Origin of the sequence: Pseudohongiella nitratireducens, from assembly GCF_001642735.1 — a bacterium.
Classification (GTDB): Bacteria; Pseudomonadota; Gammaproteobacteria; order Pseudomonadales; family Pseudohongiellaceae; genus Pseudohongiella; species Pseudohongiella nitratireducens.
The window spans coordinates 1-57,671 of sequence record NZ_LWHM01000027.1 but is presented as its reverse complement, the minus strand read 5'-3'; the positions used below and the strand labels follow the sequence as shown (position 1 = coordinate 57,671).

Annotated in this window: 53 protein-coding genes (1 of these 53 running past the window's edge); 29 read left to right on the top strand and 24 right to left on the bottom strand. The window is 49.5% G+C overall.

Going from position 1 to position 57,671, the window contains the following annotated elements; translation table 11 throughout:
- The 6 genes from PSCS_RS09800 to mdoH form a co-directional block, all read left to right on the top strand.
- A protein-coding gene (locus PSCS_RS09800; protein WP_068811935.1) for a RidA family protein crosses the window boundary here: on the top strand, positions 1-182 show its end. It extends 205 nt beyond the left edge of the window; only the last 182 of its 387 coding nucleotides appear in the window; its start codon lies off the left edge, out of view; its stop codon occupies positions 180-182.
- Positions 183-192: 10 nt separating this feature from the next.
- A complete protein-coding gene (recG, locus tag PSCS_RS09795; RefSeq protein ID WP_068811934.1) occupies positions 193-2,301 on the top strand; it encodes an ATP-dependent DNA helicase RecG in 2,109 nt (702 codons plus the stop codon).
- A gap of 138 nt (positions 2,302-2,439) precedes the next feature.
- Entirely contained in the window at positions 2,440-3,732 is a 1,293-nt protein-coding gene (locus PSCS_RS09790; RefSeq protein ID WP_157885687.1) for an HDOD domain-containing protein, read from the top strand.
- A 38-nt stretch (positions 3,733-3,770) separates the two neighbouring features.
- Entirely contained in the window at positions 3,771-4,667 is an 897-nt protein-coding gene (ubiA, locus tag PSCS_RS09785) for a 4-hydroxybenzoate octaprenyltransferase (RefSeq protein ID WP_068811932.1), read from the top strand.
- Positions 4,668-4,880: 213 nt separating this feature from the next.
- Positions 4,881-6,476, top strand: a complete 1,596-nt coding sequence (locus PSCS_RS09780) for a glucan biosynthesis protein (protein WP_157885686.1) — start codon at positions 4,881-4,883, stop codon at positions 6,474-6,476.
- Complete coding sequence (mdoH, locus tag PSCS_RS09775) at positions 6,452-8,614, top strand: glucans biosynthesis glucosyltransferase MdoH (RefSeq protein ID WP_082866585.1); 2,163 nt, start codon at positions 6,452-6,454, stop codon at positions 8,612-8,614. The genes PSCS_RS09780 and mdoH overlap by 25 nt, the downstream gene beginning before the upstream one ends.
- 4 nt (positions 8,615-8,618) lie before the next feature.
- Here mdoH and PSCS_RS09770 read toward each other — a convergent pair whose 3' ends face one another.
- The 3 genes from PSCS_RS09770 to PSCS_RS09760 form a co-directional block, all read right to left on the bottom strand.
- Positions 8,619-9,761 (bottom strand): sensor domain-containing diguanylate cyclase, encoded by a 1,143-nt coding sequence (locus PSCS_RS09770; protein WP_068811930.1) that lies wholly within the window; start codon positions 9,759-9,761, stop codon positions 8,619-8,621.
- A complete protein-coding gene (locus PSCS_RS09765) occupies positions 9,761-10,372 on the bottom strand; it encodes a hypothetical protein (RefSeq protein ID WP_068811929.1) in 612 nt (203 codons plus the stop codon). The genes PSCS_RS09770 and PSCS_RS09765 overlap by 1 nt, the downstream gene beginning before the upstream one ends.
- Positions 10,373-10,616: 244 nt before the next feature.
- Positions 10,617-11,816 carry an acyl-CoA dehydrogenase gene (locus PSCS_RS09760; RefSeq protein ID WP_068811928.1) on the bottom strand — a complete coding sequence of 400 codons (1,200 nt, stop codon included), beginning with the start codon at positions 11,814-11,816 and terminating at the stop codon, positions 10,617-10,619.
- A 188-nt stretch (positions 11,817-12,004) separates the two neighbouring features.
- Here PSCS_RS09760 and uvrD point away from each other — a divergent pair, with 188 nt between their 5' ends.
- Both uvrD and PSCS_RS09750 read left to right on the top strand, forming a co-directional pair.
- Positions 12,005-14,215 (top strand): DNA helicase II, encoded by a 2,211-nt coding sequence (gene uvrD, locus PSCS_RS09755; RefSeq protein WP_068811927.1) that lies wholly within the window; start codon positions 12,005-12,007, stop codon positions 14,213-14,215.
- A 127-nt stretch (positions 14,216-14,342) separates the two neighbouring features.
- Positions 14,343-15,719 (top strand): L-cystine transporter, encoded by a 1,377-nt coding sequence (locus PSCS_RS09750; protein WP_068811926.1) that lies wholly within the window; start codon positions 14,343-14,345, stop codon positions 15,717-15,719.
- Between the two features lie 86 nt (positions 15,720-15,805).
- On the opposite strand, the gene PSCS_RS09745 is transcribed toward PSCS_RS09750, so the two are convergent.
- Together PSCS_RS09745 and PSCS_RS15905 are read right to left on the bottom strand one after the other, a co-directional pair.
- Positions 15,806-16,210 (bottom strand): acyl-CoA thioesterase, encoded by a 405-nt coding sequence (locus PSCS_RS09745; protein WP_068811925.1) that lies wholly within the window; start codon positions 16,208-16,210, stop codon positions 15,806-15,808.
- A gap of 31 nt (positions 16,211-16,241) precedes the next feature.
- Positions 16,242-16,574, bottom strand: a complete 333-nt coding sequence (locus PSCS_RS15905) for a hypothetical protein (RefSeq protein ID WP_157885685.1) — start codon at positions 16,572-16,574, stop codon at positions 16,242-16,244.
- An 84-nt stretch (positions 16,575-16,658) separates the two neighbouring features.
- Between PSCS_RS15905 and PSCS_RS15900 the strand changes: the two genes are divergently transcribed.
- The 3 genes from PSCS_RS15900 to PSCS_RS09725 are packed head-to-tail and all read left to right on the top strand — an operon-like array spanning position 16,659 to position 18,820.
- On the top strand, positions 16,659-17,147 hold the full coding sequence (locus tag PSCS_RS15900; protein ID WP_068811923.1) for a DUF4265 domain-containing protein: 489 nt from the start codon (positions 16,659-16,661) through the stop codon (positions 17,145-17,147).
- 23 nt (positions 17,148-17,170) lie between these two features.
- The gene (gene yaaA / locus PSCS_RS09730; RefSeq protein WP_068811922.1) at positions 17,171-17,944 is read left to right on the top strand and encodes a peroxide stress protein YaaA; all 774 of its coding nucleotides are present in this window, start codon (positions 17,171-17,173) and stop codon (positions 17,942-17,944) included.
- A gap of 9 nt (positions 17,945-17,953) precedes the next feature.
- Positions 17,954-18,820, top strand: a complete 867-nt coding sequence (locus PSCS_RS09725) for a response regulator (protein WP_068811921.1) — start codon at positions 17,954-17,956, stop codon at positions 18,818-18,820.
- Positions 18,821-18,850: 30 nt separating this feature from the next.
- Here PSCS_RS09725 and PSCS_RS09720 read toward each other — a convergent pair whose 3' ends face one another.
- Complete coding sequence (locus PSCS_RS09720; RefSeq protein ID WP_068811920.1) at positions 18,851-19,990, bottom strand: GNAT family N-acetyltransferase; 1,140 nt, start codon at positions 19,988-19,990, stop codon at positions 18,851-18,853.
- 107 nt (positions 19,991-20,097) lie between these two features.
- On the opposite strand from PSCS_RS09720, the gene PSCS_RS09715 reads away from it, so the two are divergent.
- Complete coding sequence (locus PSCS_RS09715; protein WP_068811919.1) at positions 20,098-20,967, top strand: SIS domain-containing protein; 870 nt, start codon at positions 20,098-20,100, stop codon at positions 20,965-20,967.
- On the opposite strand, the gene PSCS_RS09710 is transcribed toward PSCS_RS09715, so the two are convergent.
- From PSCS_RS09710 to PSCS_RS09635, 17 genes are all read right to left on the bottom strand, one after another.
- A complete protein-coding gene (locus tag PSCS_RS09710) occupies positions 20,964-21,740 on the bottom strand; it encodes an acyl-CoA thioesterase (RefSeq protein WP_068811918.1) in 777 nt (258 codons plus the stop codon). The genes PSCS_RS09715 and PSCS_RS09710 overlap by 4 nt on opposite strands.
- Before the next feature lie 17 nt (positions 21,741-21,757).
- Positions 21,758-23,593, bottom strand: a complete 1,836-nt coding sequence (gene glmS / locus PSCS_RS09705; RefSeq protein WP_068811917.1) for a glutamine--fructose-6-phosphate transaminase (isomerizing) — start codon at positions 23,591-23,593, stop codon at positions 21,758-21,760.
- Positions 23,594-23,607: 14 nt separating this feature from the next.
- Positions 23,608-24,987: a bifunctional UDP-N-acetylglucosamine diphosphorylase/glucosamine-1-phosphate N-acetyltransferase GlmU gene (glmU, locus tag PSCS_RS09700; RefSeq protein WP_068811984.1), complete on the bottom strand. Its 1,380-nt coding sequence runs from the start codon at positions 24,985-24,987 to the stop codon at positions 23,608-23,610.
- A 90-nt stretch (positions 24,988-25,077) separates the two neighbouring features.
- Positions 25,078-25,491, bottom strand: coding sequence for a F0F1 ATP synthase subunit epsilon (locus tag PSCS_RS09695; RefSeq protein WP_068811916.1), 414 nt, complete (start codon positions 25,489-25,491; stop codon positions 25,078-25,080).
- 56 nt (positions 25,492-25,547) lie between these two features.
- Complete coding sequence (atpD, locus tag PSCS_RS09690; RefSeq protein WP_068811915.1) at positions 25,548-26,951, bottom strand: F0F1 ATP synthase subunit beta; 1,404 nt, start codon at positions 26,949-26,951, stop codon at positions 25,548-25,550.
- Positions 26,952-27,012: 61 nt separating this feature from the next.
- On the bottom strand, positions 27,013-27,873 hold the full coding sequence (atpG, locus tag PSCS_RS09685; RefSeq protein ID WP_068811914.1) for a F0F1 ATP synthase subunit gamma: 861 nt from the start codon (positions 27,871-27,873) through the stop codon (positions 27,013-27,015).
- Between the two features lie 20 nt (positions 27,874-27,893).
- Positions 27,894-29,438 carry a F0F1 ATP synthase subunit alpha gene (gene atpA, locus PSCS_RS09680; RefSeq protein ID WP_068811913.1) on the bottom strand — a complete coding sequence of 515 codons (1,545 nt, stop codon included), beginning with the start codon at positions 29,436-29,438 and terminating at the stop codon, positions 27,894-27,896.
- A gap of 25 nt (positions 29,439-29,463) precedes the next feature.
- On the bottom strand, positions 29,464-30,000 hold the full coding sequence (locus tag PSCS_RS09675) for a F0F1 ATP synthase subunit delta (protein WP_068811912.1): 537 nt from the start codon (positions 29,998-30,000) through the stop codon (positions 29,464-29,466).
- A gap of 11 nt (positions 30,001-30,011) precedes the next feature.
- Positions 30,012-30,482, bottom strand: a complete 471-nt coding sequence (locus PSCS_RS09670; RefSeq protein WP_068811911.1) for a F0F1 ATP synthase subunit B — start codon at positions 30,480-30,482, stop codon at positions 30,012-30,014.
- A gap of 57 nt (positions 30,483-30,539) precedes the next feature.
- The gene (atpE, locus tag PSCS_RS09665; RefSeq protein WP_068811910.1) at positions 30,540-30,785 is read right to left on the bottom strand and encodes a F0F1 ATP synthase subunit C; all 246 of its coding nucleotides are present in this window, start codon (positions 30,783-30,785) and stop codon (positions 30,540-30,542) included.
- A 59-nt stretch (positions 30,786-30,844) separates the two neighbouring features.
- Positions 30,845-31,711 (bottom strand): F0F1 ATP synthase subunit A, encoded by an 867-nt coding sequence (gene atpB / locus PSCS_RS09660; RefSeq protein WP_082866582.1) that lies wholly within the window; start codon positions 31,709-31,711, stop codon positions 30,845-30,847.
- 29 nt (positions 31,712-31,740) lie between these two features.
- Positions 31,741-32,139: an ATP synthase subunit I gene (locus PSCS_RS16455; RefSeq protein WP_082866581.1), complete on the bottom strand. Its 399-nt coding sequence runs from the start codon at positions 32,137-32,139 to the stop codon at positions 31,741-31,743.
- 99 nt (positions 32,140-32,238) lie between these two features.
- Positions 32,239-33,153: a ParB/RepB/Spo0J family partition protein gene (locus PSCS_RS09655; protein WP_068811909.1), complete on the bottom strand. Its 915-nt coding sequence runs from the start codon at positions 33,151-33,153 to the stop codon at positions 32,239-32,241.
- A gap of 83 nt (positions 33,154-33,236) precedes the next feature.
- Complete coding sequence (locus PSCS_RS09650) at positions 33,237-34,013, bottom strand: ParA family protein (protein ID WP_068811908.1); 777 nt, start codon at positions 34,011-34,013, stop codon at positions 33,237-33,239.
- 47 nt (positions 34,014-34,060) lie between these two features.
- Positions 34,061-34,696 carry a 16S rRNA (guanine(527)-N(7))-methyltransferase RsmG gene (gene rsmG / locus PSCS_RS09645; RefSeq protein WP_068811982.1) on the bottom strand — a complete coding sequence of 212 codons (636 nt, stop codon included), beginning with the start codon at positions 34,694-34,696 and terminating at the stop codon, positions 34,061-34,063.
- Between the two features lie 16 nt (positions 34,697-34,712).
- On the bottom strand, positions 34,713-36,617 hold the full coding sequence (gene mnmG / locus PSCS_RS09640; protein ID WP_068811907.1) for a tRNA uridine-5-carboxymethylaminomethyl(34) synthesis enzyme MnmG: 1,905 nt from the start codon (positions 36,615-36,617) through the stop codon (positions 34,713-34,715).
- A gap of 576 nt (positions 36,618-37,193) precedes the next feature.
- A complete protein-coding gene (locus PSCS_RS09635; RefSeq protein WP_068811906.1) occupies positions 37,194-37,823 on the bottom strand; it encodes a hypothetical protein in 630 nt (209 codons plus the stop codon).
- Positions 37,824-38,031: 208 nt separating this feature from the next.
- Here PSCS_RS09635 and PSCS_RS09630 point away from each other — a divergent pair, with 208 nt between their 5' ends.
- The 8 genes from PSCS_RS09630 to PSCS_RS09590 all read left to right on the top strand — a co-directional run bounded on the left by PSCS_RS09630 (position 38,032) and on the right by PSCS_RS09590 (position 48,007).
- Positions 38,032-38,616: a recombinase family protein gene (locus PSCS_RS09630; RefSeq protein ID WP_068811905.1), complete on the top strand. Its 585-nt coding sequence runs from the start codon at positions 38,032-38,034 to the stop codon at positions 38,614-38,616.
- On the top strand, positions 38,613-40,442 hold the full coding sequence (locus PSCS_RS09625) for an HsdM family class I SAM-dependent methyltransferase (protein ID WP_068811904.1): 1,830 nt from the start codon (positions 38,613-38,615) through the stop codon (positions 40,440-40,442). Before PSCS_RS09630 ends, PSCS_RS09625 begins: the two co-directional genes overlap by 4 nt.
- Entirely contained in the window at positions 40,402-41,484 is a 1,083-nt protein-coding gene (locus PSCS_RS09620; RefSeq protein WP_068811981.1) for a BsuBI/PstI family type II restriction endonuclease, read from the top strand. The genes PSCS_RS09625 and PSCS_RS09620 overlap by 41 nt, the downstream gene beginning before the upstream one ends.
- Positions 41,485-41,665: 181 nt before the next feature.
- Positions 41,666-44,302 carry an AAA family ATPase gene (locus PSCS_RS09615; protein ID WP_068811903.1) on the top strand — a complete coding sequence of 879 codons (2,637 nt, stop codon included), beginning with the start codon at positions 41,666-41,668 and terminating at the stop codon, positions 44,300-44,302.
- A 1,054-nt stretch (positions 44,303-45,356) separates the two neighbouring features.
- Positions 45,357-46,322, top strand: a complete 966-nt coding sequence (locus PSCS_RS09610; RefSeq protein WP_188619138.1) for an integrase domain-containing protein — start codon at positions 45,357-45,359, stop codon at positions 46,320-46,322.
- Positions 46,323-47,137: 815 nt separating this feature from the next.
- Entirely contained in the window at positions 47,138-47,422 is a 285-nt protein-coding gene (locus PSCS_RS09600) for a hypothetical protein (RefSeq protein ID WP_068811901.1), read from the top strand.
- Between the two features lie 72 nt (positions 47,423-47,494).
- A complete protein-coding gene (locus PSCS_RS09595; protein ID WP_068811900.1) occupies positions 47,495-47,761 on the top strand; it encodes a hypothetical protein in 267 nt (88 codons plus the stop codon).
- A gap of 54 nt (positions 47,762-47,815) precedes the next feature.
- On the top strand, positions 47,816-48,007 hold the full coding sequence (locus tag PSCS_RS09590) for a DUF7706 family protein (protein ID WP_068811899.1): 192 nt from the start codon (positions 47,816-47,818) through the stop codon (positions 48,005-48,007).
- A 219-nt stretch (positions 48,008-48,226) separates the two neighbouring features.
- Here the strand turns inward: PSCS_RS09590 and PSCS_RS09585 are convergent, their stop codons facing one another.
- On the bottom strand, positions 48,227-49,090 hold the full coding sequence (locus tag PSCS_RS09585; RefSeq protein ID WP_068811898.1) for a hypothetical protein: 864 nt from the start codon (positions 49,088-49,090) through the stop codon (positions 48,227-48,229).
- Positions 49,091-49,303: 213 nt separating this feature from the next.
- Between PSCS_RS09585 and PSCS_RS09580 the strand changes: the two genes are divergently transcribed.
- From PSCS_RS09580 to PSCS_RS09550, 9 genes are all read left to right on the top strand, one after another.
- Complete coding sequence (locus PSCS_RS09580; protein ID WP_068811897.1) at positions 49,304-52,717, top strand: conjugal transfer protein TraG N-terminal domain-containing protein; 3,414 nt, start codon at positions 49,304-49,306, stop codon at positions 52,715-52,717.
- Between the two features lie 11 nt (positions 52,718-52,728).
- Positions 52,729-53,016, top strand: coding sequence for a hypothetical protein (locus PSCS_RS09575; protein WP_068811896.1), 288 nt, complete (start codon positions 52,729-52,731; stop codon positions 53,014-53,016).
- A 508-nt stretch (positions 53,017-53,524) separates the two neighbouring features.
- Positions 53,525-53,698 (top strand): hypothetical protein, encoded by a 174-nt coding sequence (locus PSCS_RS15895; RefSeq protein WP_157885684.1) that lies wholly within the window; start codon positions 53,525-53,527, stop codon positions 53,696-53,698.
- 2 nt (positions 53,699-53,700) lie between these two features.
- On the top strand, positions 53,701-54,324 hold the full coding sequence (locus PSCS_RS09570; RefSeq protein WP_068893789.1) for a flagellar transcriptional regulator FlhD: 624 nt from the start codon (positions 53,701-53,703) through the stop codon (positions 54,322-54,324).
- Positions 54,321-54,821, top strand: a complete 501-nt coding sequence (locus PSCS_RS09565) for a FlhC family transcriptional regulator (RefSeq protein WP_068811894.1) — start codon at positions 54,321-54,323, stop codon at positions 54,819-54,821. Before PSCS_RS09570 ends, PSCS_RS09565 begins: the two co-directional genes overlap by 4 nt.
- A gap of 126 nt (positions 54,822-54,947) precedes the next feature.
- Positions 54,948-55,433 carry a small multi-drug export protein gene (locus tag PSCS_RS09560; protein WP_068811893.1) on the top strand — a complete coding sequence of 162 codons (486 nt, stop codon included), beginning with the start codon at positions 54,948-54,950 and terminating at the stop codon, positions 55,431-55,433.
- 149 nt (positions 55,434-55,582) lie between these two features.
- Positions 55,583-55,741 (top strand): DUF3817 domain-containing protein, encoded by a 159-nt coding sequence (locus PSCS_RS16450; RefSeq protein WP_371827787.1) that lies wholly within the window; start codon positions 55,583-55,585, stop codon positions 55,739-55,741.
- A gap of 104 nt (positions 55,742-55,845) precedes the next feature.
- Positions 55,846-56,400 (top strand): TetR/AcrR family transcriptional regulator, encoded by a 555-nt coding sequence (locus PSCS_RS09555; protein WP_068811892.1) that lies wholly within the window; start codon positions 55,846-55,848, stop codon positions 56,398-56,400.
- A gap of 24 nt (positions 56,401-56,424) precedes the next feature.
- A partial coding sequence (locus PSCS_RS09550; protein WP_397387312.1) for an ISL3 family transposase occupies positions 56,425-57,671 on the top strand: 1,247 nt, incomplete at its 3' end.

Below are 57,671 nucleotides of genomic sequence, written 5' to 3'. Positions count from 1 at the left end.
GCACACTCGACGATTGCGTCAAACTGACTATTTACCTGACCGACCTGAACCATTTCAGTGTCGTTAACGAGGTGATGGAAACCTATTTTTCCTCTCCGTTCCCTGCGCGGGCCACAGTAGAAGTCTCTGCTTTACCACGAGCAGCACAGGTAGAAATCGAAGCTATCCTTCAGGCTGGCTAAGACCACCCGCATGGTTGAATCAAACCAGGAACGTGTTTCAGATACACTTTGCACTATTTCTGTCAGGACACTCAGCGGTGTCGGTCCCAAGCTGGCGGAGAAGCTTGAGCAACTTCACATATTTAATCTTCAGGATCTGATTTTTCACCTGCCGCTGCGCTATCAGGACCAAACCCGGCTTGTGCCTATTGCACAAGCCAGGCTGGGCCAGGATGTCATGCTGCAGGGTGAGATAATTCGCTCGCAGGTCGCCTTCGGACGAAAGCGCAGCCTGGTTTGCCATATACGCGACAACAGCGGCATCATGACGCTGCGATTTTTCCATTTCAGTAATGCGCAAAAACACAGCTTGCAGCCTGGTGCGAGCATCCGTTGCTTTGGCGAAATTCGCCCCGGGCGCAACGGGGTGGAGATGTTTCACCCGGAATATCAGCTCGTCCGAGACAGTGATGATATCGCTCTCGAAGACCGTTTGACACCGGTCTACCCGACTACGGATGGTTTGCACCAACTTCGCCTTCGCAAACTGGTGACACAAGCGTTGTCATTCATGGATAGCAAGTACTCGCTATCAGAATGGATACCCGAAAGTATACGCAAACCATTACGATACCCCTCATTAGTAGACGCCATTCACTATCTTCATCACCCTCCTGTTGATGCCAGAACCGATGAACTAAAGGAGGGCTTGCACCCTTGTCAGCAACGACTGGCTTTTGAAGAACTGTTAAGTCACCGGCTATGCCTGCGACGCATTCGCTGGCAAAACAGCCAGTTGGCCGCGCCAGACCTGGAGTCCGACAACCCTCTACAACAGGCATTCATTAATCAGCTGCCCTTCGCTCTGACATCGGCTCAAACCAGGGTCTGTGACGAAATTGCCCGGGATATGAACCAGCCTCTACCCATGCTGCGCTTACTGCAGGGGGATGTCGGATCAGGCAAAACCGTAGTGGCGGCACTCGCCGCGCTACAGGCTGCTGGCAGCGGTTATCAAGCAGCGATTATGGCACCCACTGAAATACTGGCTGAACAGCATTATCGAAACTTTTCTCAGTGGTTGTCGCCACTGGGAATTCAGATAAGTTGGCTCAGTGGCAAAATCAAAGGTCGACAGCGAAAGGCTTCAATGGAGTCCATCGCCGATGGCAGTGCAATCATTGCAGTGGGTACTCACGCACTGTTTCAGGATGATGTGCGCTTTAAGCAGTTGGGTCTGATTATAATTGATGAGCAGCACCGGTTCGGCGTGCATCAGCGTCTGGCCTTAAGAGAGAAAGGCAACAATGGTCAGACCCTGCCTCATCAGTTGGTGATGACCGCAACCCCTATCCCACGAACCTTAGCCATGAGCGCCTACGCGGACCTGGAATGCAGCATTATTGATGAGTTACCGCCTGGACGTACACCCGTTAACACAGTGGTTATCGACAATAATCGACGCGATGAGGTTATCCAACGCATCAGCCAGGCTTGCCAGTCAGGCAGCCAGGCATATTGGGTCTGCACCCTGATTGAAGAGTCTGAATCCTTGCAATGCCAGGCAGCCGAAGCTACCTGGCAAGCCATGCAGGAGCAGTTACCAAATTTACGCATCGGACTGGTACACGGTCGCATGAAAGCTGCCGAAAAATCTGATGTCATGGATGCCTTCAAACAAGGGCAGCTGGACCTGCTGGTGGCAACCACGGTTATTGAGGTCGGCGTGGACGTACCTAACGCCAGCCTGATGATCATAGAAAACCCCGAGCGCCTGGGCCTGGCTCAGCTACACCAGTTGCGCGGCCGGGTTGGTCGTGGTGCTAAAGCGAGCCATTGTCTGCTGTTATACCAGGCCCCCCTGTCCAACCTGGGCAAGCAGCGGCTGGGCATTATGCGAGACAGTAATGACGGTTTTTTCATTGCTGAACAGGACCTGCAAATTCGTGGCCCTGGCCAGGTGCTTGGCACGCAGCAAACTGGTCTGATGAGTTTCCGTATCGCCGATCTAAGTCGGGACGCAGCCTTACTGGACCCCGTCAAAACTGTTGCAGAACAAATTGAGACTGAGTATCCCGCTCATATTTCACCATTAATTGAGCGTTGGCTCGGGGTTCGAGAGAACTACGCCAGTGTCTGATTTTCTACTCTGGTTGAGCAAGTATGATATCTGGATGATTTAATTGTCATTTTACCCTCATGTTCACGCCATTCAAGCCGATAACTATCTAGTAGAAATTCGTTTAGAATTTGCCAGGGATAAACTAGAAACATGGATATGCCTACATCACACACACTGAGAAGCGTTCTGCTTTATGATAAGGACGGCCCTTTGCAGTGTCTGATAGCAAGTGAAGACCTACTTGATCTTCAACAACTTAAACAATGCACAGGCCGTCAACTCAAAGTGCTGACCGGTGATAAACTGGTAAAGGCCATTCAGGCGAATAAAATTCGCCCCGTACCACAGTCACAGCAGTGCTATTTACTACCCACCATTATCGACGACACTTTGCTTGATGATGAGAATCAGTGGTGTGACATTAGCGGCCTGGATTTAACACACCTGCGCGACCAGCTTCACCTACAGGATCAGCACGTCAGACACCACCGTATCACTATTTTATCCAGCGATCTGCCCCAGGCAATACCAGCTCCTGAACATGATGAGGCAACCATTACTCAATCCATTCAGAGCCTGACAGGGCAACGTATGCGACAGCGCATAGACGAAACCCTGGAAATTCCACCGCTATCGCCTACCGTGAACAAAATTATGCAGCTACGTGCGGACCCCAATGCCACCAGCACCGAGCTTACACGCGTTGTGGAAAGTGACCCCATCCTCGCTGCGCAGGTAGTCAGCTGGGCATCATCCCCCTTTTACGCCGCCCCCGGGCGGGTGAAATCTGTTCAGGATGCTATTGTTCGTGTCCTGGGCTTTGATGTCGTCAGCAACATGGCAATTGGCCTGGTACTCGGAAGATCTTTACAGGTACCCGAAGAGCATAGCGCGGGTTTCACGCCATACTGGACGCAGGCCATTTACTGTTCGGCAGTGGTCGAGGCATTAACCCGCAAGCTTTCTGGCAAACTGCCCAGTGGCGAGCGGCGACCCAGTAGCGGCATGATCTATCTGGCAGGCTTACTGCACAATTTTGGTTATTTGGTGTTAGCTCACAGTTTTCCACCTCAGTTCGCTACTATTTGCCGGCATGTTGAGGCCAACCCGCTGATCAGCCACGTTGCTATCGAGCAACATCTGACAGGTGTTTGCCGGGAACAGATCGGCGCCTGGTTGATGCAAACCTGGAACATGCCAGATGAAATTGTGATAGCCCTGCGACAGCAGCAAAATCCCGATTACAGTGGTGACCATGCCGTATACGCCAACCTTGTTTATATAGCCATTCGTTTATTGCGCCTGCATGGTATTGGTGACGCACCTCCTGAGGCTGTTCCCGCATCCGTCTATCATCGACTTGGTCTCGATCAGAAGACATGTGAACAGTTGGTCGAAGAACTGGTAAACTCCGATGAACTGCAAATGACGGCAAGCCTGGCGGCTTGATCCGCTGTGTTTCATCAATCAGGGCTTTTACATTCAACATGCAGGCTTTACTCCAGCAATGGCTCGGCAAAGTATCACCCCGAATGGCCGAACGATTACCGGCTTTTATACTGCTAACCCGGCTGAACAGGCCCATTGGCACTTATCTGCTGTTGTGGCCAACCCTGGCAGCGCTCTGGTTTGCTGCGGGCGGCTGGCCTACCTGGTACCTGGTGGTCGTCTTTGCCCTGGGCACCTGGGTCATGCGATCCGCGGGCTGTTGTATCAACGATTACGCCGATGCTGATATCGATGGCGACGTGTTACGCACCAAAGACCGTGCTATCGTCACCGGGCAAGTCTCTCGTAAAGAAGCGCTGCAATGTTTCGCCGTTCTCTGCCTGTTAGCGGCTTCCCTGCTGCTTTTTACCAATGTGTTGACTGCCTTGATGTCCCTTGGCGCCGTGTTGTTAACCGCGATTTACCCTTTCATGAAACGCTACACTCATCTCCCCCAGGTCGTACTGGGCATGGCCTTTTCCTGGGGGATCCTGATGGCATTTACTGCCCAGACCAATGCTCTACCTCCCAGTGCAGCCTGGCTTTTGTATGTTGCTAACTGCTTGTGGACAGTTGCCTATGACACACAATATGCCATGGTTGACCGGGAATATGACCTGAAGATTGGCGTTAAATCCACCGCCATACTGTTTGGTGATGCGGACAAAGCCATGATTGCCATCCTGCACGTCATGTTCCTGCTGGCACTGCTATTAGCCGGACTGCAATTTCAATTGCAATGGCCCTATTACCTGGGCCTGACGGTGGCTGCTCTATTGTTGCTTCGACAACACAAGTTAATTCGCAACCGCGAGCCGGCCCCCTGCTTTGAAGCCTTTCTCAACAATCACTGGGTAGGCCTGGCAATATTCATTGGTGTCGTTCTGGGAACTTGATGACCATCTTGCGGTCAATATTTGTACATTCTCTCTAGAAATGTGATTCCCTCCTAGTATTTAGCAACTCTTATTACCGACCCCAAACTCTGGGGTTCGGTACTTTTATGGACATTTAAAACATTTTATATAAATTTATTCGCATTTTTCGAATAAAGTGCAGCTCGGTTCGTCGACTAGTCAGGAATGTACGTTAGCGAAAGGAACCGAACCATGTTTATCAGAAAATCGTTTGTCACGATTACCGTCTCTTTAATGGTTGTCGTCTCGCTATCTGCTGCAGAGCGACAGCCAGCAGGCCGCGGCGCTTCGCCCGAAGCCCAGCCACAGGAACAGGAACAGGAACAGGAACAGGAACAGGAAAGGGTCACACATCCCTTTGACCGGGAGTGGTTAATAGCACATGCAAAAGAGCTCGCTACCCAGGAATTCTCACTACCGCAACTGGATGAAGACAATCCACTGAACGAGCTTGGTTACGATGAATATCGCCGCATCAATTTTGATCAGGATGCCGCAATCTGGGCCAGACAAGACCGCAATTTCACGCTCGACCTCTTCCACCCCGGTTTCTTGTATACGACACCGGTTAAAGTGAATCTGGTTGTTGGCGGCACGTCACGGCGTGTTCTGTATACCACTGATATTTTCCGTTACGACGAAGAAGTCGCAGATGCCAAGTCCGTTACCGCCGAGGGATATTCCGGTTTCCGAGTCTACCATCCCATCAATGAATCCACGCGCTATGAAGAATTTCTGGTCTTCCAGGGTGCCAGCTATTTTCGCGCTGTCGGCCAGGATCAGTTTTATGGATTATCAGCGCGCGGCCTGGCCATTAACACGGCCCGGCCAGAAGGAGAAGAGTTTCCCTACTTTACAGACTTCTGGATTGAGCGCCCTGCAGAAGGTGCAGAAACGATACGATTGCACGCACTGCTAAACAGCCCTTCAGTCACAGGGGCTTATCAGTTCGATGTGAGCCCTGGCTCTCCAACAGAAGTCGAAGTCACTGCGACATTATTTCCTCGCGAAGAGCTCACGCACTATGGGCTTGGTGCTATGAGCTCAATGTTTCTCTTCGACGCCACCAATCGCAACCGTTTTCAGGATTACCGTACCGCCGTGCATGATTCTGACGGCTTGCAGGTGGTCATGGAGAACGGTGAACAGATCTGGCGCCCGCTTTCCAACCCAAGAGCACTTCAGGTCTCTTCTTTTAAATCTGACGCCATTCGCGGATTTGGACTGATACAGCGTCACCAGTCGTTTAACGATTACAACGATAGCGAAGCAAAATATGAGAAACGCAGTTCGCTGTGGATCGAGCCCATGGATGACTGGGGCCCGGGCCATGTTGAACTGGTAGAGATACCGACATCTCAGGAAGTACATGACAATATTGCCGCATACTGGCAACCCGAGCTGCCTTTACAGCCTGAGGGTGAGTATACCTTCCGTTATCGCATGCACTGGGGAGCACAATCTCCTGTGGCGCTTGATGAAGGCAGAATCGTAGAAACGTCTTTCGGGCGGCATCTCGATACAGAAAACCCATTATTCGTCATTGACTACACCGGAGGAGCAAATATACCCAATGTGATGAGCGATCCGGACGCCGTTACGATTCATGCAGAAACCAGCGAAGGTCATATTGTCAGTGTCAGTGGCAACGTGGTGGAGGCAACCGGCAACTACCGAGCGTATGTGCAATTCGATCCAGATGGTGAAGATCTGAGTGAACTTCGAGTCACTCTTCATATAAATGACAAGCAGTGGGGTGAAACATGGCTGTATCGATGGACGCGCTGAATCATGACATGACGTTGAGCACGCCACCAGAAGCCCATCTTGCTATGCCCGAGCAAGACCTTTCCGCTCAGCCAAATGCCAAGAAAACAACAAACCCTTTTCTTTGCTTTATCGCGAGAATACTAACGTTTGGCGGCACTATTGCTTTAAGTGTTTACGCTGGGTACCAGATGTATCATATTATTTCAATTGCTGAGGTGACGCGTTTACAGTGGGCTTTCCTGACTCTATTTATTATCACCTTTACCTGGATTGCACTGACAGCCTGTAGTGCGATCACCGGGCTGTTATTACCTGCCAATCGCCTGAAATCGAAACCATCGGATATCATAAACACCAGAACCGCACTGGTCATGCCTGTTTACAATGAGGACCCTGCAGCCACCTGTGCCGCCCTGTTTGCCATGGCTGACAGCCTGGCGAAGCGTAATCATGCAGAGCACTTTGAAATATTCATTCTTTCTGACTCTACAGACCCGAAAGTCTGGATCAGGGAAACCGCTGCTGTCGACCTGTTACAACAACAGTTAAGCGGAACCATGCCTGTTTGGTATCGACGTCGTTATGTCAATACAGACAAAAAGTCCGGCAACGTAGCAGATTTCGTGAAGCGCTGGGGTAACCGTTATGACCACATGGTGGTACTGGATGCTGACAGCCTGATTGCAGCTGATACACTAATAACTCTGGTTCGTGAAATGCAGGCAGATAATGATTGCGGACTTATTCAAACACTGCCGGTGCTTTACGCAGGCAAATCGTGGTTTGCCCGTATGCAGCAATTTGCTGGTATGACATATGGTCCTGTTATTGGTAATGCGGTCAGTGCCTGGCAAGGCAATGACGGCAACTATTGGGGACACAACGCCATCATCCGCATCCCGGCTTTCGCGGCATCTGCAGGATTACCTCACCTGCCAGGGACAAGACCTTTTGGCGGCAATATCCAGTCACACGATTTTGTCGAAGCAGCCTTGATGCGTCGGGTCGGTTGGGCCGTTCGGATGTTGCCTGGGTTGCCTGGCTCCTGGGAAGAGAGCCCGCCCACTGTTCTGGATGCAGCAGTCCGTGACAGACGCTGGGCCCAAGGCAATATTCAACACCTGGCTGTCCTGCCGACCAAAGGGCTGCGTTGGCCGAATCGACTACACATGCTGATTGGCGTGATGTCCTACATGGCATCTCCCATCTGGCTGGCGATGATGTTTGTTGGCTTGTTGATCAGCTCGCAGATAGCCAGCCAGCAGTTCGACTACTTTTCTGATGGCGTCCAGCTCTTTCCCAACTGGCCTGTCTTTGATTCTCAACGCATGATTGCCCTTTTTATTGTCACGATGGGGGTGCTGCTATTACCAAAAATAATTGGCTTATTAAGAGGCTTTTTCCTTAAGCCCATCCGTCAGTCGCAAAACCCGGTACAGCTGGTCATCAGTTTTCTTGTGGAGCTGATGTTATCAGTGTTAGTGGCTCCCATATTTATGCTGCTGCATTGCTCTCATATCTGGCAGATTTTTCGCGGCAAAGATTCTGGCTGGTCAGAGCAGCAGAGAAATAATCAAAGTGTACCGTGGAAAACTTTATTACGATTCCACTGGTTGCACACGCTGGCTGGTATTTCGCTGTTTGCGCTACTGTACTGGCTACAGTCTGTTCTGCTGTACTGGTTGATGCCGGTTTACCTGGGCTTGATGATTTCCTTGCCATTGTCAAAATTTCTCTCATCCAACTGGGCCAGTACATTTTTTTGTCGAATGGGGGTATTGCGAACACGCGAAGAAGCCTGCCCTATAGAAGAGATTACGACACGAAACAAAGCTGAAGCTGAGATCCGCCTGTCGATTGATACGCTGACATTCGATCAGTTGTTGGCAACCCCTGAGCGTTTGCTGGCTCATCAGCGCATGACGGTCATCAAACCGATCCTGCGTCGCGGCTATCCCGACATGACGCTTGCTGCTGCCAGTATGAAAATTGAGCAGGCCAACACACTGGATGAAGCATATAGCTGGATGACAAAGACTGAGTTGCAGGCCGCGCTAAGCGATAACGCACTACTATCCCAGTTAAGCAACCTTTATCATAAAGGCGTGCGACGAACACCGGTTGTTACTCTGGGAACCTGCGAACTTATGGATTGATCAATCAAGATCCATTATTGTCGCTACCTGGATTTTTCAGTTCCGTAGCGACACAATTCCTGCCATTGGCTTTCGCGTCGTAAAGCGCTTCGTCTGCTCTTTTCAGTAACGTATCAATATCATCTTCCCCGGATCTGGAAGAGACACCAATACTGACCGTAATACCCTGGTTGGGAAATCTTTCTTCTGCTATGGCCTGTCGTACACGCTCCGCCATAACACGACTTTCCTCCAGTGTTGACCCAGGCATAATTACAGAAAATTCCTCACCGCCAAAACGGATCACAGTATCCTGTTCCCGAACACAACGCCTCAGCACATTACCCAGCTTTTTCAGCACAAGATCACCTTCCAGATGACCGTATGTATCATTATATTTTTTAAAATGATCCACATCGATCATGGCTATGCCGAGCGGTTTGTAACGTCGACTACTGAGTACTTCATTAATTGCCAGGTGAAATGCGCGACGGTTTCCCAGACCCGTCAACGGGTCTGTCTGATTTTCCTGCTTTAGAACTTTATTTGCTTTAGTGAGCTGATTTTGTAGTTTCATCAACTCTTTATTTTGATCTTTTGAGGTGCGTAGTAAACCGGTGACCTTACGCTGAGCTTCATGCAGATCTGATATATCAATTATTTGTGAAATAAAGTTTTTCATCGATTGGTATTTATTTCTAACCACTGAAACGGAAAGTAATACATGAACAATATGCCCTTTCTTGTGGAAGTAGCGTTTTTCCATCTGATAATGTTCTCTTTTACCTTCGACAACTTCATTCAGAAGGATCAAATCATTATCTAGATCTTCAGGGTGGGTGATATCCTGAAATGTTAATTTCATTAATTCACTTTCAGCATAACCTATCATGCCACATAAGGTTCGGTTGACCTGAAGCCAGGTGCCATTTGTTGCCACCAATGCCATACCAATACCGGCATGAATAAAATTATTGCGGAAAGCTTCTTCACTTTGCCATAGCGCTTCCTCGCGACGCTTCTGTTCTGTGACATCCTGGATGGTGCCGTACAACCTTCGGCACTCCCCCTGTATAATCTCAGGAAACCCGATTAGCCTGACCCAGCGCTGTGACTCGTTATCTTTGCCAATAACAACCTCTTCATCACAGGATTTTCTGGTTTTCACTATGTCATCAAAGATTTTTTTATCTGTCGGCTGCTTGTCTGATCCGGTGTAACATCAAGCACATCACTGATTGGGACTTGCTGGTTTCTGGTCAGGCCCAGCAGCTCCTGTGTGATGTCACTGAATTCGGAGAGCATGCTACGCAGATCAACTTGCCAGTAACCGATATTGGCAATTCGATTGCTGGTTTCCTGCAAGGACTGGACTGTCATCATGTCCGTGACATTGCTGTGCCAGCACAGCAGTTCGGACGGCTCACCCCGGGATGAACTCAACACCAGCAACTGACATTTCATCCACACCGACACCCCTTCTGGTGACAGAAAGTGTATGACTTCATTGAAAGCCTGTTCTGGATTCTGACAACACGCCTCTAATAGTGACTTTATTTCCACAGTCTGGTTCGGACTAATCATCGATAACCAGGTATCTATAATTGACCCTGGAAAAGAAGAAGGTGCAGGACAACCAATCGATCGCCAGAAAGCATCACTGATCCAGCTTTGCTTGGAGTCGCTCAGGTTTTCATACCAAAAACCGTCCGGGCATTGTTGCCCCATATTCACCAGAAAATCGTTTCCCTGGTTTTCATGTCGGTTCACTGCGGTCATCTGTGATACTCCCTTTGCTGACAACTTACTCCACCACAGGCTGTCAGTATTGCCAGACCACTCTAATAAAACTCTATTTACCATATTAGTGCAGTGAATACTGCATGGAAATGTCATTTCTTGCGCTGGCGCAAGGATGTAAGGCGATGGAGGGAGCTTTTATTTTCTATGAAATGCAAAAAACCGACTGTCGCGCATGCGCAGCAGTCGGTTTTTCAGTTACCAGGAAAGAGAAAGAGAAGCGTTAGAAAAACGCCTGAATCCCTGTTTGAGCGCGACCCAGGATAAGAGCATGAATATCCTGTGTGCCCTCATAAGTGTTGACCACTTCCAGGTTTTGCATATGACGCATGACCGGATACTCATCTGATATACCATTGCCGCCCAGCATGTCACGAGCATTACGGGCCACATCCAGTGCTTTCAGACAGGAGTTGCGTTTCAACAATGAAATCAGAGGAATACCGAGTTTGCCTTCGTCTTTCAGACGAGTTGCCTGCAAACAGCCCAGCAGTGCCAGAGAGATCTCGGTTTGCATGTCGGCCAGTTTTTTCTGAATCAGCTGATTGGCAGCAAGTGGGCGATTAAACTGTTTGCGGTCGAGCACATATTCCCGGGCGGTGTGCCAGCAGGTTTCTGCCGCACCAATAGCTCCCCAGGCGATGCCCAGCCTTGCTGAATTCAGACAGCTGAACGGCCCTTTCAAACCTTTGACATGCGGCAACATGTTTTCCTCGGGCACAAAGACTTCATCCATAACGATTTCGCCGGTAATTGAAGCTCTCAGCGCCAGCTTACCCTCAATCTTGGGGGCTGACAGACCTTTCATGCCTTTCTCAAGAATAAAGCCACGAATCTCGCCTTCATCATCTTTCGCCCAGACAATAAATACATCGGCAAATGGTGAGTTACTGATCCAGTTCTTGGCGCCACTCAGGCTGTAACCCCCATCGACACTGCGAGCACGCGTGATCATGCTGCCTGGGTCAGAGCCGTGATCCGGCTCTGTCAGGCCGAAACAGCCGATATATTCGCCCGAAGCCAGTTTGGGGAGGTATTTCTGTTTCTGCTCTTCGCTGCCAAACGCGTGAATCGGATGCATCACCAGGCTGGACTGCACACTGAACATGGAGCGATAACCGGAATCGACGGCTTCCACTTCACGGGCAATCAAGCCATAGCTGACATAATTGGTACCCGTACATCCATAGCCATCCAGGGCCGGACCCAGCAGACCGAGCTCGCCCATTTCCCGAAATATCTCGGGATCCGTCTGCTCTTTCTGGTAAGCCTCGCGAACACGCGGCAGCAGTTTTTCCTGGGCATACTGGTGCGCTGTATCCCGGATCATTCGCTCTTCTTCGGTTAACAGCCCTTCCATCAAAAAAGGGTCTTTCCAGTCAAAGGCAGCATTTTCTGACTTGGCATTATTCGTTTCGGACATCGTCAGCTCCTGATGTTAAGGCTCCATATAAATATCGAGCGAAGGTTCAGTATTTTATCAGCAAGGCATGCTAAGCAAAAGTCGGAGTGTCCTGTCGTCTCAGACATACAACGAATTATGTCGGACAAGCCCCTCGTTTGCATTTTATCCCAGCAAAACCTGCGCCTGGCCTGCTAGAATACTTCGCCATGGACGTATCATACTTATTAGACTCTCTGAATACCGAACAGCGGGAAGCGGTTTCCGCCCCTCCAGGCCATGCACTGATTCTGGCGGGTGCCGGCAGCGGTAAGACCCGTGTGCTGGTTCACCGTATTGCCTGGCTGATGCAGGTGGAATCCGTTTCCCCCTTTGCCATACTGGCTGTGACCTTCACCAATAAAGCTGCACGGGAAATGCGCAGCCGTATTGACGAGCTGCTGGAGCAACCTGCGGGTGGCATGTGGGTCGGCACATTTCATGGCCTGGCACATCGATTATTGCGCATGCACTGGCGTGAAGCCAATCTGCCGGAAAATTTTCAGATCATGGACAGTGATGATCAGCTTCGCCTGATCAAACGCCTGTGTAAAAGTCTCGGTGTCAGCGATGACAAGTGGCCTCCCAAACAGGTTCAATGGTATATCAACGGCCAGAAAGACGAAGGTCTGAGAGCCAATCATATCGAGCACTTTGGCGACGAATACACTCGCACCATGCTGACTGTCTATACGGCCTATGAAGAGGCCTGTCAGCGTGGTGGCATGGTCGACTTTGCCGAAATACTGCTGCGGGCACATGAGCTTTGGCTGAACCATCCAGGGTTACTGGCTCATTATCAGCGCCGCTTCCAGCATATCCTGGTCGATGAGTTTCAGGATACCAACGCAGTGCAATACGCCTGGCTGCGCCTGCTGGCCAGCAATGGCAGCCACTTGATGGTCGTCGGTGATGATGACCAGTCCATTTATGGTTGGCGCGGCGCCCGTATTGAGAACATTCAGCAATTCAGTACCGACTTTCCCGGCGCACATACCATTCGCCTGGAACAAAATTACCGCTCTACCGGCACCATTCTTAAGGCAGCTAACCACCTGATCGCCAACAACCAGGGGCGACTGGGCAAAGAACTGTGGACTGACGGACAGGATGGCGAAGCCATCTCGTTGTATGAAGCGTTTAACGAACAGGATGAAGCCAGGTTTATTGCCGACCGTCTGCAGGATTGGCTCAACACCGGCCACCAGCTTTCAGATGCTGCCATTCTGTATCGCTCCAATGCGCAATCACGCGAAATGGAAGAAGCGCTGTTACGCATTTCCCTACCCTACCGTATATACGGGGGTTTACGGTTCTATGATCGGTTAGAGATCAGAAATGCCCTCGCGTATCTGAGACTGATCATTAACCGACATGATGACACGGCTATGGAGCGGGTTATTAATGTACCTACCCGGGGGATCGGTAATAAAACACTGGATACTCTCCGTGCCTTTGCCCGGGAGCAGTCCTGTTCGCTCTGGCAGGCTTGCCAGCAAAGCATTGAACTTAACCTGTTACCACCTCGTGCACGCTCTGCCATCGAAGGGTTTATGCGGCTGATACATGGCATGGAGCAGGACAGTGCTGACCAGGAGCTTGGCGACACCGTCAATCTGGTGATTCAGCGCAGCGGGCTGATTGCCCACCACGAAAAAGAAGGTGCTGAAAAAGCGCAGGCACGTCTGGAAAACCTGAATGAATTGATCTCAGCGACGCAAAGCTTTGCTGAAGAGTGGCAGGATCAGGATGACCCCTTTGAGGAAGATGCTCAGTCCGATACTGAGCGCGCCATTTTATCCACCTTCCTTGATCAGGCTGCACTGGATGCCGGTGAGTCGCAAGCCCCTGAAAGCGACGACGCTGTCCAGATGATGACACTGCACAGTGCCAAAGGTCTGGAGTTTCCACTGGTGTTCATGGTCGGGATGGAAGAAGGTCTCTTTCCCCACAAAATGTCGATGGATAGCATTAACGGAGTCGAAGAAGAACGACGCCTTTGCTATGTCGGCATCACACGAGCCATGCAAAAACTGTATTTAAGCAGTGCTGAATCCCGGCGCTTGCATGGCGATGTCAATATCTGCCGCCCTTCCCGCTTTATTCGCGAATTGCCCGGCACACTGATTGAGCCTGTGCGACTCAAATCAGAAATACGCCGGGCAATTTCAACCGGACGCCCGGCTTCAAGCATTAGCCGGGGCACTGACATCCCGGACACAGGTATCAGCCTGGGTCAGCGAGTCAGGCACGGTAAATTCGGCGAAGGCGTTGTTCTCAATTATGAAGGCAGTGGCAGCCATGCCCGGGTTCAGGTCAATTTTGATGATGCCGGCAGTAAATGGCTGGTTTTATCCTATGCCCGGCTGGAGGCAGTGTGAATTTCAGCTGGGACAGCAGGCCGCATTTGTCAGAGCCTGAACTCAGTGAATCCGCCGACAGGCTTGCCAGCCCGCCAGCGAATCTATATAAGTGAAAGTACAATAAAAAATAACCGTGGAGAACGCCATGTCATTTCTGACTGCGCTTGGCATTATTGTCTTTATCGCCCTGCTATTTACACTATACAAACTTAAAAAGCCCGATACTTCACTATCCAGGCAAGTCTTCACAGCTCTGGTTATGGGTGTCGTGTTTGGTTTTGCCCTGCAGTTACTGCACGGTGGCGACATAGAATCCATCCGGCCCACACTGGTATGGACGGACCTGCCAGGCGATATTTATGTCTCGCTACTTAGAATGATCATCATGCCACTGGTTCTGGTTACCATGATCGCGGCCGTGGTGAAATTGCAGGATGCCGCTTCATTGGGAAAAATCGGTGGTTCGGTGATTGCCATCCTGGTGTTCATGACCATGATTGCTGCCGTTGTAGGTATTTTTGTTACCAACCTGTTTGGTCTCTCTGCTGAAGGCATGGTGGGTGGTGAGCGCGAAATAGCACGTGCTGCTGTGCTGGAATCACGGCAACCCACAGTAGCCGGTTTGAGCCTGGCGGAAGTGATAGTCCGATTTATCCCCCGCAATATCTTTGCTGACCTGACCGAAGCCCGCGACACCTCGATCATTGCGGTGGTGATTTTCGGTATGCTGTTTGGCCTGGCTGGCCTGCTGGTCTGCCGCGAAAAACCCGAACTGGCTGAAAGCATTCGCAAAGGGACTGAAACCATTCAGGCGATCGTCATGCGCCTGGTAAAAATTGTCATGAGCCTGACGCCATATGGCATTTTGTCCCTGATGACCTACGTCGTCGCCGGCTCGAACGGTTCCGATATTCTTAACCTGATTGGCTTTGTCATTGCCTCTTATGTGGGCCTGGCCATCATGTTCGGCGTGCATGGGTTGCTGCTCAGCCTGTCCGGCAACAGCCCGATGGAGTTCTATCGCAAGATATGGCCGGTTCTGACCTTTGCATTCGCGACTCGCAGCTCGGCAGCCACAATTCCACTGAATATCCGCACGCAAATTGACAAGCTCAATGTACCCCCTTCCATTGCCAGCCTGTCGGCATCCTTCGGGGCTACAATCGGACAAAATGGCTGTGCCGGGCTCTACCCCACCATGCTCGCTGTAATGACAGCACCCACCGTTGGTATTAACCCGATGGACCCCGGGTTCCTGCTGACCCTGATTGGTATTGTGACGATCAGCTCATTCGGTGTCGCTGGCGTGGGAGGTGGAGCCACCTTTGCAGCACTGATTGTACTGCCAGCCATGGGTTTACCTGTCGAATTGGCAGCACTGCTGATTTCCATCGAGCCATTGATCGACATGGGGCGAACCGCACTGAATGTCAGCGGTGCCATGACCAGTGGCAAGATTACCAGCAAACTGCTTGGCAACCAGATCGAAAGCGAAGAGAAACCGGCCCAACCTGTCACCTAGAGGAAAGTAGGCTGTCTGTTTTGCCGGACGCGATTGACTCTGTCCGGCAAAACACAATGCCCAGCCTTTATCCCATCAAGAATGGATCATTCCCTGGACTGAATCCGACGGGTTCGGCCATTCTCGTCAATGGCAACAAAGACAAATAGCCCCTCTGCCACTTTGCGTTGCTGGTGGGTCAGTGAATTTGAGATCCAGACCTCAATATTAATTTGCATGGAGCTACGACCGATCTCTACTACCTCGGCGTAACAGCTCACCACTGACCCGACACTGACGGGAGCCAGAAAATGCACATTCTTAATGGAAACGGTGGCTGAGCGCCCCCGGGTCACTTGTTTAGTGGCAATACCCGCAGCCAGGTCCATTTGTGATACCAGCCATCCACCAAAAATATCACCATTGGCATTAGTATCTTTGGGCATAGCGAGTGTCTGCAATGCCAGTTCACCTGCGGGCAAAGGGTCAGTATGCTCATCAATCAGAGCCATCAATAACTCCTGTTCTCATTTCTCATTATTGTTAATGGTAGCGAAACCAGTTCATTGCTAATTGTAACGAAATTATCACCAAAGCAAGACAAATACCGATCACAATCCAGGCCAATACTTGCATTAACCACCGGCCCATTTTCGCCTTGGTGTGATGCCACCATCCCTCTGGTTCGCCATTTACCTGTGCGGGTTGACGAAAAAGCACCGTGATAGACATGGCCATCAACAGCCACATTGTCAGTACGATGCCGGGTATCAGCCATTGGTCCTGCATCGCCACTGGCGCAGCAGCCAGCAACCAGGCAGTACCAGTCAGCGCAAGCAGAAAGCAGAGCTGTATCAGGCTTTTGATTCGGGACATAACAGAGGCAATCTTTTCCAGCAGTACCAGCATAGCTTTTCACGCGTTACAATAGAGCGACAAATTGAATACAGCGATGCAAAAATGGATGAACCGCAACAAATTCCTTTAATTGCCGGCTATAACCGCAATGACGAAGCCGTCGTGGAAAAAGTCAACGTACAAACGGACGCCCAGGGTGAACAGCAGTTTCGCTTGACCAAATCACCGGTGTTTGTGCCGGGGCTTGCCGCTGATGACTTAATCCGTTTTCCGGCGGAAACACCGAATGGTTTCGAACTTGTCACGCATGGCGGTAATTTAAGCATTCGTGTATTTGGCAAGCATAACACAGCCCGAATCAATGAGTTACTGACACCTGAAATCGAATTGATTCAGGGCCGTTTAGATGTCAGCAGCCCAGGCGTGCTGGTTTATACCATTCATGTCTCCATTGGTTTTCGCCGAATCGAAGATACCCTGGATGCTGTGCTGAAACAGTTTCCAGACAGCATCTGGTACTATGGGAATGTCTATGACCCAGAGGATGGCTCACCACTGAACTGGTGGGAATCATTGGCCAGCGCTGACTGATTGCATATTCCAAGAGGCTTTACATGATATTGCTTATTTCTCCGGCCAAGTCGCTGGATTACGAAACCCCTGTGCCTGTGCGAAAACATACCCAGGGCGAATTCCTCGAGGACGCCAAGGCATTGATGTCAACATTGAGGAAACTGAATCCGGAACAGCTTTCTTCGCTGATGCATATCAGTGAAAAACTTGCCGACCTGAATTTTCAGCGCAACCTCAACTGGCAACTACCGTTCACCAGTGACAATGCCCGACAGGCTATCTTTGCTTTCACCGGTGATGTCTATCAAGGACTGGAGGCTTATTCTCTGGACAGTAAAGACCTGACCTTTGCCCAGAAACACCTTCGTATCCTGTCCGGTCTGTATGGGATATTGCGACCGCTTGATTTAATTCAGCCCTACCGCCTGGAAATGGGTTCTGCCCTCAAGCATGGTTCGAATAATTCGCTTTATGAATACTGGGGCACTCGCCTGGCCCAGCACATTAATCAGGAGCTGGATAGCCAGCGTAGTAGCGCAGTCATTAACCTGGCGTCTAATGAATACTTTAAAGCGGTCGATAAAAAGACATTGAAGCACCCGGTCATTTCCCCCGTTTTTAAAGATTATAAAAACGGAAAATACAAGATCATCAGTTTCTTCGCCAAGAAAGCAAGAGGCTATATGGCAGCATGGGTCATCCGGAACCGTGTAGATAACCCTGACCAAATTATCGACTTTGATGTGGCGGGCTATCGCTATGCTGCTTCTGAATCGTCTCCTGACGCACCAGTTTTTTTACGAAAAGAAGCTTAACCGACGACTATGAAACTTCGTATCCTGCTATGTGATGATGCCAGCTTTATTCGCGACTTGACCAAGCGAACGTTGCGCAAGTTTCTGCCCCAAAGTGAAATCATGGAGGCAGGAGATGGCAGGCGTGCCCAAACTCTGATCAGCCGGCAATCATTTGATCTGGTTATCAGTGATTGGGAAATGCCTCACATGAGCGGGGAGGATCTGGTTCGCTGGATTCGCAATGAAAGCGAGCACAAAGAACTACCCTTTTTGATGGTAAGCAGCCTGGGTGATAAATCGCATATTGTTAAAGCAGTCGATGCTGGCGTCAGTGATTACCTGGGCAAACCCTTTTCGCCCGAAGACCTGATGCACAAGGTTACAAAGTTACTGAGAAAGTCCGGCAAACTGACTGCTGGTCAGTCTGACTCAGGGATGTCTTCAAGAGGATCAGGCGGACCTTTCAGTTCTGTCGACATCCTGTCCGGAAAACGCTCTTCTCAGTCAGCAGGTCAAGCTGACGCAAGCCCATTATTAAGCGGCAACGCCAATACTGCAAACGAACGAGGCAGCAAAGCTGCCGGTACAGCAATTGCAAAAATTTCTGACCACTCGGTTAAATGCATGATCAAATCCATTACTCTTCAGGACTTGGTGCTCATTACCAAGCGATCAGACTATATCCCCGAACTTTTCTCAAGCGCTTCATTGACAATATCTTTATCGCAAGGCAGTGCGCTAGCAATACAGGATATCCCAGCTTATCTACACGCAATTTCTGCTGTAGAAAAGAACGAGAAATCCGGATTTATACAACTGGTTTTTCGCTTCCGTGAATTACCTGCCAATGCAACTGAAAGCATCAGTGAGTGGCTGAGTCGTCAACGCCGCTAGCTCTTAATTTTACCATCTGGACAAAAACGTTTAGTGATCTTTCTTATACGGCAACAGTGTTTCTGCTTCCTGTGCATAAGTGGAAACATGGTCTTTTTCTTCATAACAAAATGATGCGATGGCTTCTGCAAAACCGGAGTGAGCTATCTGGTGAAATGATTTTGTAATTACCGGATAAAAACCTCGTTTTAATTTATGCTCACCTTGTGCGCCGGCATCAAATACCGTGATGTTATTGTTAATACAATAATCGATACCCTGGTAATAACAGGTTTCAAAATGCAAGTTCATATAGTCCGCATCACATCCCCAATACCTGCCGTACAACGTATCTTCACCTGTAAAGAAAATAGCACCTGCCACCAGCGTTTGATCCAGTTCCGCAAAGACAAGGAAAAATGAATCAGGAATGCCTTCCTGTATCAAGGTGAAAAATGATGGAGTTAAATACCCCTGCATACCTCGTATCATGTAGGTTGATTGATAGAAGCGGTAAAAGTGCTGCCATAATTCTGGCGTCATATCCTTGCCTGCTACTGTGTGGAACGTAAAACCCTGTGCTTGCACATCCCGCCGCTCTTTGCGCAGGTTCTTCCTTTTCCTTGAACTTAGTACAGCCAGGAAGTCATCGAATGAGTTGTAGCCAGCGTTATGCCAACGATACTGACAGGCATTTCTTTCAATAAGGGGTTGCTTGCTGAGGGCAGAAACTACGCTGTCATCCGGAAAAAGAACATGCCAGCCACTGATTCTTTCAGCATCTGATATTTCTGAAATCTTGTTCAGCAGTAGCGTCAATATTTCTTTTGGGTCTACACCGGGTTGAAGAAGCCACCTGGGTCCGGCAACCGGCGTAAAGGGAATCGCTGTCACCAGCTTAGGGTAATAAGGAAATCCGTGTCGCTGGTATGCATCCGCCCAGGCCCAGTCAAACACATATTCACCGTAAGAATGGGACTTCTCATACATCGGTAAAAACGCCAGCAGCGTAGCTCCATCTTTAACCAGCAAGTGCCGGGGTTTCCACCCGGTACTGGCAGAAACAGAGTGACTGTCTTCAAGTGCCTGTAAAAAACCGCGCTGTAAAAACGGATATGGCGTTGGTGCTAACGTTTGCCAAAGTGCCTCCGGAATTTCCGAGATGGCATTTACTTCCTCTACGATGGGCATCTGACTACCTGGGGAACCTCTAATAGTCTGGATTACTGAAACGGGGGATGGCGTCTGATCCTGCCTTCCTGATATATTGCACTTTGCAGTGTAACAGGAAGTGTGAAGTGGATGCGCAAAATCTGATTAGTCGAATCCGGGATCAAAAAGACAGCCTTCGGAAATCTGAACGCAAAGTTGCTGACTTTGTCATAGAAAATGTCGCCGGTGTATTAACCATGCGAATCGTCGATGTCGCGACACAGGCTCAGGTTAGTGAGCCCACGGTGGTTCGGTTTTGTCGTGCACTTGGTTTTGATGGATTTCAGTCTTTCAAGTTGCAACTAGCCCAGCACCTCGGTGCCAGCAGCAGCTATTCACAGTTTTCTGTTGATGACGCCGATACAATAGCTGATGTCTGCCATAAAGTGTTCGATTCTACGATAGGCTCACTGATCACTGTTCGTGATGAGCTGGATCCCCGGGCGCTGGAACAGGCGATTGTCGCCATCAACCAGGCAAAACGGGTCGAATTTTACGGGTTTGGTGCCTCTGGTTCCGTCGCCTCGGATGCTCAGCACAAGTTTTTCCGGCTGCAGTTATCCAGTGCTGCTTATACTGATCCGCACATTCAGCACATGTCAGCTATTTCCCTCAGCCCTCAGGATGTCCTGGTTGCCATTTCTCAGTCAGGTCGCACCAAAGCTCTGATTCAAAGCGTAGAGTTAGCTCTGGAGGCAGGTGCAACCGTTATTGGCCTGGCACCACAGGACACGCCACTCAGCAAGCTGTGCAGCATCCAGATCGATGTCAATATGGAAGAAGACCTGCAGGTATTTACGCCAGTGTCATCGCGAATTGCCCACCTGCTGGTCATTGATGTGCTGGCTATGGGGGTAGCCCGCCTGCGTAAGGATCAACTGAAGGATTACCTGAAACGAATGAACAAGAGCCTGAAATCCTTGCGCACCCAGAAACCTGGCGGTTCAGACTTTTAAAATATCGCGACTAACTGGCGCCCTATCGATACCAGGTTGCCTGATTCATCCCAGATCTCCATTTCCTGGCTGGAATAGCCATTGCCTGCCTGACGACTGAATGAGCGCAGCAAAAACCAGCCATTGGCACTGACTGGTGCAATAAAATCCAATGACCAGTTAACCGAACTGATAGGTGCCGGCGTGGTATAGGCTGTAAAAGCAGCTGGCGGCAAACAGTCCGCCAGCCCGAGCAACGCGACTTCGGGATGAACCTGATCAGCATCCCGGTGCCTTGCCCAGGCTAGTAACTCCGGATTTACCGCACCGGACAGAGGTAATGATCCACCTGCAGGGCGAATGTCGAAATGGCGAGCAAAATCCGGCATAAGTTTTTGCCCTTGTTCTGGTATAGCAGGACATTCAGTCGGAGATTTGACATCAGGCTGGTGATGGAAGGCATGGTGTATCTGGCTATCTCTATCTCTGGCAAAAACAAAAGATGAACGCGCGGCCAGGGTATCGCCGCTGAAACAATCCACATTCATGGTAACAACAGACTTGCCCTTTCTTAACTCTACTGGCTGAAAAGTCATTACTTCTATGGCCGGCGCTATAAACGACACTTGTGCAGATCTTAACGGAGGCAGTTGCGCTGACTCCGATTGATGAGCTGCAGCGAGTGTCAAAGCTGCAGTCAATCCACCATATGCCGTACGCCCCTGGCGCCAGGTCTCAGGCAATAAATAACCCTTGCCAATATCCAGCGAATCTATCGCAGCACGAAATGTCATAACGCCAACCTTTATACTTACTCTACCGTAACCGACTTCGCCAGGTTCCTGGGATGATCCACGTCGGTGCCTTTAAGTATCGCTACATGATAGGAAAGAAGCTGAAGTGGAATGGTATAAAGTATTGGGGCCAGCACTTCAGGTACAGCTGGCAGTTTGATCAATTGATATTCTTCTTCATCATCAAAGCCTGCACTTTCGTCTGCAAACACAAACAGCTTACCACCCCGTGCGCTGACTTCAGCCAGGTTCCCTTTTAATTTACCCAGAAGTTCATCATTAGGTGCAACAGCCACCACTGGCATTCTGTCATCGACCAGTGCCAGGGGTCCATGTTTCAGCTCTCCGGCCGGATAAGCTTCAGCGTGGATATAGGAGATTTCCTTAAGTTTTAGAGCGCCCTCTTTCGCTACCGGATATTGCGGTCCTCTTCCCAGGAACAATGCATGGTGTTTGTCAGCAAATTGAATGGAAAGCTGCTGGATTGCTGTATCCTGCTTTAACACATCTGTTACCAGGGCTGGCAATTTATGCAGGTCATGCACATACCCTGATTCTTTCTCTTCTGTCAGGCCATGTCTTCTACCAAGTACAAGTGTCATTAGCAGTAATGCAACCAGTTGCGTTGTAAACGCTTTGGTAGAAGCGACACCAATTTCACGCCCGGCCATTGTTAACAAGGAAAAATCTGATTCCCGAACCAGGGAGCTGGTAGCAACGTTGCAGATTGCCATACTGGCTACATACGACAGTTCATTTGCATACCTTAACGCAGCCAATGTATCTGCTGTTTCTCCTGACTGAGAAATAGTAACAAATAAAGTGCCTGGTTGAACTATTATTCTTCGATACCTGTAGTCACTGGCAATATCTACGTGACAGGGAATACCAGCTATGCTTTCCAACCAATACTTGGTTATCAAGCCTGCATGATGACTGGTACCACACGCGACTATTTGTACAGACGTTATCTGATCAAATATCGCTTTTGCCTTAACCCCGAAGGATTCTTCAAGAACATGTTCGGCACTGATTCTGCCATTCAAGGTATTTTGAATCACCCTGCTTTGCTCATATATTTCTTTGAGCATAAAGTGACCATAGTCACCTTTAGTCACATCATCAATTTCACCACGAATTCTTGTCACTTCCCGGTTAACAATTTCACCGTTAGCAAAGATATCAATATTGTCTTTTGTAACTTCTGCAATATCACCTTCTTCAAGGTAAATGTATTGATCTGTAACTTGCCCCAGAGCAAGCGGATCAGATGCTACAAAGTTTTCACCTATGCCAACGCCTATCACTAATGGGCTACCGCTTCTGGCAACAATAAGGCGATCAGGTTGTTCTTTATCGATAACGCATAAACCGTAAGCGCCATGTAAATCTTTTACCATGGTTTTTACAGCTTCTAATAAAGACAATCCATTTTTAGTGCATAGTTTGTGTATAAGATGTACAACGACCTCTGTATCAGTTTCAGAAATAAACTGATATCCATCCTGTTGCAGACTTTTCCTTAACGCGGAGTAATTTTCAATAATGCCATTATGAACCAGTGCAAACCTGTCGCCAGATACATGAGGATGAGCGTTATCCTCACTGGGTACACCATGTGTTGCCCATCGGGTATGAGCAATTCCGGTTTGCCCGTCAATATCATTCTGAGCAACTTTTTCAGCCAGCTGGTTAACCTTTCCAACTGATTTAAGGCATTTCAGATGATTATTTTCTGTCTCAAGCACTGCCACACCGGCTGAATCATATCCTCGATACTCAAGTCGCTTTAGTCCTTCAACCAGAATGCCTGTTACATTACGCTGAGCTACTGCCCCTACAATTCCACACATGAGTATCCAGTCCTTTAATCCGTTTTCTTTGTCGGGCGTTTCCAGTTAGGAATATTTCTCTGCTTACCCCGGCCGATGGCTAATTGTCCGTCAGGTATATCACTCGTTATTACTGATCCTGCACCTGTTGTAGCACCCATGCCCACAGTTACAGGAGCAACAAGCGCAGTATTGCTACCGATAAAAGCATTACTCTTAATGTGAGTCTTATATTTATTAACACCATCGTAGTTACAGGTGATGGTACCCGCACCTACATTAGCCGCTTCATCTACCTGGGCATCGCCTATGTAACTTAGATGATTCACTTTGCTGCCTTTGCCGATAACAGTTTTTTTTGTTTCAACAAAATTACCAATTTTTGCTTTATCACACAGCACAGTACCCGGCCTTAGCCGGGCGTATGGACCAATTTGACAGGCTAACTGTATTTCACAGTCCTCAAGGTGGCTGAATGCCTCAATACAAGTATCACTACCAATACGCGAGTTCTTGATAACTGTATTTGGTCCGATTCGGACCCGGTCACCAATATGATTATCACCTTCCAGTATGACATTGATATCAATGACTACATCTTTGCCAAAGGTCGTATGACCCCTGATTTCAACCCGGTCCAGATTCAGTACAGTCGTTCCATTGCTGGCAATCTGCTCTGCTTGCTTGCGCTGCAATCGCCTTTCCAGTTCAGCTAACTGCAGCCGGTTATTCACGCCCTGAACACTGTCTTCATCTTCTGTCGTTAAACTGCTCACCTTAAGCCCATCTGCACACGCCATAGCGACTGTGTCAGTCAGGTAATATTCACCTTGCGCATTATTTGTATTGGTTTTTTCTAACCATGCTTTCAGCTTTGCTGCACTAAAAGCCATAATACCTGTGTTTATTTCAGTGATAGCTTTTTGTTCAATGTTTGCATCTTTTTCTTCGACGATTTCAGTAATATCGCCTTTGTTGTTTCTTACAATTCGACCTAGTCCTGCTGGATTAGCAGTATCCAGTGTTAATACAGCGATGCCTGAATCTCCACAGGCCGCCACCAGCTTTGTTAACGTTTCAGCCTCCAGCAAAGGAACATCACCGTATAACACCAGTACCTGATTATCCGGATCTACTGCCGGTAAGGCCTGACTGACGGCATGACCCGTTCCTAACTGCTCAGTCTGCTCTACCCAGTGAATACGATCGTTATAGGGGCTATCCTGATAATGATTTCTCACCATTTCAGATTGGAAACCTGTCACTACATGAATTTTATCTGCCCCTGTTGCTTCTGCTGCCTCGATAACACGAGTCAGCATTGCCTGCCCTGCCAAGGGGTGAAGAACTTTTGGCAAATCGGAGTACATCCGTGTTCCTTTGCCTGCAGCCAGAATGATTACTTCTAAAGACATGTTTTTATCCATAAAAAAAGGGTAGCGATTGGCTACCCTTTTTACCGTGTTTCATCCGAAAGTGAAAGCCCCCGAATGTATAGCCACAGCTTATCTTTTCAGTTGTTTCAGTGCACGAAGCTGAGCGACCGCTTCAGACAGCTGAGCCGCTGCACGCGAGTACTCAAACTCTGAGTCTTTATTTGCAATCGCTTTTTGTACGTCTTCAATTGCTTTTTGTGCTGCGGCTTCATCAACATCGGCAGCACGAATCGCCGTATCCGCCAGGACTGTTACGATGCCGGACTGGACTTCGAGATAGCCACCGGATACGTAATACACTTCTTCCTGACCATCATCCAGAACGCAGCGGACAGGGCCAGGGATCAGTTCCGTCAGTAACGGAGCATGACCAGGCGCTACACCCAGATCACCTTGTACGCCAGTAGCGACTACCATCTCTACACGGCCCTCGAAGATCTGCTTCTCTGCGCTTACGATGTCACAATGCATTGTCATCGCCATAGTTTCGTTTCTCCATTAAGCGGCCATTATATTGGCCGCCCCAGTCACCGGTGGAATTAGCCCTTCAGCTTTTCTGCTTTTTCCACGGCTTCTTCAATGGTGCCGACCATGTTGAAAGCCTGCTCTGGAATGTGATCGTAATCACCGGCCAGAATGCCTTTGAAGCCAGCAATCGTATCTTTCAGTGATACGTATTTTCCGGGCGTGTTAGTAAAGATCTCTGCCACAAAGAATGGCTGGGACAGGAATCGCTGGATCTTACGTGCACGGGCAACGATTTGCTTGTCTTCTTCAGACAGCTCGTCCATACCCAGAATTGCGATAATGTCTTTCAACTCTTTGTAGCGTTGCAGAACTGTCTGTACGCCACGGGCCACTTCGTAGTGCTCGTTACCGATAACCAGTGGATCCAGCTGACGAGATGTGGAATCCAGCGGGTCAATGGCCGGGTAAATACCCAGCTCAGCAATCGAACGTGACAGTACAACAGTCGCGTCCAAGTGAGCAAATGTGGTTGCCGGAGACGGGTCAGTCAAGTCATCCGCAGGTACGTATACCGCCTGGATCGATGTAATAGAGCCTGTCTTGGTAGAGGTAATACGCTCTTGCAGTACACCCATCTCTTCAGCCAGTGTTGGCTGGTAACCTACTGCTGAAGGCATACGACCCAGCAGTGCTGATACTTCCGTACCCGCCAGTGTATAGCGGTAGATGTTGTCGACGAAGAACAGTACGTCACGACCTTCATCACGGAATTTCTCGGCCATGGTCAAACCGGTCAAAGCAACCCGCAGACGGTTACCGGGTGGCTCATTCATCTGACCGTAAACCATTGCTACCTTGGAGTTTTCCTGGTTATCCAGATCGATAACCTTGGATTCCTGCATTTCGTGATAGAAATCGTTACCTTCACGAGTACGCTCACCCACACCTGCGAATACAGACAAACCGGAGTGTGCTTTCGCAATGTTGTTGATCAGCTCCATCATGTTTACGGTTTTACCAACACCGGCACCACCGAACAGACCGACTTTACCACCTTTAGCGAACGGGCAGATCAGGTCGATTACCTTGATGCCTGTTTCCAGCAGTTCATTGGAAGCAGCCAGCTCATCGTAGGCCGGCGCTTTACGGTGAATAGGCATACGCTCTTGCTCGCCAATGTCACCGCGTTCATCAATCGGGTTACCCAGAACGTCCATGATTCGACCCAGGGTTTCTTTACCGACAGGGACGGATACAGGTGCTTTGGTGTTAGCGACTTCCAGGCCACGACGAAGACCTTCAGTACTACCCATTGCGATGGTACGTACGATGCCGTCACCCAGTTGCTGCTGCACTTCAAGTGTGATTTTGCCGCCTTCGACGGAAAGTGCGTCATAAACACGAGGTACATTTTCCCGCGGGAATTGTACGTCGATAACTGCACCGATAATTTGTACGATACGACCGCTACTCATGTCCGGTTCCTCTTAAATTTTCGTGATCTTCAATCTGTTAAAATTAGTTCCGCCCAGCGACTTAAACCGCAGATGCACCGCTGACAATTTCGGACAGCTCTTGTGTAATCGCTGCCTGACGCGCCTTGTTGTATGCCAGACCCAGTTCTTCAATCAGGTCACCCGCATTATCTGTAGCGCTCTTCATTGCCATCATTCGCGCGGCTTGCTCACAGGCTATATTTTCGACAACAGCCTGATAAACCTGCGTTTCCAGATATCGTGTCAGCAGGCCATTAAGCAAACCTTCAGCACTGGGCTCATAGATATAATCCCAATGGTGCTTAAGGTCATCCGAATCAGTCGGCTGTAATGGCAACAGCTGATCAATGACTGGTGTTTGAGTCATCGTATTAATGAACTCATTGCTAACCAGGAATAAACGATCGATTTCACCTGATTCAAACTTATCCAGCATGACCTTGGTCGCACCGATGATCTCGTTGAGTTCTGGTGCATCACCCAATCCACGAACAGAAGCGGTGACATTGCCACCGTAACTGTTGAAGAATGCTGTCGCTTTAGCCCCGACTGCGCAGAATTCAATTTCTGCGCCCTGGGCTTTCCACTCACCTGCTGCTTTAACAGTCGACTTGAATGCATTGATGTTCAGGCCACCGCATAGCCCGCGGTCACTTGATACAACAATAAAGCCCACTCGCTTGACGTCACGTGTGGTGAAATAGACGTGACGATATTCCGGATTCGCATTGGCAACATGCCCGATCACTTTGCGGATATGCGATGCATAGGGTTTCCCCAGTGCCATACGATCCTGAGCACGACGCATTTTGGATGCAGCCACCATTTCCATGGCGCTGGTAATCTTTTGCGTATTTTTGATGCTGGAGATCTTGCCTCGAATCTCTTTACCACCAGCCATAATTCACCGCCTACCAGTTATTACCAGGTCTGAGTTGCTTTAAACTTCTCGATCAATGCTTTCAGCTTGCCAGCAACTTCATCGTCGAAGCCAGGGTTAGCATTGATTTCTTCCAGAAGCGCGGCATTTTCACTGCGAGCGTAGGACAACAAAGCTTGCTCAAATGCTACAACCTTGTTCAGTTCTACGTCTTTCAGGAATCCTTCGTTAGCCGCGTACAGAACCAGACCCATCTCTGCAACTGACAGAGGTGCGTATTGGCCTTGCTTCATCAGCTCAGTAACACGTTGACCGTGCTCGAGCTGCTCTCGTGTTGCATCATCAAGATCGGATGCAAACTGAGCGAATGCCGCCAGTTCACGATATTGCGCCAGAGCGATACGGATACCACCACCGAGCTTTTTAATGATCTTTGTCTGGGCTGAGCCACCAACACGTGATACTGACAGACCCGCGTTAATCGCTGGTCGGATACCGGCGTTAAACAGGTCCGTTTCCAGGAAGATCTGACCGTCTGTAATCGAGATCACGTTAGTCGGTACGAATGCTGATACGTCACCGGCCTGTGTCTCAATGATTGGCAGTGCAGTCAAAGAACCAGTCTGGCCTTTTACTTCACCGTTAGTGAACTGTTCTACGTACTCAGCGTTCACGCGTGATGCACGCTCCAGCAGGCGTGAGTGCAAGTAGAATACGTCACCAGGATAGGCTTCACGACCCGGTGGACGACGCAACAACAAAGAGATCTGACGATAAGCCCAGGCTTGTTTAGTCAGGTCATCATAAATGATCAGTGCGTCTTCACCACGGTCACGGTAGTACTCACCCATGGAACAGCCGGCGTAAGGTGCCAGGTATTGCATGGAAGCAGGATCAGATGCTGAAGCTGCAACAACTGTGGTGTATTCCATTGCGCCGTGCTCTTCGAGCTTGTGCACAACGTTAGCAATCGAAGATTGTTTCTGACCAATAGCAACGTAAACACATTTTACGTTTTTGCCTTTCTGGTTGATGATGGCGTCAATAGCAACGGCAGTTTTACCAACCTGGCGGTCACCAATGATCAACTCACGTTGTCCGCGACCAATTGGCACCATGGAGTCAATTGCTTTCAAACCAGTTTGTACCGGTTGGTCAACTGACTGACGTGCAATTACACCCGGAGCCACTTTCTCAACAGGTGAGGTCAGTTTTGCATCGATCGCGCCTTTACCGTCAATCGGGTTACCCAGGGCGTCGACAACGCGACCCTCAAGCTCAGGACCAACGGGCACTTCAAGGATGCGGCCTGTACAACGACAGGACTGGCCTTCTTGCAGGCCTTCGTAGTCACCCAGTACAACAGCACCAACGGAGTCACGCTCCAGGTTAAGTGCCATACCGAACAGACCACCATCAAATTCGATCATCTCACCGTACATCACGTCTTCAAGGCCGTGAATACGCACGATACCGTCAGAAACACTGACAATCGTACCTTCGTTCTGGGCCTGTACAGAGACGTCCAGGTTATTGATTCTCTGTTTTATAATTTCACTGATTTCTGACGGATTCAGTTGTTGCATGCTTTTTCCCTCATTCCCAGTTGTACTAGGAACTCAATGATTCGGCTAATTTGTTCAGTTTTCCTCGAACAGAATTGTCGATGACAGTATCACCTGCTCGAATGACAACACCCCCGATCAGCTTCTCGTCAACTGTCGTGTTCAGCTTGACCTGGCGCTCAAGGCGTTTTTGCAGGGCTGCGCTAAGTTGCTCGACAACGGCATCACTCAACGGGAAAGCGGTAGACATTTCTACATCTACACTCTTCTCCTGAGCGGCTTTCAGTGAATCAAACAATCCACTGATTTGAGGAAGCAGACCCAGACGTCTGTTTTCCGCCAACAGGCGGACAAACTGCTGACCTTTATCGGAGACTTCGTCTCCACACAACTCCAGCAATGCAGCTGCCTGTTTGTCTGCAGTTAACGACGGGTTAGACAGCAAGCCACTGACTTTCTTGTCCAGAGAAACGGACGCCAGTGTACCCAGCATGTCTGACCATTCTGTCAGGGTCTTATCAGCGACTGCGACTTCAAAAGCCGCTTTCGCGTAAGGGCGGGCTAATGTAATTGACTCTGCCATCGTTTATTCGCCTATAACTCAGAAGCGAGTTTTTTAACCAGCTCTTCGTTAGCAGCCTGGTCCACGGAATTTTCGAGAATCTTCTCGGCTCCGGCTACGGCAATGGCTGCCACTTGTGCACGCAATTCTTCCTTGGCGCGCTGAACTTCCATTTCGATTTCGGACTTGGCACTGGCAATCAGACGCTGACCTTCTTCACGCGCTTTGTCTTTGGCGTCTTCAACAATCTGATTGGCACGTTTGTTGGCCATATCGATAATTTCAGCGCTTTTGACTTTCGCTTCTTTCAAGTCGTCAGCCGCCTTGTTCTGTGCCAGACTCAGATCACGCTGTGCACGTTCTGCAGCCTCAAGACCTTCTGCGATCTTTTTCTGGCGCTCTGTCAGCGCCTGAATCACAGGTGGCCAGACATACTTCAGACAGAACCAGACAAAGACGGCGAATGCGATCGATTGGCCGAGAATGGTTGCATTAAGATTCATGGGTTCACCTCTGCGTTAGTTTTCGCCTGGCTTGAAACAAGATTCAAGCTAATTCGATTAACCGACGAAAGGATTGGCGAACATGACCAGGAACGATACACCCACACCAATGATGGAGATTACGTCCACAAAACCAGCTACCAGGAAGAATTGAACCTGCAGTTTAGGGGCCAGTTCAGGCTGACGTGCTGAGCTTTCGATCAACTTGCCACCCAGATTACCGAATGCAATCGCAGTACCCGCACCACACAGACCGAAGATCAGGGCGATAGCGATAGCAGAAAATGCCTGAATAGTTTCCATTTTTTTCTCCAAGTTTTAACAAAGGGTTTATAACAAAAGGTTCGGACAAACGATTTTGATCAGTGTGCCTCTGGTTTGGTGTGTGCCTGATTCAGGTACACCACCGTCAACATCATGAACAGGTACGCCTGCAGCGTAATGATCAGGATGTGGAACACGGCCCAGGCAAAGTGCAGCGGCAACTGGAACCAGCCAACCAGTGCAATTACCAGGAAGATCATCTCACCGGCAAACATGTTTCCGTACAGTCGCAAGGCCAGGGAGACGGGCTTGGCAAAGAAGCTGGGCAGTTCCATTACCAGGTTAAGTGGTAACGCCCATTTGCCGAATGGGTGGAAAGCGAATTCGCCAAGGAATCCACCCATTCCTTTAATCTTGACACTATAGAAAATAACCAGAACAAACACACTGATGGCAAAGCCGGCTGTGATATTGATATCTGTTGTTGGTACTGCCTTGAAGTACAGATGACTGTCTTGTGCAACGACCTGAGCAAAGAGAGGAATCCAGTCAACAGGCACCAGATCCATGAGGTTCATCATGAAGATCCAGCAAAAAATAGTCAGGGAAAGCGGGCCAATCAGATTATTTTTGGCAAAGAAGGTGTTTTTGATGGTGTCTTGCACCATATCGACCAGAAACTCCAGGCCGTTTTGCAAACCGCCAGGCACACCTGAGGTCATCTTCTTGGCGATAGAGTAAAAAAGCCCCATAAAAATCACAGCCAACGAAATTGACATGATCATGGAGTCAACATTAATAGCCCAAAAACCCATGGCATCAGCTTCTGCTGTGCTGTGAGCGAAACCCCAACTGCCATCAGGCAATTTTCCGAATCTCAGAAACCCAAGGTGGTGAGCAATGTATTCTGTGCCACTTTCGTACTCGGCCAGGCTAAAGCCTTCTGCTGCGTGTGATTCTGCCATGAGTGCTTATACTATTTAGTTTGTCTAATTTACGATTTGTCTGAACGCCGGCTGTTGAAGAGCGCAAAACTCACCAAACCTACCAGGTGAATCAGTACAAATCCTGAAAACAACGCTACAACATTCAATGGTTTAACGTATATAAAGCTTAATGCGAAACCGACAGCGCATAGCGCTATTTTTCCGGCCTCTCCCCGTTTAGCTTCCCGCGCTATCAGGCTGGCCGACCGTGCGCCGCGGTATTTGAATACCCGACTGGCAAACCAGATTCCCGGTATAACGGAAATTAAACTTCCGATCAGTAGAGAATAAGCACTGACCCTGCCATCTATTACCCACGCTGATACTGATATCAGCAGTGCGATAACAGCCTGACAGACTGCTACTTTATATATGGGAGGAGCTTTAATTGTTGATCTGATAGTCACTGATCGTCAAAAGCTCTCTTTTTGTTCTGGCGTCCCTACCCTAGAGCGCCGCATTATAGGGATTTTATGCTCCCGGATCAACTGAGGATTACCACAGTTTTACTTTATATGGGCAAGAATACCGTCCAGTTCATCGAGGTTATTATACTTTAACGTTACCTTTCCAGAACCTTTGCTGCCATGCTGAATCTGAACACGGCTACCCAACTTTTCCGATAATGTTTCTTCCAGCCGACGAATATCGGGGTCGACATCAACGTCGGACGATTTTTTTGGTTTGGGTCCGGCAAGAATTTTCCTGACCAGCTCTTCTGTCTGGCGAACGGATAACCCTTTACCTGAAACTGTCTTTGCCGCCTCACCTTGCTGCTCACTTTCCAGGGTCAATAATGCCCTGGCATGCCCCATTTCCAGGTCACCATGCTCAAGCATGACGCGGACTTCCGGCGTCAGCCCCATCAATCGCAACAAATTGGTAACTGTACTGCGTGACTTACCCACTGCATCAGCCACTTCCTGCTGGGTCAGTTCAAATTCATCCTGCAATCGCTTAAGTGCAGTCGCTTCCTCAATCGGGTTAAGATTCTCACGCTGAATATTCTCAATCAGCGCCATGGCAATCGCTGACTCATCCGGCACCAGCCTGATCACTGCCGGAATCTTGTCCAGCCCGGCTAACTGGCTGGCACGCCAGCGACGCTCACCAGCAATGATTTCAAAACGCTCATCAGAGACAGGTCGAACCACAATGGGTTGCATAACACCTTGCGCTTTGATTGATTCTGCCAGTTCCTGCAACGCTTCCTGGTGCATGTCTGTGCGCGGCTGATATTTGCCTCGCTGTATCAGATCAATCGGAATATGGCGTAATGTCTGATCTTTCAGCTCATGACTGTCAGTTACAGGCTGAATGGCGCTCGCAGCATCTCCTACAGGTTGCGCTTCAGTTAACGCTTGCGCGTCACGTTGCAGTAGCTTATCGAGTCCACGGCCTAGTTTCTTCCTGCCTGACATGGTTTACCCTTTACTGAGATCCTTGAATTCTTGGCAGCGATGTATCAATCGCTTCATTTATCACTCAACTAATAATTATTGACTCAGGCACTGATTTGTTCCTGGCGACGAAGCATTTCACCTGCCAGCGCCAGATAGGCAATCGCACCTCGTGACTGTCGATCGTATTGTAATACCGGCAAACCATAACTGGGTGCCTCCGCAAGACGTATATTACGCGGTACAACAGTCCGATAGACTCGGTCACCAAAATGATTAAACAACTGACCGGAAACCTCTGTGGTCAATTTGTTGCGCGGATCGTACATGGTCCGCAAAATCCCCTCAATTCTTAATGACGGGTTATGGGTTTCACTTACCGCTGAAATGGTATTAACAAGATCTGACAAACCTTCCAGTGCATAGTATTCACACTGCATAGGAATAATGACACCTTGCGCAGCAACCAGCGCATTCAATGTCAGCATATTCAGTGAAGGGGGACAATCGATAACAATAAATTCATACCGGTCTGAAACGGCACCCAAAATATCCCTGAGGCGACTTTCACGGTTGGCGACTTCCAGCAACTCAATTTCAGCCGCTACAAGATCCCCATTTGCCGGCAGAATATCAAAATCGGCTTCCGGTGCTCTGACAACTGCTTCGTCAAAGGTCGCCTCTCCTACCAGCACATCGTATACCGATGTTTCACACTCGGTTTTGTCGATGCCACTTCCCATTGTGGCATTTCCCTGGGGATCGAGATCTACCAGCAATACCCGCCGTCTTGTGGCCTGAAGTGAAGCTGCAAGATTGACTGATGTCGTTGTTTTCCCTACGCCGCCTTTCTGATTGGCTACTGCAAGAATCCTGGTCACTTGAGCGTCCGCCTTTTGCCTGTTGCTTAAGAGCTTGAGTGCTTTATTTATTTTTTCATAACTACCAGATGACGCTCACCTTCGCATCCGGGCACGAGCAACGGCTCGCATTGCACAACCTGCCAATGCGCTGGCAAATCGTCTATTTCCTGCTGTGGATATTCGCCTTTCATGGCAAACAGGTGCGTATTTGTGCTGGCCAGATTTTCACAACCTGAGGCAAAGTCACGCAATGAGGCAAATGCCCTGCTGAGAATAATATCTGGCTCAGCGGCAGACGAAAAGCCTTCAATGCGATCCTGAACGACCTGAACGTTTTTCAAACCCAGCTCATGGGCCGTCTGCAGGACAAATCGTGTCTTTTTTCCGTTACTATCCAGTAAGGTAAAATGTTGATCTGGCAAACAAATCGCCAAAGGAATCCCGGGCAACCCTGCACCTGTACCAACATCCATTATCTGCAGTCCGACTATGCCTGCCATTAATTCAGACATGCGCGGAAGTACACTCAAGCTATCCAGCAAATGCCTGGAAACCATTGTGTACGGGTCTCTGATAGCCGATAAATTATAGGCTTTATTCCACTTGTCCAACAATCCAATATAACGCAGCAGTGTATCCTGTGTTACAGCAGATAAATCTAATTCAAGTGTTTTAGCCCCGGATTCCAGCAGTTTGCGCATGGCTTTACTTGGAGCCTCAGGCACTGCGCTGGCCTCTGACTGCATTGTGTTTTTTCAGGTGGATCAGCAACAAAGACACAGCAGCTGGTGTCATACCGGGGATCCGCGAGGCGCGGGCGATAGATTCCGGTTTTGCTTCACCGAGTTTCTGTTTTAACTCGTTAGACAAGCCTTCCATGCGCTGATAATCAAAATCACTCGGCAGTGGCGTATTTTCCTGGCGTTTGAGCTTGGCAATATCTTCCGCCTGACGATCAATATAGCCCTGGTACTTGATCTGTATTTCCAGTTGTTCTGACACCTGGCTGTCAACTTCAGGCAATGCAATCTCACTATCTGCCAGCTGTGTTTGCAATGCTTTATAGCTGACTTCAGGTCTTGCCAGCAGATCGGCAAGAGAATATTCCCGGCTAATGTTTTTTTCCAGCAGAGGATTGATGGCCTCAGCCTTTTTTGTACCTGGCTGCACCCAGGTGCGACGCATGTGAGTCAGATTCTCTGCAATACCGGATTGCTTGGCAGAAAATGCTGCCCATCGCTGATCATCAATCAAACCCATTTCACGGCCGGCTTCGGTTAATCGCAAATCAGCGTTATCTTCACGTAACAACAAGCGATATTCAGCCCGGCTGGTGAACATACGATAAGGTTCATTGGTGCCCATACTGATCAAATCATCCACCAATACGCCGATATAGGCCTGATCCCGGCGCGGACACCAGCTTTCCTGCTCCTTGGCTGCGCGCGCGGCATTGATGCCAGCCAGCAGCCCTTGCGCTCCGGCTTCTTCGTATCCGGTTGTGCCATTGATCTGGCCGGCAAAATACAGACCATTAACAAACTTGGTTTCCAACGAGTATTTCAACTCTCTGGGATCAAAGAAGTCATACTCAATAGCGTACCCGGGCCGCGTAATGTGTGCATTTTCAAAGCCACGGATTTGCCGGATCATGGCCAGCTGCACATCGAAAGGCAGGCTGGTCGAAATGCCGTTGGGGTATAACTCGTTGGTATTCAGCCCTTCGGGCTCAACAAAAATCTGATGCGAGTTCTTGTCAGCAAAACGCATGACTTTGTCTTCAATGGAAGGACAATAGCGAGGACCCAGCCCTTCAATGACGCCAGAATACATCGGCGAGCGATCCAGTCCAGCGCGGATGATGTCATGACATTTTTCGTTGGTGGACGTGATGTAACAGTCAATCTGTTCAGGGTGGTCACTGACCGATCCCATGAATGACATCACCGGCAAGGGGGTATCGCCGGGCTGGGCAGTCATGACAGAAAAATCCACACTTCTGGCATCGATGCGCGGAGGTGTGCCGGTTTTCAGACGACCCACATTGAAAGGTAATTCCCGTAAGCGATCAGCCAACCGCTGGGCAGGCGGATCCCCTGCCCGGCCACCTGCACTGTTCTGCAAGCCGATGTGGATCTTACCGCCAAGAAAAGTGCCCGTGGTCAACACTACCTGCCGAGCATAGAAATTCAGCCCCATTTGCGTTTGTACGCCGGTAACCTGATCGCCTTCGACCACCAGGTCTTCCACAGCTTGTTGAAAAATCTCAAGGTTTTCCTGCTTTTCCAGCATCTCGCGAATGGCGGCTTTGTACAACGTACGGTCTGCCTGGGCACGGGTTGCCCGGACTGCCGGGCCTTTGCTGCTGTTCAGAATGCGAAACTGAATGCCCGCTCTATCGGTTGCCCGGGCCATGGCACCGCCCAACGCATCAATTTCCCGCACCAGGTGGCTCTTGCCAATGCCGCCGATTGCCGGATTACAGGACATTTGTCCCAGCGTTTCGATGTTATGCGTCAGCAACAGGGTTTTTACCCCCATTCTGGCGGCAGCGAGGGCTGCTTCGGTACCGGCGTGACCGCCGCCTACCACGATGACATCGTAGATCTTGGCAAAATCCATGAGAGTGAACGCAATTTAGTGGAAATGGGCCGCTAAGTATAAGCCTTAACGACAAAATTTAAAGGCCTGATGTGAAAAATAATCCACAACTTTTGTAAAGCGGTTTTTATTAACTGATTAACATAAGTTATTTAATTAAATATATATAAAGATAGATATTGTTAATGTTAATGGTAAAACTGTTTTCTGTTAACAACGCAATATTATCTATTTAAAACAATAAGATGCATTCGGTATAAATCGGTTCGTAAGTTATGTTCAACTTGGGTTCAAGCAGGGACTTTGCTGTGTATAGAACAGCGATTTATACACAGGCTTAAAAACGCCCTCAATCTGATCACAGAGTTATGCACAGTTATGTCTGGCTTATGCACAGGTAATACGCGTCAAAACTGAGCGAATAATTTCTTGTGGGAAAAGTGGTATAAGTATGTATAAGGAGTGGACAGTTATTTTCCGATGCAGAATGTAAAGAATACATATAAATCAATACGTTATGGTTGCTAGGGAGTAAATAGGGATCAAAATTCGCTAACCTAAGCCCACATAACGTATTGATTATAAACTGCTATTACTCTACTCGATCTCTCCCCGATCTTCATCTGGAATGATGTTGAGGTCCAGATGAAGCTGATTTGAGCTGTTCAGCCCGGCGATTTGCTTCAGCTCGTCAGGAGTCTCATCACTGAAGGTCGCGAGGTAGTAGTAGGGATGGCCGTCGTCACTGCTAACTAGGTCATATTCCTCAAAGTACCGCTCTACCTCTTCAAGCGTCCAGCGAACCTCTCCGGCAATAGCGATTAGGAGATCGGTGTTGTCGTCAGGGTGGTTGCGGCCCTGGGGGAGAACTGAAAGTTCCGCAGAGGTGATGCCTTTATCCTTCCAGTTCCTCAGAATGCCTGACCATAAATTAGCTCGCAGGTTTGAGCTGGGCTGGAACCTAGAAGCATTCCAGTGAATGACATCTCGGTCTCCATTTTTCAGATGAAGAACGACCTGTGCCTTCTTGCGAGCTATCAGCTCATTTTTGAACGCCACCTCATCAGGAACAAAGGTTAGGGAGGGTTTGCTTTCACTGGACTTCGGCCCGCTCTCCTCAACCGAGTCGAGTAGTCGCTCGATCACTCTCTCTGGCGTGTCGAACCCGACAGCCAACCCTTCCAATCTGCGGTACACATCATCTGAAACGTTTATTGTGACTGGCATCTTACCACCTCCATAGGTTAAATCATATATAGAACTATACATGGTTTAACCTATAGATCAAGTTTTCTTCATAAATAGAGCCGAACCCTCATTTGTGTCCAACAAACCACCGTTTTGTGAACACCTTGAGAAGGTGCCATTTCGCATGGATTCTCGGTGTGCAATCTGTTAAAATACTCGTATATTTTTCTATGTAAATTAATTGTACATGAATCAACGTATTGGCTATGCCCGCGTTTCAACGGATGATCAAAACCTGCACCTCCAAAGGGATGCTTTGGAGAAAGCGGGCTGCCAGGTCATCTATGAAGACAAAGCCAGTGGGAAGAACACTGAAAGGCCGGAGCTTGAGGCTTGCCTGAAAGCTCTGCGTTCAGGCGACACGTTGGTGGTTTGGAGGCTGGACCGTCTGGGACGAAGCTTGGGTGATTTGGTCAAACTCGTGACGACCCTGGAAGAACAGAAAATCGGATTTGAGAGTCTTCAAGAAAAGATTGAAACGACAAGTGCCTCTGGAAAGCTGGTTTTTCACGTATTTGCTGCACTTGCTGAATTTGAGAGAAACCTAATCAGCGAGAGAACACGAGCTGGATTGAAGGCTGCGCGGGCGCGTGGCCGACTTGGTGGACGTAAACCAAAGCTGAAACAGAAAGACATTCGCGAGATTAAAGCTTTACTCAAGGATCCAAATATACCCGTCTCTGATATTGCCAAGCGATTTGGAGTCTCAAGAACTACTATTTACAACAGGGTCGGGGTAGTTAAACCTGACCGCGAGGGTACGAAGGCATGAATGCGTATCACTTTCAGGATATTTTAAGCGAATCGGAAGAGCCTCTTGTCAGGTATGACGCATGTAAAAGCATGGCACGGGGGTATGCCAGCTCTATCTCAGATGATGAGCATCGTCTGGCTGTAGCTCGATCATATTGTGCCGTTCTGGTGACTTCATATTGGAATGAGGTTAATTCGCGCCACGGCTCTAAGCTTAAAATTTTTCCGGTTCCCCGTGATACATTTCTCGCTGATGTTGCGTCAGACGCTGAAGACGTTGCAAAAAGTACAGGGCGAGTAATCGCTCAGTTTCCCGATATTGATGCGGGATTTTTGATTGGCTCAATCTATACAGCGATGTTACCAGTGGCTTTCCGCTCAAAGCTGGGAGCTTACTATACGCCGCCTCCTTTAGTTTCCCGTCTACTTGATTTATCCGAAGATGCTGGGGTTGACTTCAGTAAAGCGTCCATAATAGACCCGGCCTGTGGTGGAGGGGCATTCTTAGCACCTGTAGCAACAAGAATGCTTGAAAAATCGAAAAACACATCAGCAGAGTGGAAGATTCGGCAGATAGGTAAGCGACTGAAAGGGGTAGAGATAGATCCCTTTGCCGCCTGGATGACTCATGTTCTTCTTGAATCGGTACTCATTGATTTGTGCATTAAGGCGCGGAAGAGGTTACCAAAGGAGGTAATAACTGTTGGTGACGCACTCGCATATGAGTCATCGACAAAATTTGATTTGGTAATTGGCAATCCTCCATATGGGAAAGTTACGCTTGATGCAACATTAAGAGATAAGTACGCACGTTCATTGTTCGGTCACGCCAATCTTTATGGCTTGTTTACCGATCTTGCATTGAGAACTGCTAAGAAAGATGGAGTCATCGCCTACCTAACGCCAACATCATTTCTGGGCGGTCAGTATTTCAAGGCGCTACGAGAATTGCTACTTACTGAAGCAGCCCCACGAGCTTTCGACTTCATCTCTAACCGAGAAGGAGTATTTGATGATGTGCTTCAGGAAACATTGCTGACGACCTTTAAGAAGGGAGCGCGACGTAGCCCCTCTAAAGTATCACTTCTCGTCCCGCAAGGGCTTAATGAAGCCAAAGTAGAGCATATCGGTAAAGTGGGTATTGTTAAGGGCGATGGGCCTTGGCTAATCCCCAGGGTGTCAAAAGACGCAGCTTTACTTAACCGTATTAAAAAGATGCAAACACGGCTTCCTGACCTTGGATATGTTGTATCTACTGGAAAGTTGGTTTGGAACCGGCATAAAACTCAGCTCAAATCAGAAAAGACGAAAGATTCGTTACCGTTGATATGGGCCGAGTCAGTTACAGCTCAAGGATTTAAATTCTCAGCAGTGAAACGGAATCATGTCCCCTATATCGAGGTGAAAAACAACCAACAACACCTTATTACACGGGAGTCATGTGTTTTAGTCCAGAGGACTACATCAAAAGAACAGAGTCGTCGGGTTTTGGGCGCAGTCATCCCCCAAGACTTTATCGACCGAAACAACGGCGTTGTAGTTGAGAATCATTTGAATATTGTTTACTCCGACGGTCTGATCAGAGAGGTGACTGTCGAAACGATTAACGCTCTCCTCAACTCAGAGGTCTTCGACCGCATATATCGCTGTATAAGCGGTAGTGTTGCGGTCTCTGCCTATGAGCTGATGTCGGTTCCTCTACCTACGATTGAAGGCTTGACAAAGCTGCAGAAGATCATTTTGGCCGGTTCTGATAGACTCACGATTGAGAAATGTGTAGCCAAACTGTATGGAGAGAACAAAGTTGAGCTGGCCGAAAGTACCAAAACTGGAGGTAATCGCTGAGCGATTGCCACAGATATTCCCAGATGGGACAGAAAATCGCAACTACGTTACCCGCGAAATGGCGGCCCGCACGCTTTATGTAATGTTCTATGCAGGAGCGATTGACGGCCAGGAGCGCTGGATTCGTCCGAGCCAAGTTACTGACATGTCGGATGAGCAGGCGGTGCTACTGTCGGATGAAGAGCGCAACGCTTGGGTCGAACAGGCCCTCTCCAGCAAGAAGGAGCGGCCAGCTAACACTTGGTACGCTCCGAACTCACGAGAGCCCGTCAGAGATGAGACTATACGGTATGGGTTCATCGCTTTGGGGGCGGTTTTGGAGAGAACTGGTTTGCCCGTCACTACGCCGCTACCAAAATATGCGATGACTCAAAAATTTGCGGCTCTTTTTGATGAGAGCTTAGTCGGCCAGCAATTGGAGGATGCGATTCTTGCCTGGCAGAAATCACACCTCAATCCGGCGGCACTCAGCCGGATAAGATTGTTGGGAGCGAACGCGGCTGCGGCCAACTCCGATACCATCACAGCCACGTTACCCAACGCTGGTGTGGTAACCCTTGAGTCAGGGCCTTCTGGTGTTATTGGAAAGTGCGTTATCGAGGATTTTGCGCCTAAGTTCCTCAAGAATCCCGCTGTCTTGTGGTTATCACAATCCGGTGAAAAAGTTGGAATTGATCTCGCCAGTAGGTTGAAACTGAAGATCGACCCATCAAAGACACTACCGGATGTCATATTGGTTGATTTGGGGACCAAGACAGATGGCAGCGATATGCTTTTCGTTTTCATTGAGATCGTAGCCTCTGATGGCCCAGTAAACTCTGTCCGTAAAAAGAAATTAACTGAGATCGCGGTGGAAGCGGGGTTTAGCCCTGAGCATTTAGCATTTGTTACTGCCTTCCAAGATCGCTCCGCACCAGCATTCAAAAAAGCGATGTCAGAGCTAGCATGGGGAACATATGCTTGGTTTTGTTCAGAACCTAGCAACATTATTGAGCTCAAGGATGGCGAGTCTCACATATTGTCCGAGTTTTCTTTAATCTGAATAAACCATATTAGTATTTAGGGGGATATATGATTGATCTATCAATAACTGTGTATACAGCTCTAGGGTTCATAGGTTTTGTATTGTCTCTGTGTGGCATCTTATATATGAATGCAGATCGACTTGAGCGGTGGGCAGAAAAACGCTTTCGTCGTAGCCACTGAAATGTAAGGAGACAATAATGAGTACATCGGACGTAGAACCTCAGACACAACCTAGCTCTGAAGCGCAGGCACTTTCTGAGATTGTCACTTGGGCAAATAGCTGCCCTATGTGGCAAAGAGATGCTCTACGTCGTTTGTGCGACAAAGAACGGCTCAGTCAAGAAGATTTAGATAGTCTGTTGGGGATATGCAAAGGCGAGCAAGAAGGCCGTCCAATTACTGCCGAGCATGTCCGAGACCCCTCCGCCTCAAATTTAGAAGTTTCCCTCTCAAAACTTCACAATCTACAACATGTTAATGCTCTTCAATCCGGTGAGACCCTGACTTTTCAAAAATCGGGGTTAACTGTTATTTATGGTGACAATGGAGCCGGTAAGTCTGGCTATGCTCGTGTTTTGAAGCAGGCCTGCCGGGCTCGACTGCCAAAGGATGACACAGTTCTTCCGAATGTATATGCCGCTGAGCGTGGCATTCCCCAGGCGGAGGTCAGCTTTCGAGTCGGCGGACAAAATCAGTCGGTAACCTGGCGTCAGGGAACGACCGCAGATCCCAGGCTTACGGCCATCAGCGTGTTTGACAGCAACACTGCCGCAGTACATGTCGATGCTACTAATGATTTAGCTTATACCCCCTTACCGTTGCGCGTAATGGCATCACTGGCCGAAACGTGTAAAACACTGAAGAGTAAGTTGGATGATGAGATCCGAGTTATTGAGAGACAAACACCGGCCATCCTAAATAGTCCTGACTGCGCACCAGATACAGAAGTCGGAAAACTTCTATCTGGCTTGTCCAGCAAAACGGCAGATGCAACTGTAGAGGGTTTAGCGGGACTATCGGAATTGGAAGAAGCCCGCTTAAAAACCCTTGCCGCCGATCTTGCAAATGATCCTGTCCGGGTTGCTCGGCAGCTTCAAGGACAAAAAACGCAGATCGACAAAGCAAGGGACCGTCTCAAAAAGCTTGCCAAGGCTGTTAGTGACGAGAACGTCACCAATATTAAGCAGTTGTATGAAACCTATGAGAGATCACGGGCTGCGGCAGCTCTTGTTTCTGCGGATTTGTTTTCTGATGAGCCCCTTCCCCAGGTTGGCTCGGATGTGTGGCGCTCTTTGTGGGAAGCTGCTCGCACATACTCCAATCAGGGAGCGTATCCTGACAAGGAGTTTCCTGTCACCGATGAAGATGCCCGTTGTGTTCTCTGTCATCAAAAGCTAGGCCCTGAAGCATCAGAGCGACTCAATAAGTTTGAATCCTTTGTCCTGGATGAAAGTAAAAAGCGTGAAGACGAAGCTCGAAAAGCCTACCAGGCCGCTCGGTCAGCTTTGGAGGCAACTTACATTTCTATGCAGGACGTTCAGGCAATAGCTTCCTTAATTAGGGACAATCTAGGCGATGAAGAGCTGGCAAATACTGTAAAGCGATGCGCCGTTCAGAACTCCTGGAGGCTACGCTCGGTTCTTAAGACGGTTGGCCTGAAAGGCGTTGCCATCAATGCAACTCAGGCGGAAGTCCCAGACGCGGAGATGGCTGCACATTCTGAAGGCCTGGAGAAACGGGCTGCTGGATTTGTGGCCGAGAAAGAGTCTCCTGAGAGAAAGGCTTTGGTGGCTGAACATAGTGAGCTGGCTGCCCGTCAATGGCTCGGCACAGTGAAAGCCGATGTGTTGGAACAGATTAAACGATTGAAAGCTGTCAGCGGCCTCAAAAAGGTGCAGAAAACCACCGCGACCAACAAAATTACTACTTTCAGCACCGAGATCGCTAAACGACTCGTTACGGACAGGCTTCGTGCGCGTTTTGCTCAGGAGGTAGCTCGATTGGGTATAGCTGAGCAACATGCTGTTGAACTGAAGCATGCTCGCTCTTCTGCTGGCATTCCTTTGTTCCATGTTCGCATGATGAGCAACCCTGATGAGCCTGTTGGAAGAATATTGAGTGAGGGCGAGCACCGGTGTGTTGCTTTGGCGGCGTTCCTGAGCGAGCTGTCCACCCTGGATACACCGTCGGGAATCGTCTTTGACGATCCCGTCTCATCTCTTGACCACATTCACCGAGACAGGGTTGCTGAAAGACTCGCCATAGAGAGCCTGAACCGCCAAGTGGTAGTTTTCACGCATGATATTGCCTTTTTGGTACTACTGGAGGAAGCCTGCCGAGAGACCAGAGATCATGCTGCCGTACCAATTGCATATCGAGTGGTGAGTCGTGGAGCTAATGCTGCTGGATTCTGTAATACAGAACCACCTGCCAATGTCTTACCTATCGATAAAGTTGTTACCCAGATGCGGCGTCATTTGGGTAACGTAAGGATTCATCATGATCGGGGGGACCAGGCAAACTGGCGACGGGAAGTCCGTTCATTCTCTGAACAATTGCGTGAGGCTTGGGAACGTGCCGTCGAAGACGTAGTTTCGCCGGTCATCAAGCGACTGGCGAAAAAGGTACAAACAGATGGGTTAATCCGTCTCACTGTTCTTCAAGAACAAGATTGCCATGACATGCGTGATGCTTATGGTCGATGTTCTCAACTGCTGCATAGCCAACCCGGCGAACTAAATCCTCGATTACCGTCACCAGACCAAATTGAGAACGAAATCGCCGCTCTTGAGAGCTGGGCTCAAAATATCAGAGGTCGCCAAGACCAACTTTGATAGTGATATGTCACTGTCTTTTGGATGCCCACCTGAGCCCACCTCGTAATCGTGCCCTGTCATGCCTTTGGCGGGGAGGATCCCTGTCTATTTGCTCCAAAAGCTACTTTTCGAGACCCTTTGATCCGTCTCTTCTCTATATTTGGTGAGAGGCTGAAATTCGGGTCTCGAAAAGCGACTTTGTGAGACTCAAGCACCGTTTGAACGGTGGGCAATGTAGGAATGACGGAGTATGGGTCTCATAACAGCCTTTTACGAGACCTTCTTTTGGGGCTTGACCGAGCAAAAAAACCTATTAATATTAATGACGTAAATGGTAGCTGGCCGAAAACAGCAGTTTATGTAAACAAGGCGCTTGCCTTTATCTAACCAACCCTCTGGGGGACTGTCCCCCATGGGCATTCCTCCGTCTTTAACCCTTCGGAGGAACCCCAGATGAGCTTCATCTCCATTCGTGAACCCCTGACGCTAGATCGTCATCGTTGCCGCTGCTTGCAGTTGGCAAATGCCCCTCCTCGCTGCTGTTCTCTTGAATTTGTGGCGTACCTGGCACTCGATCATGAGCAGCCAAATTCCAGAGGACCACCTCTGCCTCAACCATGTGAGCCTGGCGTATGCCGAGCTTGCACTATGTCCCTCCCCGTCTCTGTCGCCAACGGCGAAAACAGAGACGGGGTAGCAAACCCCGCCGAAAGCCTTGTGCCTCAATGGCTCAAGGCTTTCGCCTCGCGCACGAATGTGCGCGAACACAGCCGCGCAAGGCGGCGAGCGCTACGCGCTAACTTTCCAAGAAAAGCGACTTCACCAGCCGGAGCTGCTGGCAGTTTGTTCCAACGGAACAGACCAGCCAGTGGCGAGAGCAGCCCGCTCCATAGCAGTGTTGATCGTATGTAAATGACCGTGGGTGCTCGGTTTATCCACCCTTTGCCAGGGCAAGAACCCTGATTTGGCCTCAGCACGCGAAGCTGATTAAAAAAATCGCGTTTATCACTTACCAATGATTTTCGGGCAGGCCAGAACCAGAACAAGAACAAGAACAAGAGGGAATAGCACTATGCGTTCAGAACGATCCAATCCGGATGCCAGAAACTATGGCCTTAAGAGCCGTGATATGACGCGGGCGGGTCTCAATGCGCTCAAAGAGGGGATGAGAAGCTTTGCTTCAATTGCAACGATCCATGACCGTTGGAGCGTTTTTTCATCCTGGATCAAGACAGAACAGGGCATAAAGGACATGCGGGACATCGAGAAGGCCCATCTGGTGGCCTATGCGGCCCATCTGAACGATAGGTTTGAGCGTGGCGAGATTTCTCCTGCTACGGCCCAGAACTACCTGTCGGCAGTAAACCGGGTGATGGAGATTGCTCGTGGCGACCGACAAGTCAGAGTAGCGCCTGTCGCGGAGGGCGGGCTTCCCAAGCGTTCAGGGATCGCATCGAGCGACCGGAGCGTTTCGGAAGCGGCCCACCAGGCAGCTATAGGGGCTGTCTCAGAACGGCTGGGAGCGCTGCTGGAGGTGCAGCGCAACTTTGGCCTGCGATTCGAGGAGTCGGCCAAGCTTGATGCGACTCGGGCGCTGAAACAGGCAGAGAAAGAAGGGGTTGTTGCCATCAAGGACGGAACCAAAGGTGGTCGCCAGCGTATGGTGCCGATTACCTCTAATGCTCAGATAACCGCTCTTCAGAGAGCTGCGGCCATCCAGGATGGCCGCAGTATGATCCCAGGCAACCAGACATATAGAGAATTTCGACAAGAGGCATATCGGGAGATTGGTCGTCAGCCGGTGAACTTCCATGGTGAGCGCCACCACTATGCTCAGGAGCGCTACAGGGTCCTCATGGGGGCCGATAGCCCTATCCGCGCTGGTGTGGCCCACGGTCGGGCTCATCATGAATACCTGTCCAAGGAACTGGGGATCTCGGTCGCCCAGGCCAAGACACTGGATCAGGAGATTCGTGCTGAGATAGCGCGGGAGCTGGGACACGGTCGTATTGACGTAACAAATTCATATTTGGGGTAAGCGATGGAAAAATGGGTAAGAGAGCGAGCACATGTGTATGTTCGCCATGGTGGCAAGACAGCAAGACGGGCGATGGTGAAACGGCTGATTGCTGCACTGTCAGATATTGCGGCCCATGAGCAAGGCGTAAGCCAGCCTAATCAGGTGGGTAGAGCACATATCCACCGGTACTATGCGCGGCAGAGCCATCTGAGCAGTACAACCCTACGGGATCATTTCTATGCCTTCAGACTTCTATGGGAGCTGTTAGGCAGACCCGGCGAACCTCCCAGGCCTAAATAGACAAAAAAACTTCTTTGCGCCCAAAAAGGGAAAAAGTAGCTGCGTGCTTCACGGCCATAGTCCGATAACCTATCTCCAATTTCCGGAACCGCCGGAAATAGAGAGGTAGCTGGCCTCCTCAAACAAACAGCAAGTTTAACCATCATCCCAGAGCAGGGGTATCCCTGTACTGGGAGACCCCTCAAAACTATTTGAGGTGCAAGATGAAAAAACTCGAGGTCAACGGCTTGGTGCTTCCTTTGAACGATTCCCATGTGTATCAACGCAGAGGGATTGTCATGACTCACTCTGAGTCAAAAGGAAATCTCCACTTCACGGTCCTTCGGTGTCTTGATGGCCGATTTACGAAAACCTATTTCGGTTTGGCTCGATGCGACAACGAGGATGACTTCATCGAGATAATGAAGTCGGGCGACAAGTTTGAGCCAGTTTCAGATTGGTTCTCGCGTTCCCGATAAATCATTTAAACCCGTAACCGGGGCTTCCCGGTCACGGATGAGCCCCTTTCAATCAACTATTGTTTGGAGCTCTATATGTACTTTTCCACATTCGTTTTGGTCATGATTGTCACGGTTGGCGTTATTGCGTTTGGTGCCTCACTGGTAGCTCGCACTCTTAACGTCATCGTTCGATCAATATTCAAAGCGCGGCCCGTACGGGTCGTCAGTCAAACCTCGTCGCCAATTTCTGGAGACGTTATTGAACCGGAGCAATCAGAGCAGAATCCCCCTGTCGGATTCATCACTGGCCGCATCATTGATGGTGAGGTCATTCGACCTGCGCTCCACTGCAACAAATCACTTGCCGGCCCTCGGTAAGCACTAAACCACCCAGCCGGGTACTAAGCCCGGTAGGGCGAAGTCCCGGCTTTTTACTCTTGGAGAAAAGACATGCTGGGACAAATTAAAAATCAACCAGAGAATCACCAGTTCGATGTGTGCGGACGTGTGTACTACACCGACGTCTGTTACGACAACGGAAAAGGTGAGCTGGTCGCTGAGACGGTTAACGCAACGTCGCATGACGACGCCGAATCAGTGTTCCGGTCTAATCTGCTGGAACACGCCCGTAAATTCGATCTCGTCGTGGACCGGATTGAGATTACCTTTACGCTCGATCTTGCCTACGCGAAGTCGCACTACGGCGCGGTGAATTAATGAAGCCCCTGGGGAAGCCCTTGGGGGCTTCCCTCCTTCCCATAGGAGGTCCTTATGGATAACACAGTATCCGTCCTGACTGAGCTGTCCGATGCGCAGGCCTTGGCTTTAGCACAGCTTGTAAAACGAGTTGGTTGGCAAGAAGTGAGGGTTAATGCTGTTGACGATGATGAGGCGTATCTGATGAAGGATGCGTTAGCATCTCTGCAAAGGAGCTTAGCCGATTCAGGTTATGCTCCTCGATAGAGACAAGGGGGCCAGTGATCTGGCCCCTTTTATCATCATTTTTTGGAGGGCTGAAAGCCTGGTTTTTTCTTAGTGACCTCCGTTTCCTTTTTGTCATTTATTGATCGAAGAATCTTCGATGCTTTTCGTTTGGCCGCAGAAACTACCTTTGGATCCTCGCTCTGAATAATCTCTTCGAGATTTCTTGCCATAGCCCTCCCTCCAATCACTCGTTTTCGATCAGCTTTTTTCGATACTCTCCACCGGTTCCACAAAGTACAAGGGTTTCCCCTTGTTTACGACCATGGGAGGAGTTGCATCGGTTTGAGGGGCAAACATATAGGCCCAATCGGGCAGATTCGCGCTGATCGCGCCGATGATGGATACCCTGTCCAGGGTCACCCCTTCCGGGACATTCAGTTTTACAGATGAGGCCTTCACACCTTCAGTTGTGAACGACCAGACCTGACCACCTCCCAGGAACGCAGGTTCAAAGCCTTGACTTGGCTCTATTATCTGAGAAGAGACATAGCATGTCTTTGAGTAGTGATCGACAGAATCTGGCGAGGGGCATCCCTGATTTGCGTCAATAATAGTTATCTGACTGAACAGAAAAGCGCTTCCGCCCCCAAACACTGCTTTTTGGTCGTAGTTCTCTAGCGTGGCTTCATGCGTATAGCCAAGGCTACCGAGGGCCTTTTTCATTGCGGAGGTAGTCACTTCTGACATCTTCGCACGGGCCTGCACGGCATCTGTCGCCATGCTGGAAGGCATCCAGCCGAACAAAGAGTCTTTAGCGAAGTTCGACGTTGGCTCCAGGGCTGCAAACAAGAGGCTGGCTCCCAGTGCTTCTCCCCCGCTCCAATTTGCTCCTCGATCCCACATGAGGATGTCGGCATTGGAAGCGACCTTGTAAAGCTCGTTTTCTGAAAGGTGCTTTCTCTCCGTATCCCGCGCTTCAGTGATACCCCCGGCCTGAGCGAGGTTGTATGCACGGGATTTAGCCGGTTCATAGGTTGCGGGGTCGGATGACCCGGTGGTTGCACAACCTGCCAGTGACAGAACTACAGCAGCAGAAGCTGCAATCTCGATGTATCGTTTCATGGGTTTATCCTCCGTTATCTTTAAAAAGTGTCTCACGACTTTAAGAAAACGCAACCCAAAAACCTTGGTTAATCCATAAAAAACAATGGTTTGTACTGACGGTACAAACTTACCCTAAATTTGGCTTTGCGCCCAAAATGGGCAAGAACACGTGCGTGGTCTAGTGATAGGAGTATTTAGTATGAGGGGGAGTTTTTAACCGGAGATTTCCCAATGTGGACCATACACTCTGTCGGTGATTCGGCATTCTTGGAGCAGGTCTTGATAGCTGTTTCCATGATCACCGGAACTGGCGATTTCACACAGATGGCATCGGTAGGGCTGCTTATCGGTGTCTTAATAGTTTTCTTCCAATCGATTATGAATGGAGCCAAGGAAATACAGATTGGCACTATTTTGGTGGCATGGATTTTCTATGCTATGGCATTTGGACCATCCACGACGATCCTTATTGAAGATGCGTACTCTGGCGAAGTACGGGTCGTTGATAATGTCCCAGTGGGGCCAGCAGCGGTTGGTTCGGTTGTCTCAAATGTCGGATATTCAGTTACAAGCCTGTTTGAGCAGGGGTATTCATTTATTTCACCGGGATCGACACAGAATCGATTTGCCGACTCCCTTCACCTGATAAATCAGCTTCAAGATGCTGCCGTTAACCCGGTTGTATTTAAAGCAATGGATAACGCTGTTGGTGGAGAGGGTGTCAACGTCGAGCTTTCAATTCACAACTACATACGAGAATGCACGCTAACAAAAATTGATTTGCATCAAGCGTCAATCCAAGACTTATTTACCGCCCCTGCAATGCAGGCACTTCGTTTTGAATCAGACTTATATGGAACTCGGCTTTATCTTGGTGGCCCTCCCCAGGATTACACTTGTTCTGATGGGTTTGTTGCGCTTAGCAACGCACTCAATGAAGTTAAAGGCAACTATTTGGTTCATAAAGCCATCGAGCGGGGAATGAGAGACGCTAGTGGCGATGTCGCTGGAGTCGGTGTGTCAAATCGCCTTTATGATGCATTAGCGAGTCTTGGTATGACGGGATCTAATGCTCATGACTACATACTAACAACCGTGCTTAAGCCGATATATGAAGATGCTGCTCAGGGAAAGTATCAGGATATGCGGGATTACTCGTCGGCAATTATGCTTAACCAAGCTATCCAGCAAAGGAATACTCAATGGGCTGCTGAACAATCAATGTTTATGACCATCGTTCGCCCGATGATGACGTTTTTTGAGGGTTTCGTTTATGCCGTAACACCTCTGGCTGCATTCTTTATGTTGATGGGCCGGTTCGGTATCGGCTTGGTCGGAAAGTATTTGGTGACACTCGCATGGATTCAGCTCTGGATGCCGGTTTTGTCAATTATTAACCTCTATATTCATATGTCCGCTACAGGTGCGTTGAGTGCCCTGGAGAACGATCCGTTTTCCACTTTCCACGGGATAAGCGAGGCATACCAGATAACATCTAATTGGCTTGCAACGGGAGGCATGTTGGCTGCGGCCACTCCAGTGATTACTCTGTTCGTTGTAACCGGCTCCACTTACGCAATGACTTCTCTCGCAGGCCGTTTGAATGGCGGTGACCATATCAACGAGAAAATTTCTACTCCCGACGCCATTAAGCCCTCAGCGGCGTTGGACATGATGCCGAAATCTCAATTTGACGACTTCCGAGGGCTTCAACTTACCGGTTCTGAGAGCATGGTAGACAAAGTTAATGTCGGGAGCATGCTCAGTAGTGCGGTTAGTTCCTCCCAGGCATCGTCAGCCCAGGCAACACAGTCATTTGCATCCCAGCTTTCTAATTCGGTTTTCTCTGGGGCCTCTGCTGAACAAAGCTACGCTCGTTTACAAGGGCTTGGGCAATCCCTTCGTGCATCTGACTCTTCACAGGCACAGGCGATTTACGGCCAAGCTCAGGATTACGCTCGACAATATGGTTTGAATGAGAGCCATACAGATGCCATTGCTGGGGCGATTGGTATGCAAGCCAGTGCGAACGTTGATGCCGGGCAGGTTGCGGGAGCCCTGTTGGCTGGCCCTGCTGGAATGGCAATAGCGAAGGCAGCACCAGTCGATGTCAAAGGAGGAATTTCTGGTTCGGCAACTTCTACCTCCACCGATCAACGTCAGCAGCTTACAGGCGATATGGACCGGCTTGCCAAGAATGTTGGTTTCACTGACAGCGATTCAGCAGCTTTGACTAGGGATATAGCTCGTCAGGTCAATACGCAGAGTGGTCAGCGCTTTACGAACTCTCTTGGAGAGGAGCAGCGTGAGCAGTTTTCTGAATCCGCGACCCAAGCCATAACAGCACAAAATACTTATCAGCGTCTCGCCAGCGCTCAATCGAGCATTGGAACGACGAGTGCAATGGATATGAGGGCCCTGGCGGAGACAGTAACCAGCAGTCCTGAAGCTCATTCACAGCTAAGAGATGGGATGCGGATGGCTTCACCCGAAACACGCCAACTTGCGGCTGAGAAATCCCAGTTTTATGAAGCGTTGGGAGTGGATTCAGCAAGAGCAACCGCAGGCGGTCAGCTCTATGCGCTTCTTAACTCTGGTAAAGCATCGGAACAGGCTATTGCTGCCGAAACTATCGCAAGTGCTACGGGCAGCGCGACAACCGTGAAAGATTCCAATGCACAGCAAGATCTTTTGGAAAGCTCTCCAGCGATAACGCATGGTATAGGTGCGCGAGAGCTTCAAGAACCTCAGAGCATGTCGAACGAACAAAGAAATCAGGCAAGGGCAGGCGTGCCTGGGGAGAGCGCAGTGCTTCAGCGTCATAACCAAAACCTAAGCAACGTAGAAGCGGCAGACTCTGAAAACAGAGACGACTACCGGGGAGAGCGGCTCGGTGCTCTGAGAAGTCAAATTATGGCGTCTGAAGTCGAGCCATCTACCTCGACGAGTATCTTCTCTACTACCGAGGGTATTGGCCGGTTCTTCGACCAGGTAGTTGGTGGGGGCAGTGCTGGAGCAGGCGGTTTCTCGGATGATTTTGCAGGTTCGATGGAGCACCTCGCGGCCATGACTCCCCAAGAACGCGACCAGTTTATCGCTGATTCAAACCGTGGCGATCAGTACATCCAGGATGAGTACGGCGTAGCGGGTCATATCGCGACTGGAGCCGCAGACCTGGGGCGTTCGATTATCGGTGCCGGGGTCAGCGGATACACAGCGGCCAAAGAGTGGATTACTGGAGAAAGTGATCTGTCGGAAGCTGCTAAAGACATGTCCATTAGGGAACGTGGGATGTTCTTTGCGGCAGCGTTTGCCAGTGCATCAGAGGAAGGTGCGGAGCACGCACAGCGTTTTGTTGAGCAATATGGTGACGAGTTCCGTGAGATGGCAGCCCAAACGGCTGTTAATGAGCATGGCCTTCAGTCTGAAGCCGGTGCGCAACTGTTTGCGTCGTCGCTACTGGGAGCAAGTGACGGGCGTGAAGCTGAATACAGGCAGCAACTTCAAAGTGAGTTGGGCGGTGACGCCGATCTGGCAAACAAAGCAGCAGACATTATTGAGGCTTCTGCGGGTGCCGGGCGCGAGCAGGCCGGTGGTTATCTGATGCCAGTAAGCCGCTATATGGCTGTACAGAATGGAGAGTAAAGGAGCGTTTCATGAAAAGAGAAGCTGTGGCAGTGATTGATAAGATTATTGGACACGCGGAAGAGGGCGAATTCATGGCACCCTGCGGGGAGAAGATGAGGATGCGAATATACGCTCATAGAGAAAATATGCGCTCGATCATTCTGACTAATGCTCTGCTTGAAAAGCTGGCGAAGAAAGCGGGTGTAAGGGCGTTCGAAATGAAGATTGCAGCTCTAAGCGTTCGGTTACCAATCGGGCGGAGATATGACACTAGGCGATTAGCGGGAAAAGGGATTGAAATTTTGTTAACTCGATAACTTACCTTAGAGAGCTGGTTTCATCCAGCTCTCTTCTATTGGCCTGTCCAAGGTTGACCGTCCCATTTTTCAAATTGCGATCCTGAACCATCTGGCGATGTGAACGGAATCCTGTCTATTTGGCTGTCATCCCAAACTGACGAGCGGTCCTGCTGTGATGAATGTACGTTGCAACCTGATTGTGCGTTCCTTTTGCTAACAGTAAAGCTCAAAATTAACGCGAGCGGAACGAGCGATAATATCAAGCCGCCGATGCCAGCAAGTTTGTAACTAACGAACAAAGTTGAAAGGACGAAGATTAATAGTTTCATAGCCTATTTTCCGATGAAAATTACCCTAATTTAAATCCTACCCCTGATCTCTATAAATGCAAGTCGCTCAATATTCTGTTCATAGAACTATAAAATGATACTGTAAAAAAACACAGTAAAACCCCTTGCATATCCCGGATCTCGTGTTATTTATATTGATATGTTTTGCAATGCTTTGCTTTGATTGAGGAGTAGTTATGTTTGCTGAAAAATGTCTTTGGTTTGTGCTTGTAGGGTTCACCTACTTTGTTATTGGACAGTTGCTGACTTCAGGTGATTTAGCCTATTTTGCGCTGTCTGTTGCCGGTGGGGTTGCACTTACTCTGTATCTGCCAAAATCTTACAAGAAGCGATTCGCAGAGGAGGCGTAACAATGTCACCTCTACTTTCAATGTCCGATCTGGATAACCAGGCTGCTCAGATTACTGAGCAGCGCCCAGACAAAAATGTGTTTGAGTTGGATCTCACCCTTTGGAACCTGCTGGCAACTCTCTGCCGCCATGCTCCGAGCGTGGCCAGAGAACAGTTTTCACTACCACAAAGTACGGTTGTGGCCTTAGCTGTCACGCCATCTCACGAATTGTCCAAGTTGAGTTCAGGCGTAGTTTTAAGCTTTCAGTTACACACGCCGGAACCGGACGTATGTGATTTCCTGTCCGCTGAATACGAACGTGCTATTCCACCTGGTTTCGCAGGAATGGAGGGTGTGGAGCGAGAGTTTGACGTGACGTACTGGCTGACACTTAGAAACTTGGCCCGCCGAGACGCTCCAATGGCCGCAACCGCATTTGGTGTCAGCCAGTCACTGGCGAAGGCTGTGGCCGAGGCCACTGACAATCAAATCCGTCAGTTGGTGACGGAGATCTGTACAGCCTGCACCCTAAGATTTGACCCACAGGTTGTCGAGGGCCTGTTGCCTTCAGCAGACCTTCGGAAACGCAGACAGGGGTTCTTCATCAAGTATCAGCAGTGCCTGTCGGTAGGAGGTAACGTATGAATACCCGTAACAATCCGTTGCACCTGTGGGTTCATGCACGTGAGATGGCGTTAATGGGTTATGTAACCCGCATAATCATTCTGGAAACTGGGTTGACCGATAAACAGGTGCGCAGGATTTACCGAGATCTGGAAGACGATGGGATGGATGTCAGCAAAAACAGAGCTTCCAACGCTATCAAAAGTGGTGCTTCTTTGGTAACGAATCAGCTTTCCAAACTCCATGCTTCGCTTCTGATGGGGTTTTATCGACAGATAGGTGGAAGGCCCGTTGAATCCTCGACCTGCATTGCGGCGCTGAATCGCGCATATCGGATGTATCGTGCAGCCATCGCGGAGATTGCCCCTGTCAGCTCACCGATGGGCAAGGAGGCATTTCAGATGTTCACAATTTCGGATGCCTGGTGCTTAGCGTCGGAGATGCGGTCTGGGGACGCGATGTTTGAGCATTGCTGCGACTGCGGGTGTGAATTTTGGGTAACCGGAATATCTGGTTGATTTGTCAGGTGCATCGCGGCTCGATCTTGCTCCACACCGGAAGAACTGATTGCTTGAAAGGATTTCCTCTTGCAAACATACCGTCCGTACGGTATTGTTCGTTTTTTTTGACGAGAAAGATCAAATATGAATGAGTTAATGCTGTACTTGGGCGTATTCATAGGAGCTGCGACACCTGTACTTGAAGTATGGCTAGCCGTCCCGTTGGGTGTATTAGCTGGCTTACCTTGGTTGCCTGCGGCGTTAGTTGGCTTTGCGGGCAACCTTATTACCTTGTTGCCAGTGATTTATGCTGGAGAGAAAATAAAATCCTGGATTAAGCGCTGGCGCAAAAAAGCACCATCTGAGGGTGTTGATGATGTCGCGGATGAAAAATCTCGAAAGCGAGTGATTTTTGAGCGATTCGGCGTGCCTGGTTTAGCTTTCCTTGGGCCGTTCTTGATTGGAGTTCACGCTGCTTCGGCTTTTGCTATAGCTTCGGGAGCTAATAGAAGAAATGTTGTTATCTGGTTTTCGGCTTCGATATTAATATGCTCGCTTGTATTTGCCATATTAGCTAACTTGGGGCTTGCAAGTTTCGTCGAAGGTCGAGCATTGCCGTTTGTGAGTTGACACGAAGTTTTTGATTTTTTTAACCCAAAGTTTAAGCCAGAAGTATAGGTAAATCACAAATGAAATCATGTCATCGAATAAAGAAGCTAGAAGGGATAGGACGGCTTTTCGCTATCGTTTGCCTGTTTGAAGGATTGACATAGGCAGGCCTGCTGATCGGAATGTTCCTAAAGTACGCAACTGCGACCACCGAGCTCGGTGTATGGCTATTCGGGCGTTTGCATGGCGCCGCATTCCTGTTCTACGTAGTTATTGCAATCCTTTCTACCCGACGCCTGCTGCATAGACTGCCGCAGCAAACTGTGTAGGCAAGCGATCCCCATGTTTAACCAGCGGACGGGGCACGAGCTCTCCACATTTTCGTTAATTTTCGTATTAAGAAGAAAAAGTTAACAGATACCAAGAGGTGCCAATGGAATCCTATCGCAGGAAAAAACAGCCAGAACTTGTAAAAAAGCAACTTATAGAAGCAGGGGTTTCTATTGCGCTCAAGCGTGGTTTGGCCGCAGTGACAGTCCAGGGTGTATCTGAAATGGCTGGGGTTACAAAGGGCGGGTTCTTGCATCACTTCCCCTGTAAAAAAGATTTAATACTGGCAATGTTCAATGATTTACTTTTTTCAGTTGAAAGAGACTTAGAGCAACACATGGCTGAGGATCCTGAAGAGTACGGATCATTTACACGTGCATATATTGAATTTTCAATGGCTTCAGCGTGGGATGGAATGCATGACAGAAGGACGGCTTTAGCAGTACTTTCTATTGGTGAATCAGAACTTCGTTCGATTTGGGCAAGCTGGTTCAACAAGATGCAAAGAAAACATTTTCAGACAGATGGGGATGATCACTTAGCTATAACAAGATTAACTGTTGATGGATTATGGATGGCAACATTGTCTGATATAAATCTTCCAAATATAGGAAAGATACGAGAAAGTCTGCTCGATGCTACGCGCAAGAGGGGCTGACTGATTGTGATCGGTTCTGCCAACATAATCCACTTGTCAACATACCAAGTACTGGACTGCCGACACACCGACGAAGACATGCACTTCCAAGTGGACGCGCCTGATCCAATCGCCTGCGAGGACTGCGGCGTGATGGGTGAGCTCGTGCGGTTCGGTAAGCGTGATGTTCCTTATCGGGATCTGCCCATTCACGGCAAGCGGGTCACCCTTTGGGTGGTCCGCCGTCGGTACACCTGCCGGGCCTGCAAGACCACCTTCAGGCCCCAGCTACCGGAGATGGTGGATGGCTTCCGCATGACGCTGCGGCTGCATGAGTACGTGGAGAAGGAATCCTTCAACCACCCCTACACCTTCGTGGCGGCGCAGACCGGCTTGGACGAGAAGACGGTACGCGATATCTTTAACGCCCGCGTCGAGTTCCTGGGGCGCTGGCACCGCTTCGAGACGCCTCGCATTCTGGGCATCGATGAGCTGTACCTGAACAAGCGCTACCGCTGCATCCTGACCAACATCGAGGAGCGAACCCTGCTCGACCTGCTGGCCACCCGCCGTCAGGACGCGGTGACCAACTACCTGATGAAGCTCAAAGACCGGCAGAAGGTCGAGATCGTCAGCATGGACATGTGGAACCCCTACCGGGCAGCGGTCAAGGCGGTGCTGCCACAGGCCCGCATCGTGGTCGATAAGTTCCATGTGGTGCGTATGGCCAACGATGCGCTGGAGAAGGTGCGCAAGGGCCTCAGAAAGGAGCTGAAGCCCTCACAGAGCCGAACCCTTAAGGGAGACCGGAAAATCCTGCTGAAACGCGCTCACGAAGTCTCAGACCGGGAGCGCCTCATCATGGAGACCTGGACAGGCGCATTCCCGCAACTGCTGGCCGCCTACGAGCACAAGGAGCGCTTCTACGGCATCTGGAATGCTACCACACGGCCCCAGGCAGAAGCCGCCCTGGACGAATGGATAGCCACCATCCCGAAGGGCCAGAAGGAAGTCTGGAGCGATCTGGTCAGGGCGGTGTGTAACTGGCGCGAAGAGATCATGATCTACTTCGAGACGGATATTCCCGTCACCAACGCTTACACGGAGTCCATCAACCGATTGGCCAAGGACAAGAACCGTGAAGGGCGTGGTTATTCCTTTGAGGTGATGCGGGCACGAATGCTCTACACCACGAAGCACAAGAAGAAGGCCCCGACTGCGAAGGTCTCTCCGTTCTACAAGAAAACCATCGGTTACGGACTGCCGGACTTCGCAGAGGAACTCAACTACGG

Coding starts and splice junctions, on each gene's coding strand:
- recG (WP_068811934.1), top strand. CDS start 193: ATGGTTGAATCAAACCAGGAACGTGTTTCAGATACACTTTGCACTATT.
- PSCS_RS09790 (WP_157885687.1), top strand. CDS start 2,440: ATGCCTACATCACACACACTGAGAAGCGTTCTGCTTTATGATAAGGAC.
- ubiA (WP_068811932.1), top strand. CDS start 3,771: ATGCAGGCTTTACTCCAGCAATGGCTCGGCAAAGTATCACCCCGAATG.
- PSCS_RS09780 (WP_157885686.1), top strand. CDS start 4,881: ATGTTTATCAGAAAATCGTTTGTCACGATTACCGTCTCTTTAATGGTT.
- mdoH (WP_082866585.1), top strand. CDS start 6,452: ATGGCTGTATCGATGGACGCGCTGAATCATGACATGACGTTGAGCACG.
- PSCS_RS09765 (WP_068811929.1), bottom strand. CDS start 10,372: ATGACCGCAGTGAACCGACATGAAAACCAGGGAAACGATTTTCTGGTG.
- PSCS_RS09760 (WP_068811928.1), bottom strand. CDS start 11,816: ATGTCCGAAACGAATAATGCCAAGTCAGAAAATGCTGCCTTTGACTGG.
- uvrD (WP_068811927.1), top strand. CDS start 12,005: ATGGACGTATCATACTTATTAGACTCTCTGAATACCGAACAGCGGGAA.
- PSCS_RS09750 (WP_068811926.1), top strand. CDS start 14,343: ATGTCATTTCTGACTGCGCTTGGCATTATTGTCTTTATCGCCCTGCTA.
- PSCS_RS09745 (WP_068811925.1), bottom strand. CDS start 16,210: ATGGCTCTGATTGATGAGCATACTGACCCTTTGCCCGCAGGTGAACTG.
- PSCS_RS15905 (WP_157885685.1), bottom strand. CDS start 16,574: ATGTCCCGAATCAAAAGCCTGATACAGCTCTGCTTTCTGCTTGCGCTG.
- PSCS_RS15900 (WP_068811923.1), top strand. CDS start 16,659: ATGGATGAACCGCAACAAATTCCTTTAATTGCCGGCTATAACCGCAAT.
- yaaA (WP_068811922.1), top strand. CDS start 17,171: ATGATATTGCTTATTTCTCCGGCCAAGTCGCTGGATTACGAAACCCCT.
- PSCS_RS09725 (WP_068811921.1), top strand. CDS start 17,954: ATGAAACTTCGTATCCTGCTATGTGATGATGCCAGCTTTATTCGCGAC.
- PSCS_RS09720 (WP_068811920.1), bottom strand. CDS start 19,990: ATGCCCATCGTAGAGGAAGTAAATGCCATCTCGGAAATTCCGGAGGCA.
- PSCS_RS09710 (WP_068811918.1), bottom strand. CDS start 21,740: ATGACATTTCGTGCTGCGATAGATTCGCTGGATATTGGCAAGGGTTAT.
- glmS (WP_068811917.1), bottom strand. CDS start 23,593: ATGTGTGGAATTGTAGGGGCAGTAGCTCAGCGTAATGTAACAGGCATT.
- glmU (WP_068811984.1), bottom strand. CDS start 24,987: ATGTCTTTAGAAGTAATCATTCTGGCTGCAGGCAAAGGAACACGGATG.
- PSCS_RS09695 (WP_068811916.1), bottom strand. CDS start 25,491: ATGGCGATGACAATGCATTGTGACATCGTAAGCGCAGAGAAGCAGATC.
- atpD (WP_068811915.1), bottom strand. CDS start 26,951: ATGAGTAGCGGTCGTATCGTACAAATTATCGGTGCAGTTATCGACGTA.
- atpG (WP_068811914.1), bottom strand. CDS start 27,873: ATGGCTGGTGGTAAAGAGATTCGAGGCAAGATCTCCAGCATCAAAAAT.
- atpA (WP_068811913.1), bottom strand. CDS start 29,438: ATGCAACAACTGAATCCGTCAGAAATCAGTGAAATTATAAAACAGAGA.
- PSCS_RS09675 (WP_068811912.1), bottom strand. CDS start 30,000: ATGGCAGAGTCAATTACATTAGCCCGCCCTTACGCGAAAGCGGCTTTT.
- PSCS_RS09670 (WP_068811911.1), bottom strand. CDS start 30,482: ATGAATCTTAATGCAACCATTCTCGGCCAATCGATCGCATTCGCCGTC.
- atpE (WP_068811910.1), bottom strand. CDS start 30,785: ATGGAAACTATTCAGGCATTTTCTGCTATCGCTATCGCCCTGATCTTC.
- atpB (WP_082866582.1), bottom strand. CDS start 31,711: ATGGCAGAATCACACGCAGCAGAAGGCTTTAGCCTGGCCGAGTACGAA.
- PSCS_RS09655 (WP_068811909.1), bottom strand. CDS start 33,153: ATGTCAGGCAGGAAGAAACTAGGCCGTGGACTCGATAAGCTACTGCAA.
- rsmG (WP_068811982.1), bottom strand. CDS start 34,696: ATGCGCAAACTGCTGGAATCCGGGGCTAAAACACTTGAATTAGATTTA.
- mnmG (WP_068811907.1), bottom strand. CDS start 36,617: ATGGATTTTGCCAAGATCTACGATGTCATCGTGGTAGGCGGCGGTCAC.
- PSCS_RS09635 (WP_068811906.1), bottom strand. CDS start 37,823: ATGCCAGTCACAATAAACGTTTCAGATGATGTGTACCGCAGATTGGAA.
- PSCS_RS09630 (WP_068811905.1), top strand. CDS start 38,032: ATGAATCAACGTATTGGCTATGCCCGCGTTTCAACGGATGATCAAAAC.
- PSCS_RS09625 (WP_068811904.1), top strand. CDS start 38,613: ATGAATGCGTATCACTTTCAGGATATTTTAAGCGAATCGGAAGAGCCT.
- PSCS_RS09615 (WP_068811903.1), top strand. CDS start 41,666: ATGAGTACATCGGACGTAGAACCTCAGACACAACCTAGCTCTGAAGCG.
- PSCS_RS09610 (WP_188619138.1), top strand. CDS start 45,357: ATGCGTTCAGAACGATCCAATCCGGATGCCAGAAACTATGGCCTTAAG.
- PSCS_RS09600 (WP_068811901.1), top strand. CDS start 47,138: ATGTACTTTTCCACATTCGTTTTGGTCATGATTGTCACGGTTGGCGTT.
- PSCS_RS09595 (WP_068811900.1), top strand. CDS start 47,495: ATGCTGGGACAAATTAAAAATCAACCAGAGAATCACCAGTTCGATGTG.
- PSCS_RS09590 (WP_068811899.1), top strand. CDS start 47,816: ATGGATAACACAGTATCCGTCCTGACTGAGCTGTCCGATGCGCAGGCC.
- PSCS_RS09585 (WP_068811898.1), bottom strand. CDS start 49,090: ATGAAACGATACATCGAGATTGCAGCTTCTGCTGCTGTAGTTCTGTCA.
- PSCS_RS09580 (WP_068811897.1), top strand. CDS start 49,304: ATGTGGACCATACACTCTGTCGGTGATTCGGCATTCTTGGAGCAGGTC.
- PSCS_RS09575 (WP_068811896.1), top strand. CDS start 52,729: ATGAAAAGAGAAGCTGTGGCAGTGATTGATAAGATTATTGGACACGCG.
- PSCS_RS15895 (WP_157885684.1), top strand. CDS start 53,525: ATGTTTGCTGAAAAATGTCTTTGGTTTGTGCTTGTAGGGTTCACCTAC.
- PSCS_RS09570 (WP_068893789.1), top strand. CDS start 53,701: ATGTCACCTCTACTTTCAATGTCCGATCTGGATAACCAGGCTGCTCAG.
- PSCS_RS09565 (WP_068811894.1), top strand. CDS start 54,321: ATGAATACCCGTAACAATCCGTTGCACCTGTGGGTTCATGCACGTGAG.
- PSCS_RS09560 (WP_068811893.1), top strand. CDS start 54,948: ATGAATGAGTTAATGCTGTACTTGGGCGTATTCATAGGAGCTGCGACA.
- PSCS_RS09555 (WP_068811892.1), top strand. CDS start 55,846: ATGGAATCCTATCGCAGGAAAAAACAGCCAGAACTTGTAAAAAAGCAA.